Source organism: Streptomyces sp. SID5643, from assembly GCF_009872555.1.
In the GTDB taxonomy this organism is placed as follows: Bacteria; Actinomycetota; Actinomycetes; order Streptomycetales; family Streptomycetaceae; genus Streptomyces; species Streptomyces iakyrus.
This window is the reverse complement of the sequence record NZ_WWIC01000133.1, coordinates 1-57,671: the sequence shown is the minus strand read 5'-3', so window position 1 is coordinate 57,671 and position 57,671 is coordinate 1. Positions and strand designations below refer to the sequence as shown.

The following is a 57,671-nucleotide window of genomic DNA, read 5'->3' as shown; positions in this document are numbered from 1 at the left end:
CGGTGGTCGCCACGTTCGACGGCGGACTGTACGTCCTGGACGGCGAGAGCCTGAAGCTGGCCAGGACGATCGAGCTGCCCGGCTTCAACCGCCTCAACCCCGCCGGTGACGACTCCCACGTCATGGTCTCCACCGACGCCGGTTTCCGCGTCCTGAACGCCGCCGAGCAGACCTTCACCGGCATTGAGTACAAGGGCGCAAAGCCCGGCCACGTCGTCCAGCACGCCGGCAAGACGGTGCTCTTCACCGACGGCACCGGCGAGGTCAACGTCCTGGACCCCGCCGACCTCAAGGCCGGCAAGAAGCCGGAAGGCCGCACCTACACCTCCGCCGAACCGCACCACGGCGTCGCCATCGAACTGACCAACGGTGAACTCCTCACCACCCTCGGCACCGAGGAGAAGCGCACCGGCGCCCTCGTCCTGGACAAGAACAACAAGGAGATCAAGCGCAACGAGAACTGCCCCGGCGTCCACGGCGAGGCCGCCGCCAAGGGCGAAGCCGTCGGCATCGGCTGCGAGGACGGCCTCCTGCTCTACAGGAACGGCAAGTTCACCAAGGTCGACGCTCCCGACGACTACGGCCGCATCGGCAACCAGCGCGGCAGCGACACCTCACCCATCCTCCTGGGCGACTACAAGACCGACCCGGAGGCCGAACTGGAGCGGCCCACCCGCATCTCCCTCATCGACACCGAGACCGCGAAACTGCGCCTGGTCGACCTGGGCACCAGCTACTCCTTCCGCTCCCTCGGCCGCGGCCCCCACGGCGAGGCCCTCGTCCTCGGCACGAACGGCACCCTCCACGTCATCGACCCGGAAACGGGCAAGGTCGACAAGAAGATCCCCGTCGTCGGCGAGTGGCAGGAGCCGCTGGACTGGCAGCAGCCCCGGCCCACCCTCTTCGTCCGCGACAACACCGCGTACGTCTCGGAACCGGGCAAGCGCCAACTGCACGCCGTCGACATCGCATCGGGCAAGAAGGTCAAGTCCGTGATCCTGCCGAAGAGCACCAACGAACTCTCCGGCGTCGTCACCGGCCACTGATCCCCAGACCTCGGTGAGACCGCCCCACACCGGGCACCGGCTTGTCGCTGCCGCGCCGGTGCCCGCGGTCTCGACGAGGCGGTCCGGAGCAGACTCGTCACCTGGGACCTGCCGAAGGGAGACGCGACCCACGGGGGCCCGAGTTGCCAGAGCCGTGAGTGGAGCAGCGTGCCGGGATCGAGGCCGAACAGCCGGGCTTCCGGGCCGGCGGCGGCCGTCGAGACCTCAGAGGCGGGAGCGTCTTCCCGCAACGCGCCTTCGATAGTACGTTCGCGCGCACCACCCGAGCCCGTCCGAAGGATTCGGCATGCCTGCACGCTATTTCGAGGACTTCGACCCCGGCCACGGGCGGCTGGAGCCGCGCGCGGTCCTCGACTCCGACGCCCCCCGGATCGACCTCAACGGGCAGTGGGCGTTCCGGTTCTCGTCGGCGCTGCGGGCCGAGCCGGACGGGTTCCAGGACCCGGAGTTCGAGGACGGCTCCTGGGACGCCCTGCCGGTCCCCTCGCACTGGCAGCTGCGCGGCTACGGCCGGCCCGTCTACCTCAACATCGCCTACCCCGTCCCGCTCGACCCGCCCTTCGTCCCACAGGAGAACGAGACCGGTGACTACCGCCGCGTCTTCGACCTGCCGGACTCCTGGCAGGGCGTGCCGGTGGTCGTGCGCTTCGAGGGAGTGGACTCCTGCGCCCGGGTCTGGCTCAACGGCACGGAACTCGGCGTCACCTACGGCAGCCGCCTGGCGACCGAGTTCGACGTGACCGCGCTGCTACGGCCCGGCCGCAACCTGCTGGCCGTGCGGGTGCACCAGTTCTCCGCCGGCACCTACCTGGAGGACCAGGACACCTGGCGCCTGTCGGGCATCTTCCGCGACGTGGCACTGCTGGCCCGCCCCGCCGGCGGCATCCGGGACGCCTTCGTCCACGCCGACTACGACGACGCCACCGGCGAGGGGCGGCTGCGCGTGGACGTGGACACGGACGCACCCGTGCGGATCAGCGTCCCCGCCTTCGGCCTCCACGAACAGCCGGCCGACGGCGAGTTCCGGTTCCCGGCAGTGCGCCCCTGGAGCGCGGAGGACCCGCACCTGTACGAGGCACACCTGGCCACCGGCAGCGAACGCGTGCGGGTGCGGTTCGGCTTCCGCACCATCGCCATCGACGAGAGCGGCGTCTTGCGGGTGAACGGGCGCCGCGTCCTGCTGCGCGGCGTCAACCGGCACGAGTTCGACCCCGACCACGGCCGCGCCCTCTCCCCGGAGGCCATGCGCCGCGACGTGGAGCTGATGAAGCGCCACAACATCAACGCCGTCCGCACCGCCCACTACCCGCCGCACCCGGCCTTCCTCGACCTGTGCGACGAGCTCGGGCTGTACGTGACGCTCGAATGTGACCTGGAGACCCACGGCTTCGAGTACGCCGACGCCACGATGTGGGAGCGCAACCCCTCCGACGACCCGCGCTGGCGCGGCGCCTACCTGGACCGCATCGAGCGCACCGTCGAGCGGGACAAGAACCACCCCAGCATCATCCTGTGGTCGCTGGGCAACGAGGCCGGCGACGGCCAGAACCTGCGTGCGATGGCCGACTGGACACACCGACGCGACCCCTCCCGTCCGATCCACTACGAGGCCGACCGGCTCGGCGAGTACACCGACGTCCACGGCCAGATGTACCGCCCGCCCGCGGCCGTCGCCCGCATCGGCCGCGGGCAGCTGCTCCCGGGCGAGATCCATTACCCGGCGTGCGCCGGCTCCGGCGACCCGGCCGACGATCCGCGCAACCGCATGCCCTTCCTCCTCACCGAGTTCGGCCACGCGATGGGCAACGGACCCGGCGCCCTGGCCGAGTACGCGCAGCTCGTCGACGAGTACCCACGGGTGCAGGGCGGCTGGGTGTGGGAGTGGATGGACCAGGGGCTGCGCACGCGCGACGCCCGGGGCCGCGAGTTCTTCGGGTACGGCGGCGACTTCGGCGAGGACCTGCACGACGGCAACTTCTGCTGCGACGGCCTGGTCTTCCCCGACGGCACCCCCTCGCCCGCGCTGTTGGAGTACGCCAAGGTCATCGCCCCCGTCCGCATCAGTACGGGCCGCGAGCCCGGAACGCTGAGCATCGAGAACCGCTTCGAGGTCCTGGACCTCTCCCACCTGCGCTTCACCTGGTCGCTCGCGCGCGAGGGCGTCGAACTCGCCGCAGGCACACTGCCGACGCCGAAGGCGACCCCGGGGGACCGCGTCGAACTGCCGCTGCCCGCGCCGGCCCTGCATGCCGCCGCCGAGGACGGCGACAGTGGTGAACTGTGGCTCACCGTCCAGGCGGAGCCGGACGAGCCCGCCGACTGGGCACCCGAGGGCCACGTCATCGCCTGGGGGCAGCTCCAGCTCTCCGCACCAGGCCGCGACCGTTCGTACGCACCCCTGCTGGGCCCGCACGCCGCGGACGGGTTCATCACGCTCGGGCCCGGCCGGTTCGACCACGCCACCGGCAGCCTCCTCGACCTCGACGGACTGCCCCTGCAGGGCCCCACACTGGGCCTGTGGCGCGCACCCACCGACAACGACCGTGGCTGGTCCCAGCGCGACGCGACCTACTGGAAGGATCGCGGCCTGGACCGGCTGCGCCACCGCACGGTCTCCGTCACGCCCGACGCCGAGGGCCTGACCGTCGTGGTCCGCAGCGCCGCGGCCGCCGTCCCTTGCGGCTACCTGACGACCTACCGCTGGACCAGCGACGGGACCGGCGTGCGGCTCCACGTGCACACCGAACCGGTCGGCCACTGGCCCGAGCGGGCGGACACCTTCGCCGACACCATGGTGGACCCCGGTCTGCCGCCCGAAGAGCACCGGGAACTTCTGCGCCGCAACACCTCCCGTTCTTTGGCCCGGATCGGTCTCGACTGGCAGCTCCCCGCCGACTGGTCACAGGTCGCGTGGTTCGGCGCCGGCCCCGGCGAGGCCTACCCGGACTCCCGGCAAGCGGTCCGCGTCGGACGGTTCCACACCACCGTCGAGCAGATGCAGACGCCCTACGTGCGCCCGCAGGAGAACGGCAACCGCGCGGACGTACGGTGGGCCGAGGTCAGTGACGGCTCCGGCGCCATCCACGTCCGGGGTGAGGAGTTCTTCCACCTCTCCGCCCGCCGCTGGACCGACCGGCAGCTCGACGTGGCCCGGCACCAGACCGAGCTGACCCCCGGTCCTCTCGTGCACCTGCACACCGACCACGCCGTCCAGGGCGTCGGGAGCGCCGCATGCGGCCCCGGCGTCCTGCCCCAGCACCGCCTCGAACTCGGCGCCGCCGACTTCACCCTCGACCTCACGCCCTTCCATCGCCCATGACACCGGGACCGGTCGGCCCACGCGGGCGGACCGGTTCCAGCGTTGCCCCGCCATCCCATCATCGTCACCGTCCCCCCCTCCCGCCGTCGTCTCGCGCCCGGGACGGGCGGGGACGTCTCCGGCGTCGAACCTGTACCTGGGTACCGGTCGCAAGCCCGGCTGGCGGTGCGCTCAGCAGCAGTCGCAGCCCGGCCGGCAGCCGCACACATCGGTGCCGGCGTCGGCCTTCGGTGCCGCTGCGGCAGTGGACGCCGCGCAGCAGCCCTTGCCCTGCCAGGCGTCGCGGCCTTCCTTGACGGCGATGACGGCGATCACGAGGGCTGCGATCGGGTCGGCCCATGACCAGCCGAGGGTGGCGTTGAGGAGCAGGCCGGCCAGGAGTACGGCGGACAAGTAGGTGCACAGGAGGGTCTGCTGTGAGTCGGCGACCGCGGAGGCGGAGCCGAGTTCGCGGCCGGCCTTGCGCTGGGCGGCGGACAGGAAGGGCATGACCGCCAGCGACAGGACGGCGAGCACGATGCCGGGGATGGACCGTTCGGCTTCGCCGGTGCCCGTCAGAGCACGGACGGCATCGACGCCGACGTAGGCGGCGAGGGCGAAGAACGAGAGCGCGATGATCCGCAGGGTGCGCTGCTCGCGCGCGTCTCGTACGGCGTGGTCGGCTGCGGAGAACTGCCAGGCGACCGCGGCAGCGGAGGAGACCTCGATGACCGAGTCCAGGCCGAAGCCGATCAGAGCCGTGGAGGAGGCGAGGGCGCCGGCGGTGATGGCGACGGCCGCCTCGACGACGTTGTAGGTGATCGTGGCCGCCACCAGCAGCCGTATGCGCTCGGCGAGGACCTCGCGGCGGGCCGGAGAGGGCCCGAGGGATACCGCGGTCATCAGCAGCACCCCTTGTCGTCGGCGTCGACGCACGTGCGGGCGGTCTCGACGGCCACCACAGCGGTGCGCAGGTCGTCCAGGGCGTGGCCGAGGCGTTCGTCGGCGAGTTCGTAGCGGGTGCGGCGGCCGTCGGGCACGGTGACGACCAGCCCGCAGTCCCGCAGGCAGGCCAGGTGATTCGACAGGCGGGTGCGGGAGACACCGAGGGCGTCGGCGAGGTCGGCCGGATAGGCGGGGGCCTGGCGCAGAGCGAGCAGGATCCGGCAGCGGATCGGGTCGGCGAGCGCGCGCCCGAAGCGGGCCAGCACATCGATGTCGGAGGCAACGGTCAGCACACCCACGACAGTACAGGGTTTCCTGAATTCAGGAAATCTTGGACTGTTCTCGCTCCGGACGAGGCTGTTTCCATGCCCGCCCATCGGCACGCAGGGGCTCAGACCACCCGCACTTTCGCGACAGGACCTCCGGTACGTACGACCCTCCGGCGTGTCTGCATGGCTCGCTCTCACCCGCTGCTCGCAGGCTGTTCCGTGTCCGGCGAGCACGGAACGGGCACGGGCACGGGGCACTGAAGGAGGATCTGGAGAGCGACTCGGGGTCGCGCTCGCCCGGCCGCCGGCGCAGGCACTGTCCCCGTCCAGCGACGACGCGACCTTGCTGGGCAAGCTCGCCGTGGGCGAAGGGCTCACCGTCCTGGGCAAGAACGGCGCCGCAGCCCCCGCGCTGGCGAAGTCCTGGAAGCAGAACAGCCCGACCACCTGGACCTTCGAGTGGCGCAAGGCCACGTTCCAGGACGGCACGCCGGTCGCCGCCGAGTCCGCCGTCAACGCCCTCGACCATGCGGACGCCGCAATGCCCAAGCCCCGCGTCCTCAGCGACGTCACCTTCACCGCGAAGGACGACGACGCCGACACGGTCACCATCAACACCAAAGCCGCCGACCCGGTACTTCCGCTGCGCCTTGCCAGCCCGGTGTCGGCCATCCTCTCCAAGAAGGCGTACGCCAAGGACGGCACCGCAAACCCGATCGGAACCGGAACCGGCCCCTTGAGGACCACGAAGCTCACCGGCACGTGCAAGGCAGCCCCACAGCGGCGGAGACCAGCTGGAGGGCGGCGTTGGCGAGGACCGTGGTGTACAGGGCGGTCGAGGTGCCCGCTAGCGCGTCGGTGAGCGGCGCCTGGAGCGCGCCCGCCGAGGTCTCCAGGACCGCGGCTCTGCCCGCCCGCCACGTACCGGGATTCCTGCCGCACCTGCTCGGCGGCCGGGTCGCCGGAGCGGTTGATGACGACGTACAGCGGGGCCGTGCGCTATGTGGCGGTCGCGCAGGTGAGCGGCGCTCTGGAGCTGTGGCACCAGCTGCTGACGGCCGGTCTGCCGCTGTGGATCGTCACCGGCACCGACGCGCCCGCGCCGCTCGTGTCGGGGCTGCTGATCCTGGACACCGTCCTGGTGCTGTTGTTCCAGGTCACGGTCAGCAAGGGCGCGCGAACTCCGGCCGGGGCGGCACGTATGCTGCGTTGGGCCGGGTGGGCGCCGGGGGCGTCCTGCCTGGTCTTCGCGGCGAGCGGGGGGCACGGCGCGCTCCTGGACGGCGTGGCCCTGCCGGGCGGCGCGCTGGTGCTCGTCGTCGGCGAGCTGGGGCGTGTCCTTCGGTCTCGCCCCGGCGGGCCGGCAGGGCGAGTACCAGGCGGTGTTCTCCCTGGGGCGCGGGTTCCAGCAGTTCGCCGGGCCGTGGCTGATGACCTCCCTGGTCGTCGGCGTGGCGGGCACCGGCTGGCTGGTCCTCGCTGCGCTCTTCGCCCTGCTCGGGCTCGCCGCGCCGCCGTTGGTGCGCGGCCTGGAGGAGGCCCGCGCGCGGACGGAGCCGACTGCGGCCTGACCGGCCGGCCGGCACCCGTCCGAACCACAGATGTCACACCCGTCCGACCGGAACAAGTAGGCGAGCACCATGACCGTACAGCGACGACACGACCCTGCCGAGCGCGGCTTCGCCAGCGACAACTACGCGGGGGCGCACCCCGAGGTCCTTGCGGCGATCGCCGTGGCCAACGGCGGCCACCAGGTCAGCTACGGCGCCGACGTCTACACCGAGCGCCTCCAGGAAGTGGTGCGCGGCCACTTCGGCCCCACCGCGCAGGCGTATCCGGTCTTCAACGGCACCGGCGCGAACGTGGTCGCGCTCCAGACCATGCTCGACCGCTGGGACGCCGTGGTCTGCGCCGAGTCGGCTCACATCAACGTCGACGAGGGCGGGGCGCCCGAGAAGGTCGCCGGGATCAAGCTCCTGACGGTGCCCGCATGGGACGGCAAGCTCACTCCTGAGCTGATCGACCGTCAGGCGTGGGGCTTCGAGGACGAGCACCGGGCCCGGCCGCGGGTCGTCTCGATCGCCCAGTCCACCGAACTCGGCACCTGCTACACGCCGGACGAGATCCGTGCGATCTGCGACCACGCGCACGGCCACGGCATGCTCGTCTACCTGGACGGCGCCCGGCTGGCCAACGCCGCCGCCACCCTCGGTGCGTCCCTGCGCGAGATGACCACCGACGCCGGCGTGGACGTCCTCTCGCTCGGCGGCACCAAGAACGGCCTGCTCTTCGGCGAGGCGGTGATCGTGCTCAACGAGGACGCGGTGCGCGGCATGGCCCACCTGCGCAAGACGAGCATGCAGCTGGGCTCCAAGATGCGTTTCCTGTCCGTGCAGTTCGAGGCGCTGCTCGGCGGCGGCCTGTGGCTGCGCTCGGCGGCCCGCTCCAACGCGATGGCCCAGCGGCTGTACGAGGCGGTGCGCGACCTGCCGGGCCTGGAGATCGCCCGCCCGGTGCAGGCCAACCAGATCTTCGCCGTGCTGCCGCCGGCCGTCACCGAGCGCCTCCAGAAGCGGTTCCGCTTCTACACCTGGGACGAACAGGCCGGCGAGGTCCGCTGGATGACCTCCTTCGACACCACCGAGGAAGACGTGGACGCGTTCGCGGCGGCGATCGCGCAGGAGCTGGCGGCGGAGCGAGACCAGGGGCCGGCGGGCGCGCTGTCCGTGGCGGAGCGCGAGGAACTGGTGCAACTGCGCCGAAGGTCCGGGAGATGGAGGAGACGATCGAAGCGCTGGGGCATGAGCCTGCCTTCTCCGCGAACCGCAGGACGAGGTAGCCGACGGCGGAAGTCCGGGAGGCCGGGCCAGCACCCTGGCGCCGAAGGGCAGCCTCGAAGAGACCGCCACTGATCAGCTGCCGTCCGGCTACGCTCCAGCGACTGTGAACGCCTCGGATCAGGCTGTCCGTGGCGCGCGTGGACGTCCGGGTCGATGTATCCGTCCGCGAGCTCGGCGAGCGGACGGGGACTGTCGCACGCCATGACCCGGGCGCCGGTCCTGGCGTACGGGATCTGCCGAGCCGAGGAGAGCGAACCCTGCGCGCGGACCCGTCCGTCCAGCGTCGCGAGGAAGTGGAAACCGCCACGCAGACGTCCTGCTGCCGCAATCTCTCGGACGGCTTCACACCAGGTTCCAGGCGCCTGGATTCATGGGACCGCAAGCCCATTCCGGCCCAAGCACCTCGCCCCCCGTCCACGGATGTGGTTGCGCACGGTCTTGTTGGACAGCAGATGTCCGACCTCTGGCAGCGACGGGCCCTGGTGTCGGCGGCCTACTCCCTGCGTGCGGCGACGAACTGTGTGACGGTCGTGAAAACAGCCAGGAGCAGGGCGGAGGTCAGGAGCAGGCCGCTCGTGGGGGCGAGCAGGTCCGCCGCGTCGGGTGTCGTCGACATGAGGGTGAACAGCCGGTTGACCGGGGGCATGCCCTTCGCGAAGAGGGCGCCCATCACCAGGGCGAGCGCGGCCACCAGTGCGTATCCCTGTCGCCTGAAGACGAGCCGAGAGCACAGCACGCCGATGGCGATGCCCACGAGCGCACACGTGAGCTGGGCTTCGACTCCCAGGACGAGATCGGCCACGGTGACGTCGTAGCTTCCCAACCACAACGGAAACAGCAAGCCGAAGACCATCAGGACCAGACAACTCAGCAGCGCCGTCCCGACCGCCGCCAGCAGCACCTTGAGTGACCGGCCGCCGGACGAGACGACGACGATCGCCCGCTGCGTGGGGTCGTCCAGGCTCATCAGCGCCACGGTGAGCCAGGTCGAGCAGACGAACAACGCACCGGCGGAAGAGGCGTAGGCGGGGGGCAGTGGACCGCTGCCGTTGACGGTCAGCACCCCCATCAGACCCATGAACAGGAGCAGGGGTGCGAGGTAGCGCTGCGTGTGCACCACGGTCGCGAACGTGTAGCGGATGAGAGCGATCACCGCATGTCTCCATTGGTTGCGACGTCCGGGTTGCGGTGACTCAGCACCGTCCCTGTCACTTGCTCGACGGACCAGCCGTGCTGCAGTGCGGTGTACAGCAGGGCGTCGGTGCTCTCGCGCGTCACTCTCAGCCTCACCCACGGCACATCCCGGCTCACCGCCAGCACACCGTCCAGTTCCTCCCAGGCCAGGTCGCTCGGCACCGGGCCACTCGGTAACCGGCTCAGGACGACGTCAGCCGAAGGGCGGTACTCACTCGGCCGGGACTCCGGGCCCCGCAACGTGATCCGGCCCTTGCTGACGAAGTAGGTCCGCGTGGCACGTGCTCGCGTCACCGACTCCCGGTGGTCGGTGAACAGCACGGTGCCGCCGGTACTCGCGACCTCGGTCATGATCTCGGCCAGCACGCCGTGGGCGTCCGCGTCGAGCCCGGACCACGGTTCGTCCAGGACGAGCAGCCCCGGCTCCACCAGCAGGGCCTGAGCCAGCGCGACCTTCTGCGCGTTGCCCTTCGACAGGCTCCGCAACGGTGCCTGCTTGCCGCCCACCAGGGCGAGCCGGTCCAGCAGCCGGTGGGCCCGCGACGAGGCGGCCGATGTACTCAGACCGCGTACGCGGCCCATGTGTGTCAGGTAAGTCACGGCCGACATACGTTCGTTGGGGGAGAAGCGATCGGGGACGTAGCCCACGACCGGTGGCCGGGCGGTCACCCTGCCCGCGGTCGGCCGTGACAGCCCCACCGCGATCCGCAGCAGTGTGGACTTCCCGGAACCGTTCCCGCCGACGAAGGCCACGACCTCTCCGGCCGGGGCCTCCACATCGACGTCTCTGAGAATCCAGTCGCCACGGCCATAGCGCTTGCACACTGCTCGAAGTTGTAACAAGTGACGTCCTCCGTCCGCTGTCGCGACCCTGGATGCCCGCAGATCAAGGTGCCGATGAGCCGCTACGCACAAGCGCACGACCTGGCGCAGGTCACACCGGCAGACCTCCCGTTCCCCGGTGCATGCGTGCGCCCTTCGGCGCACCGGCAGATGCTCAGCCCCGCGCCGGGCCGAGCCCTTGGTCGGCGATGGCTGCCACGATGCCACGGGTCGCACCGGACGGCGCTCGACCGCTTCCCGCCCACACGGGCACACGCTTAGGTTAGGCTAAGCTAAATCGAGCTCCCCTGGCCCGGGCCCGCCCGGCCCCGCCACGAAACGGAGTCCCCACGTGACCGTGACAACCGCTCGAAGCGGGGATCCGTCCGCCCGGGCACTTCCCTGGCCCGAAGAGCTGCGGGGCAGTGTGGTCGTCGTCAAGTTCGGCGGGAACGCCATGGTGGACGCGAAGCTTCAACTGACCTTCGCCCAGGACGTGGTGGAACTGTGGCACGCGGGTCTGCGGCCGGTCGTCGTGCACGGCGGTGGGCCGCAGATCAGCGCGATGCTCGACCGGCTCGGGCTGGAGAGCCGGTTCGAGGCCGGGCTGCGGGTGACCACCCCCGAGACCATGGACGTGGTGCGCATGGTGCTGACGGGGCGCGTCCAGCGGGAGCTGGTCGGGCACATCAACGCCCACGGTCCTTTCGCGGTGGGCCTGACGGGGGAGGACGCGCACACGATGACGGCCGTGCGGCGACAGGCCCGCGTGGGCGGTGAGACCGTGGACATCGGTCTCGTCGGCGACGTCGTGGACGTCAACCCGGCCATGGTGCGCGCACTGCTGGAGCAGGGCCACATCCCCGTCGTCTCCCCCGTGGCCCGCGGCGCGGACGGGCAGGTCTACAACGTGAACGCCGATCTCGCGGCGGCGGCCCTCGCCGTCGCCCTCGACGCGGAGCGGCTGGTGATGCTCACCGACGTCGACGGGCTGTACGCGGACTGGCCGCGCAGTACCGAGGTCATCGGGCGTCTGACGGCCCGCGCGCTGGACGGACTGCTACCCGGGCTGGCCAGCGGCATGCTGCCGAAGATGGAGGGCTGTCTGCGGGCCGTCCGCGGCGGGGTGCGCACGGCGCACGTGGTGGACGGGCGCGTGCCGCACGCGGTGCTGAACAGTGTCCTCGCCGAGACCAGCCCGGGCACCACCGTGGTGCCCGACGCCGTCACCAGGTCCTGATCAGGACGCGTACGTCGCGCCGCGGGTCCAGGGAGCGCGCCCAGGTCCGCGGCGCACGGTGAGCGGTCGTGGGCGTGAAGCCGTGACGGAGGAACAGTCCGGCGCTCCCGGTGGTCGCCGTGAACAGGGCGCCGAGCGAGCGGACGCGTGCCTCGACGAGCACCGCGCGTAAGAGCCCGGCTCCCGCGCCGCTCCCCTGCCGGTGTGCCGCCACGCAGAAGTTGTAGACGACGCCCGCGAGTTCGCCGTCCTCCCGCGCGTCCGTGGGGTAGGCGTGCAGGCCCACGCAGCCGTCGAGCGTGCCGTCAGGGGCCTGGAGGACCAGGAAGTCGGCCGCGTGGGCGGCGTAGAGGGACACGGGGCGTTCGCGCAGCGCGCCCGAGCGCACGAAGGGCCGGGACAGGGCGGCGAGGGCGGCGGCCTCCTCCGGGCGGGCGGTGCGCAGCGCGGGGGTCGGTGCGTCAAGGGCGCGTGGCGGCGCGGCGGGGCGCGGCATGGCCGTGGTCAAGGGGTTCCTTCCTCGGTTCCGGACCGGGGATCAGTCGCACGGACGGCTCGGGCAGCCGGCCACGTACGCCTCCACCACCTCGATGTCGCCGATGCGTGAGGTGTCGACGCTCCGGGGGTCGTCGCCGAGGACGACCAGGTCGGCCTGTTTGCCGGGGGTGAGGCTGCCCAGGCGGTCGTCCCAGCGGCAGGCGCGGGCACCGGCCACGGTGTGGGCGTACAGGGCCTCATCGACGGTGATGGCTTCGTCCGGTCCGATGAGCTGCCCGGACGCCGAGGCACGCTCGACCATGAACTGGACGGCGCGCAGGGGCGATCCGTCGGCGACCGGCCGGTCGGAGCTGCCCACCAGGGGAATGCCGTGGTCCAGGAAGGCCCGGCCCCTGTACAGCCAGGGCGCTCGTTCCTCGCCCATGATCGAGGCGTAGTCGTCGCCGAAGCAGCGCAGGAAGTTCGGCTGGACGACCGCGCTGACGCCGAGCCGCGCCATGCGCGGGAGCTGGTCGGGCCGGATCAGTCCGGCGTGTTCGATGCGGTGGCGTGCCCCGGGCCGGGGCCGGATCCGCTGGGCGCGCTCGATCGCGTCGAGGGCGATGTCCGCCGCGCGGTCGCCGATCGCGTGCACGGCGAGCTGCCAGCCGGCGAGATGGCCGTCCACGATGAGGTCCGTGAGCGTGTCCGGGTCGTCCTGCAACTGCCCGGCGTGGTCGAGCCCTTCGTACGGGCTGGTCAGCGCGGCCGTCCGGGCCATCATCCCGCCGTCGGTCCAGACCTTCAGCGCGCCGACGGAGAGCCGGTCGTCGCCGAACCCGGTGCGCAGGCCCAGGTCGAGGGCCCTCGCGATGCCGTCGCTCTCGTGCGCGGTGACCGGGTTCAGCCGGTCCGCCGACACCATGAGCTGGACGCGCAGCGGCAGCAGGCCCGTGTCCCGGGCGAGTTGGTAGGCGCCGAGTTCGACGGGGCTGTGGCCGAACAGGGCGCCGCCGATGCCCGCTTCTGCGCAGGCGGTGACGCCCTCGGTGAGGCAGGTGCGGGCCGCGCGGCCGATCGCCTCCGCCAGGTCCGCCTAGGAGTGCGGCAGACGCAGGGCGCGGGCGGCGCCCATGGCCTGCTCGGCGAGGAAGCCGTTCTCGTGCGGGGTGCCGGTGGGAAGCAGGTCCAGGACGGCGGTGTTGACCACGCAGCCGTGCCCTGAGTCGTGCAGCAGGTAGAGCTTGCGACCGTCGCCGACCCGGTCCAGGTCGGCGGCGGTCAGATGGCGGCCCAGGGCCCTCTGGTCGTAGCCGGCGATGCTCACCCATGCGCCGGGGTCCCGGGTGCGGGCGACGGCGTCGGCGACGACCGCGAGCACGTCGTCGACGCGGGTGAGGCCCGCGATGCTCGGGGTGTTCTGCTTGAACCCGGTCCAGGCGAGGTGGACATGGGCGTCGATGAACCCCGGCAGCACCGTGGCGCCGTGCAGGTCGACGACCTCCCGGGCGGGCAGGGAGGTCACGGCCTCGTCGAGGCCCACGATCCGGCCCTGCCAGATGCCCAGGTCATGAGCGACCGGATGGTCCGGATCCATGGTGAGGAAACGGGCGTTGGTCAGCCTGGTGCACAGCATCGGCGGTGTCAGGCGTCCTGGGATGCGGCGAGGGACCGGGGGCGCAGGTCCGTCCAGTGGGTTTCGACGTACTCCAGGCACGCCCCGCGGGTGTTCTCGGCGAAGGCGACCGTCCAGCCCCCGGGCACTTCGGCGAAGGACGGCCAGAGGGAGTGCTGACCCTCGTCGTTCACCAGGACCAGGAAACGGCCGTCGTTGTCGTCGAAGGGGTTGGTGCTCATGCGCTGCGCCTCCTCGGAAGGCCAAGATTAGGTTAGGCTCGCCTAATTGACGGAGCTTAGCCCTTGGTCCTTCCCTCTCACAAGGAGACGTTCATGCACGTGGCCGCGGCCGACAGGGAAGGCGTGTTCGCCGGTTTCGGGCTGCCGGACGCGCCCGGCAGTGACGCGTTCTGGGCCGCGGTGGGGGCGCCCTCGTCGGTGCCCGCCGAGGGCGGCGGCGGTTGGGTGACCCTGTTCCTGTGGCGCGGGTCGTCGCCGGTGACCGTCGAGTTCGAGAGCTGGTCGGAGCCGGTCGCCCTGCGCCGCTGGAAGGACACCGACTGCTGGTACGCCGAGGTGTCCATGCCCGAACGGCTGCGCGTCACATACCGGTTCGTGGCGGGGGACGTCTCCCACGCCGACCCCTTCAACCCGGCCGGGGCGGGCGGCGAACGGTCCGTCGCCGCGACGCCGGACGCCCCGGATCAGCCGCACTGGCCCGTCCTCGGGGCCGATGCGGTGCTGCCCGTGCCGCGTACCCGGATCCGCTGGGCGAGTGAGCGGCTGGGCGGGCGGCGTACCGTGCGGATTCATCCGGCGGGGGGTGGCGGGCCGGTGGTGCTGCTGCTCGACGGGGACGACTGGCTGTATCTGCATCCGGCCGTGACCGCGTTCGACGCGGCCGTGGCGGCCGGTGACATGCCGCCGGTCACACTGGTCTTCCTGCCTGCCAAGGACCGGGCGGCCGAGTTCACGTGCCGGCCGGAGTTGTGGGAGGCCGTGCGCGACGAACTGCTGCCCTTGGTCGCGGAGTCGGGCGTCACCGCCGACCTGGAGCGGCTGGTGGTCGCCGGGCAGAGTCTCGGGGGGCTGAGTGCGGTGTACGCGGCGCTGGAGTTTCCCGGGCTGGTGTCACGGGTGGCGTGTCAGTCGGGGTCGTTCTGGTGGACGCCGGATGCCCTGCGGGCGGCTGATCCGCTGGGGGGTCCGGTGGGGGGTGTGATCGCCGAGCGGTTGCGGGCGGGGGTGGATCTGTCGGGGCTGCGGGTCGCGTTCGATGTCGGGGAGCACGAGGACCGGATGCTGCCCCATTGTGAGGTGACCGAGGGTCTGGTGGAGCGGGCCGGGGCGACCGTGCGGGTGTCGCGGTCCGCGTCGGGGCATGACCGGGCGGGGTGGCGTCATGCGCTGCTCAGGGATGTGGGCTGGGCCCTCGGTTCGTAGTCGGGTGCGGGGCGGTGGGGGCTGATCGCGCCGTTCCCCGCGCCCCTGAGGCCGTTTCCCCGGCCCCCTTGTAACGTCAGCGTGCCACCGCCGAGCAGTACTCCTGGTCCCTTGCCAGCAGGTTGCGGTGGGTGTCCTCCGCTGTGATCGTGCCGTCGTCCAGGACCAGGACCCGGTCCGCCGCGTCCAGGAACGCAGGGCTGCTGGTGATGACGATCGTCGTACGGCCCCGGCGCAGTTTCGCCACGTTGCGGGCGATGAGCTGTTCGGTGACCGCGTCCACCGCCGTCGTCGGGTCGTGCAGGACGAGGACGTCGCTGTCGGCGGCCAGGGCGCGGGCCAGGGACAGGCGTTGGCGCTGGCCTCCGGAGAGGTTGGCGCCCCGGTCGCGGACGCCGTAGTCGAGGCCCTCGCGGTGCAGGGCCACGACGTCCGTCAGCATGGACGCCTCGACGGCGTCGGGGACCGTGCGGCTGGTGCCCGAGGGGTCGATGTTCGTGCGCAGGGTGCCCGCGAAGATCTCCCCGTCGTACGGGTTGACCAGCAGGTGCTCACGGACCGCCGCCACCGAGAGGTCCGCCAGCTCCCGGCCGCCGATCCGCACCGTTCCCCCGTACGCGGCGGGCGGGACGCGCACGGCCAGGACGGCGGCGAGGTCGGCCGCCGCGCGGGGCTGGTAGGGGGCGATGGCGACGAACTCCCCTGCCTTCACCCGGAACGTCAGGTCGGTCAGGGTGCCGTGGCGGACGCAGTCGATCTCCAGGTCACCGCCGGGTGAGGGCTGTTCGGTGCCCGGGGTCATGACCGGCGGGGCCGACAGCACCAGCGCCATCCGCGCGGCCGAGGCACGCGCGATCATCACGTACTTGGGCATCTCCGAGAACAGCTTGAGCGGCTCCATGATGAACTGCGCCAGGCCCACGGCCATGACCAGTTCCCCGATGGTGATCCGGCTCTCGAAGGCCAGCCAGCCCGCCGTCAGGGTCACGGCGCCGGCGAGGACGGCGTTGAGGGCCAGCGCGGTCCCGGCGTAGGCGCCGTTCACCTTGGCCACGGTGATCGCCTGGTGCTTCGCCTCCGTGCTGACCGTCCGGTAGGACCGGAACGCCGCGTGGTTGCCGCCGAAGCCGTGCAGCGGACGCAGGCCGGTGATCAGGTCGGCGACCTTCGCGCCCGCCCGCGCCACCCGGGCCTGCTGCTCCTGGGTGCTGCTGCCGATCCGCTTCGACATCACGCTGAGGATCGACAGGATCGCGACGGTGCCCACGATCACCAGCAGACCGAGCCGGATGTCGGCCAGGCCCAGCGCGACCGCCGCGACCAGCACCGCGACGAGCGAGCTGATCAGCAGCGGCACCACCTCGATGATGTCGGCGGTCTGGTCCGCGTCCTCGGTGGCGATGGTCAGCACCTCGCCGGACTTGAGGTCGACGTCCCGGGCCACGGGTTGCAGGCCGCAGGCCGCGACCTTCACCCGCCAGCGGTGCGCCTCGGTCGTGTTGGCCTTCTGCAGGATCCGCATGCCGAACCGCCACGACAGCGACACCGTCGTGATGATCACGGCCAGCGCGCCGATCGACAGGGCGAGCGCCCGGAGGCTGCGGCCGTCCTGCATCGTGTGCTCGACGATCAGGCCGAGCGCGATGGGGAAGGCCGTCTCACCGGCCTGGTAGAGCCCCATGAGGAGGGTGCCCCAGGCCATGGCGCCGATATTGCGGCGCAGGGCCGTGCGGAGGATGGCGGCCCCTTCGCGGGGCCGCTGCGTGTCAGTTGTCATCGAGGTGGCGGGCAATCGCTTCCGGGGTTCGCAGGGTGAACAGATCGCGGATCGTGATCACGGGACCGTACTCGCGGCGGAGCAGCCCGACGAGCCGTACCGCCAGCATGGAGTGTCCTCCCAGGGACACGAAGTCGCTCACCGCGCTCACCTCGTCGTCGTCCAGGTCCAGTGCCTCGGCGAAGTACTCGCACACCACGGTCTCGGTCTCGGTCTCGGGCCCCCGCTCCCCCACCGTGGTCAGCGCGCCCAGCGGCTTGGGCTCGGGCAGCGCCTTGGTGTCAGCCTTCCCGTTCACCGTGAGCGGGATGCTGTCGACCTGGGCGTAGTGCGTGGGCCGCAGGAAGTCCGGCAGTCCGGCGCCCACGTCGGCGGCGACGGTCGCCAGATCCGCCCCGTCCAGGACCAGGTAGGCGGCCAGCCGGTGGGCGCCGTCGACCTGCGGGTCGGGCTGGGCGACCGCGGCGGCGAACCGTACCGCCGGGTGCGCGGCGAACACGGCCTCGACCTCGCCGAGTTCGACCCGGTGGCCACGGATCTTCACCTGCTGGTCGGTGCGGCCCAGGTACATCAGGTTGCCGTCCGGCCGGCGGACCACCAGATCCCCGGTGCGGTACATGCGCTCACCGGGCTCTCCGAACGGGCAGGCCACGAAGCGGTGCGCGCTCTGGGCGGGCTGCCCGAGGTAGCCGCGCGCGATGCCGATGCCCGACACGTACAGCTCACCGGGAACGCCGTCCGGCAGGGGCCGCAGCCACGGGTCCAGGACGTACACGTCCGTGTTGTCGATGGCGACGCCCACCACCGGGTCCGCGCACTCGAACGTGCCGACACCGAGGGTGTTGATGGTGTACTCGGTGGGCCCGTACAGGTTGTAGCCGACCGTGCCCTCGGTGTCGGCGAGCCGCTGCCACAGTGCCGGTGTGACGGCCTCACCGCCGAGCAGCACCAGCGCCGGCCGCCGGTCCGGGTTGTCGAGCAGGCCCTCGGCCACCAGCTGCTGCGCGTAGGTCGGCGTCACGTTGACGACGTCGATCCCGTGCTCCAGGCAGTACGCGACGAGCCGGGGCGCGTCCCGGCGCAACTCCTCGTCGCAGATGTGCACTTCGTGGCCGTCGGCGAGCCACAGCAGCTCCTCCCACGACATGTCGAAGGCGAAGGACACGGTGTGCGCGATCTTGAAGGTCCGGTGGCCGTGCTCGGCCAGCACGGGCTCGAAGATCCGGCGCTGATGGTTGATCAGCATGTTGGTGAGCCCGGCGTACTCGGTCACCACGCCCTTGGGCTTACCGGTGGAACCGGAGGTGTAGATCGTGTACGCGGGGTGCCGCAGCCGGTCGGGGTCGTCCGGCGCGAACGTCGGATACGGCTCGGCCTCGGGAAGCGGCCGGTCGAGTTCGATCAGCTCGCCGGTCAGCCGGGGCGACACGCCGCTCACGGTGAGGGTCACCTCGGGCCCGGCGTCCTCGACGATGGCGGCGATCCGCTCGTCCGGGTGGTCCAGCTCCAGCGGCACGTACGCCGCGCCGACCCGCAGGACGGCGAACAGGGCCACGATCCAGTCGAGGGAGCGCGGGATCGCCAGTCCGACGGTCGTCTCGGGGCCGATGCCGCGCGCGGCGAGCACTCCGGCCAGCGTGCGGCTGCGGTCTTGGAGTTCGGCGAACGTCATCGTCGCGCCGTGGGCGACGAGCGCCACCCGCTGCGGGTCGCGGTCGGCGGCCCGGTCGAACCGGTCGACGACGGTGTCGGTGCCGACATCGGTGCGTTCGCCCGGCTCGGGCACCGGCCCCAGGCCCGGCAGCGCGCCGACCGGCCCGGTCGCCCTGGCCACGTCCTCCAGCACGCTCAGGTAGTCGGCGAGGAGACGACGGGCGTTGCCCGTGTCACCGTCGCGGTACTCCAGCTTGACCGTGAGCCGGTCGCCGGGGGTGACGACCCAGGTGAAGGGGTAGTGCGTGGAGTCGTCCGCCTTGACCGAGGTGATGCCGTGCCGGGCGTTCATCTCGGCGAAGGCGTCCATGTCCAGGAAGTTCTGGAGCACGAAGAGGTTGTCGAACAGGGTGCCGTGTCCGCCGGCCCGCTGGATCTCGCCGAGTCCGAGGTGCTCGTGCTCCATCGCCTCGACCCGGGCCGTCTGGACGGCCGACAGATAGGCGCGGACCGTGTCGTCCGGGCGGGCCCGCGTCCACATCGGCACGGTGTTGAGCAGCACGCCGACGATCCCGGACAGCCCCTCGCCGTCACGGCCGGAGACGGTCACGCCGAACACCGCGTCGGCGCGGCCGGTGTACGCGCCGAGCAGCAGGCCGAACGCGCCGGTCAGCACCGAGTTCAGGGTGACGCCGTGCGTCCGGGCCGCTTCGCGGACGAGCGCGGACTGCTCGGCGGACAGGGTGTGGACGAGGGCCTTCGGCAGGTCGTCCGAGAACGACGGTGCCGGTCCGGCGAGCAGGGTGGGTCCGGTGAGACCGGCCAGGTGGTCCGCCCAGAAGCGCTCCGACACCGCCGGGTCCTTGGCGGCGAGCGCGCGGGCGTGCTCCTCGAAGCTCGGGACCGCCGGTGCCGCATCGAGGGGCTCACCCGCCAGGACGGCGCGGTAGGCGTCGAAGAGGTCCCGCAGCACGATCTCCCGGGACCAGCCGTCCCACAGGAGCAGGTGGTAGCTGAGCAGCAGGCCGTCCCGGTCGCCGGGCAGGTGCACGACGGTCAGCCGGATCAGCGGCGGCTCCCCCGGGTCGAAGCCCGTGTCGCGGTCCCGGGCTCGCAGGTCGTCGACCTCCGCGTCCGTCGCCAGGGCGATCGTACGGACATCGACCTTGCGGCCCGCCTTGAGGAGCTGCACCGGGTTTCCGTCGTCGTCGGTGCCGAAGCCGGCGCCGACGACCGGGTGCCGTGCGATCACATGGGCCATGGCCTCGGCCAGCGCGCCGGTGTCCAGGCGCCGGTCGAAGGTGAACCAGTTCTGTGCGACGTAGTGTCCGGCCGAACCCGCCATCTGGGCCTGGAAGAACAGGCCGCGCTGGAGCGGGGTGACCGGAGCGGTGCGCTCGGCCGTCGTCGCGGCGTCCGCGAGGTGCCGGAGCGCGTGCCGCCAGTGCTCGGTGATCTCGTCCGGGACGCCCTCGGCGAGGACGAACTCGGCGAGCAGGCTGCCGGTGGCCTCGTCGGTCCACGCGTTGACCTCGACGGCGTACGGGCTGCCCTGGTCGCCGCCGGTGAGGTGCAGCGCCTGTGACTCGCTGCCCCGGCCGAGGTAGTTGAACAGCACCTGCGGGCGGGCGGTCAGCAGCGGGGCCGTCTGCGGGTTGAGGTACCTGAGCCGGCCGTAGGCGACGTGCCCGTCCTCGTCCGGCTGACGCTCGACGACCTCGCGCGCGGCCGCGACGGGGTCGGTGTGCGGGGTGAGCCGCACGGGTGCGATGGAGGTGAACCAGCCGACCGTCCGGGTGTAGTCGTGCTGTTCGAGGACGGGGACCCGGCCGTGACGCTCCAGGTCGATCGCGAGGTCGGTGGGTGACGGCTGGATCCGGGTCAGCGCGGTGCGCAGGGCGCCGCACAGCAGCTCGGTGAGGCCGAGGCCGAGTGCCGCGGGGGCGGTGCGGGTGACGCTGCCGCTCACGTCCGGGGCGAGTACCACCGTCGTCTTGCGCAACGCCCCCGGGCGCGGGAGCAGTTCGGGAGCCTGGAGGGTGGTGACCCAGCGGCCGAGGTCGTCGGCGTCCTGGGTCGCACGGAGCGTCAGGGCTTCGGCGTACTCGGCGTAGGACGTGGTCGGTGGCGCGAGGGGCTCGCCGCGCAGGGCCGTGGCCAGGTCGTCGAGCAGGATCAGCCAGGAGACCGCGTCGACGGCGAGGTGATGGACGGTGACGACGAGGGTGCGGCTCGCCTCCAGCCACGCGACGGCGATCAGCTCGCCGGATCCGGGGTCGAGTTGCCCGGCGGCCTCGTCGGCCACGGCTGTCGCGTCGATGGTGTCCGGGCGTACGACGGTGATCTCGTGGGCCGGTTCGGTGCGGACGGTCCACACGCCGTGCTCTGTGCGGAGCCTCAGCCGCAGGGCCGGATGGGCGGCGACCACGGCGTTCGCGGCGCGTACGGCGTCGGCGTAGCCGGTGCCTTCGGGGGCCTGGAGGGTCCTGGCCTGGGCGAAGCGGGTGAGGGAGCCGCCGAGTTCGCGTTGGCGGAGGATGATCGGGGTGGGGGGCAGGGGGCCGTCCCCTCGGTGGGCTACCACCGATGTGGCGCGGGGTGCGTTCGTACCCAGGTGTTCCGCCAGTGCGCGGGGCGTCTTGAGCAGGAAGACATCCCTCGGGGTGATGGGCAGGCCGAGTGTCCGTGCCCTGTTCACGACCATGATGGCGACAATGCTGTCGCCTCCGGCGCGGAAGAAGTCGGTGTCGGCGGTCACGTCTGCGCCGGGCAGCGTCTCGGTGAAGACCTTGGTGAGTGCGGCTACCGCAGCCGTCTCGTCCGCGGGTGCGTGAGGGCTGGTCGCGCGGTTCCCCGCGCCCCTGACGGCGCCCCCCGCCAAGGCCTTTCGATCCAGCTTGCCGTTGATCGTCAGCGGTAGGGCATCGATCTTGAGGACCGTGCCCGGGATCATGTGAACAGGCAGCTTCTGCGCCAACCGGCCCTCGAAATCACCTGGCACGCTGCCCACCACGTGCGCCACCAGATGGTCCCCGGTGTCCGCCACCGTCACGGCCACGTCGACCACACCCGCGAGTCCACGGATCGCGGACTCCACCTCGCCCGGCTCGATGCGGAAGCCCTTGAGCTGGACCTGGTCGTCGGCGCGGCCGGTGAAGCGGAGTTCGCCGTCGAAGGTGCGGATCGCGAGGTCACCCGTGTGGTACATGCGGGAGCCGTCGGCCCTGAACGGGTTGGCCACGAAGCGGCCCGCCGTGAGTCCGGGCCTGCCCAGGTAGCCGAGGGAGACCTGGTCGCCGGCGACGTAGATGGCGCCTTCCCGGCCCGGCGGCACCGGGCGGAGCCGGTCGTCGAGCAGGTAGGTGACCAGGCCCGGGATCGGCCCGCCGATGGGGCTGACGTCGTCGCCGGGGCCGAAGTCGTCGTCGGTCAGCACCCGGTGGGTGACATGCACGGTGGTCTCGGTGATGCCGTACATGTTGACCAGCTCGGGGGCCGCCGTGCCGTGCCGCTCGACCCAGCCGCGCAGCCGCCCGGGGTCCAGTGCCTCGCCGCCGAAGATGATCCGGCGCAGCGCGGGCAGCGGTTCACCGGCGAGCCGGTCCGCCTCGATGAACTGGTAGAAGGCCGAGGGGGTCTGGTTGAGAACGGTCACGCCCCGCTCCCGGACCAGCCGGTGGAAGTCCACCGGGGAGCGCGTCAGTCCGTACTCGGGCACCAGCAGCTCACCGCCGTGCACCAGGGCGCCCCACAGCTCCCAGACGGCGAAGTCGAAGGAGAAGGAGTGGAACTGGACCCAGACGTCGTCCGGGCCGAAGTCCATGTCCGGCCGGGTGTTCGCGAGCAGGGTCACCACGCTGGAGTGCGGGACGACGACGCCCTTGGGGCGGCCGGTCGACCCCGACGTGTAGATCACGTAGGCGGGGGTGTGCCAGTCGGGCCCGGGAACGGGCGCCGGGGCAGCGGCCGGGGGTTCTTCGCCCTGCACCAGCACGCGGGCGGGCACCCCCGCCCGGGTCAGCAGTTCCGTGCAGCGGTCGCGCTGGTCCCGGCCGACGAGGACGACCTGCGGGGCGGCGTCGGCGAGGATGTACTCCAGCCGTTCGTCCGGGTAGGCCAGGTCCAGCGGGACGTACGCGCCGCCCGCGCTGACGATCGCGACCAGGGCGACGACCTGCTCCAGGGAGCGCGGGACGGCCACGGCGACCCGCTTGCCCGGGCCGACCCCGGCCGCGCGCAGGGCGGCGGCCAGGTCGTCCTTGCGGCCGGACAGTTCGCCGTAGGTCAGGGAGCGGGTGGCTCCGTCGAGGCCGCACTGGGTGACGGCGGTGGCCGCCGGGTCGCGGCGGGCCGCCGTGTCGAACAGGGCTCCCAGGGTGGCCGGGGTGACCGGCGCGGGACGCCGCTCGCTCCCGGGCGTCAGGTCGTCGACCGGGGTGTCCGGGTGGGTGAGCAGGCCGGTCAGCGCGTGGGTGAACGTGTGCAGCACCGTCCGGGCGGCCGTCTCGCCCAGCAGTTCGCCGTCGTAGATGAGGTTGAAGCGGGGGCGGCCGTCGAGCGCGCGCTCGACCACCAGCGTCAGCGGGTAGTGGGGTGCGCCCTCGTTGACGAGGTCCGTGATGGTCAGGGAGTCGCCGGGGCGCCGGAGCGAGGCCAGGTCGGTGGCCACGTCGAAGACCACGAGAGTGTCGAAGAGGGAGCCGGCGCCGGCCTGGCGGCCGATGCGCGCCAGGGAGACGTGCTGGTGCGGAAGGACGGCGCTCTGGTGGTCCCGCACCGCGGAGAGCAGGCCGCCGGCCGTGCCGGCGGCGGTCCAGCGGGCGCGTACCGGGACGGTGTTGATGAACAGGCCCACCATGTCAGAGATGCCGGGAACGTCGGCGTCGCGGCCGGAGACGGTGGAGCCGAACACCACGTCCCGGCTCTGGAGGAGGCCGCCCAGGGTGACGGCCCAGGCGCTGTGCACGGCGACGCTCAGCGGCACACCGGCCTCGCGGGCGGCCGCGTCGATGTCGCCCTCGGGCTCCACGGCGGTGTCGGCGAACCGGTCGGAGGGGGTGTGCCCCTCGGCGACCAGTGAGGGGCCGGGCAGTCCGGCGAGTTCCGCGCTCCAGACGCGGTCGCTCTCGTCGGCGTCGCGTCCGGCGAGCCAGTGGACGTAGTCGGCGAATCCGCCGGTCGGGTGGACGGTGCCCGGGGCGTGGTACTCGGCGAGCAGCGCGCGGAGCATGGGCGGCACGGACCAGCCGTCGGCGATGATGTGGTGCACGGTCTGCACCAGGACGTTCCGTCCGGAGCCGGCGCGGACGAGCGTATACCGCATGAGGGGGCCGGTGGCCAGGTCGAAGCCGCTGCGGCGGTCCCGTTCGGCGAGGTCGCGTATCTCCTCGTCGGTGATGCCGGGGCGGTCCAGGGTGGTGAAGGGGGCCTCGGCGCCGTTGTGGATGACGGAGACCACGCGGCCGTCGGCTAGGGCCGTGAAGCGGGCGGCCAGGTTCGGGAACAGGGTGAGCAGCCGGGTGGCCGCCGTGGCGAGCCGGTCGGCGTCCACCTCGCCGTCCAGCGTGAGCAGTTGCTGTTCCACGTAGGCGCCCGCGGAGTCGTCGTCGAAGACCGAGTGGAAGTAGAGGCCTTCCTGGAGCGGGGTCAACGGCAGGACGTCCCGCAGCGCAGGGCCGTCCAGGGCGTCGACGTCGGCCTGGGTGAGGGGTACCAGGGGGAAGTCGCTGGGCGAGTGGCCGCCCTGGTCGAGCGCGGCGATTCCGGCCAGGGCCGTGCGGAAGTAGTCGCCCAGGGCCGTGATGTCGGCGTCGGTGAACAGGCCGTCGGGCCAGGAGATGGTGGTGACCAGCTCGTAGGCGCCGGAGGCGTCGGGTTCGGCGATCGCGTTGAACTCCAGGGCGCGCGGCAGGCGCATCCGCGGATCGCGCTTCTCGCCCAGCTGGCCGGTGGTGCCGGCGAGTTGCCAGTCGCCGGGGGCGCCTGCGGCGAAGCGGCCGAGGTAGTTGAAGAGCACCTGGGGTGCGGGGGCGTCGAACTCGCTGTGGGCGAGGTAGCGCAGCGCGCCGTAGGAGACGCCGTTGTCCGGTACCCGGGCGAGGTCCTCCTTGACCCTCTTGAGCGCGGCGGTCAGGTAGGCGGGCGTGGTGAAGTCGGGTGCCGTTCCGGGGTCCACGGTCACCGGGAAGAGGGTGGTGAACCAGCCGACCGTGCGCGAGAGTTCCGGTTCGAAGCCGGCCGAGCCGGCGACGAACTGCCCCTCGCGGCCGTGGCCTTCGAGTTCGATGTGGGCGAAGGTCTGGTCCTGCCCGAGGTCGCGGCGGCGTCGGGCGAGGGCGACGGCGAGTGCGGTGAGCAGCACGTCGTTGACCCCGGCGTGGAACTTCGCCGGGATCTCGGTCAGCAGCGCGGCCGTGACCTCGGGGCCGACCGAGACGGTCCGCAGGCGTTCGTTCGCGACGGTGTCGGTCCCGGACAGGGCCCGGCGGGCCAGCGGCTGGTCCTCGCCGGGCAGAGGGCGCCGGTAGGAGGAGCTGTCGGCGTCGAACGCGGCGCGCTCCAGCAGCTGGGTCCAGCGCCGGAACGACGTGCCCACCGGGGGGAGTTCGATGGGCTCACCCGAGCTGAACTGCCGCCAGGCGGTGGCCAGGTCCTCCATCAGGACGCGCCAGGAGATGCCGTCGACGACCACGTGGTGGGCGACGAGGACGAGCTGGTGGGCCGACGGGCGCCAGACGGCCCGGAGCATCACGCCGTTCGCGGGGTCCAGGCCGGCGGTGGCGAGGGCGACGCACTCGTCGAGCGGCAGGTCGCTGTGCTGCGGGGCGGGCACGACCCGGTCGGCCTCGGGGATGTCGAAGCTCCAGCGCTCGCCGCGCACCAGCCGGGCGCGGAGCATGTCGTGCCGGGCGACGAGGGCGGTGAGGATGGCGTCGAGGGCGTCGGCGGTCAGGTCCGCCGGGGTGTTCAGGACGACCGACTGGACGAAGCCGTCGACGGCGTCCGTGGTCTCACCGAGCCACTGCACGATGGGCGAGCCCACGACGGTGCCGGTGGCGACGTCGGCGTGGTCGACGGCGGAGACGTCCTCGCGGCTCGCGACCGCTGCCAGCGCGCCCACGGTGCTGTGGGTGAAGATCTGCCGTGCCGTGACGTGCAGGCCCTGTTCGCGCAGTGCGCTCAGCAGGGAGATCGCCAGGATGCTGTCGCCGCCGAGCTGGAAGAAGTCCTGGTCGACACCGACCTCTTCGAGGCGCAGCACCTCCGCGACCGCGGCGCACACCGCCCGCTCGTCGTCGGTGGCGGGGCGGACGAGGGAGCCCGTCTCGATCACCGGCTCGGGCAGGGCGTTGCGGTCGAGCTTGCCGTTGGCGGTGAGGGGGAACTCCTCCAGCACGACGATGTGGGCGGGCACCATGTACTCGACCATGTGGGCCGCGGCCCACGCCTTGACCTCGTCCGCCCGCAGCTCCTGAGCGCCGCCGGCGGCGGGGATGACGTAGCCGACGAGGTAGGTGCCGCCGGCCGCGTTCTTCTTCGCGACGACGCAGGTGTGCCGTACGCGGGGGTGTTCGGCGAGGCCGACCTCGACGTCCTCTATCTCCAGCCGCATGCCGCGGATCTTGATCTGGTTGTCGGCGCGGCCGAGGAAGTCCAGCGATCCGTCGGGGGCGAAGCGGGCGAGGTCGCCGGTGCGGTAGAGGCGGGAGCCGTCGCCTGCGAAGGGGTTGGCGACGAAGCGGGAGGCGGTCAGGCCCGGCGCGCCCACGTAGCCGCGGCCCAGGAGGAAGCCGCCGACGTAGAGTTCACCGCCGACGCCGACCGGGACGGGGCGCAGTTCGTCGTCCAGGACGTAGAGCTGGGTGTTGGGGTTGGCCTTGCCGATGGATGTCGACAGGCGCTCCGCGGCGCCACGATAGATGACGTGGGAGACGCCGATGGTCGTCTCGGCGGGCCCGTAGCCGTGGTACATGGGGACGTTGCCGAGCTTGGTGCGGAACCGCTCATACAACTCGGGGGTGAGCACCTCGCCGCCGCACCACACGTGCCGCAGGCTGTCCAGGCGGCTGGAGTCGCCGGCCATCTCCAGCAGCACGTCGAGCATGGACGACACCAGGTACGTGAAGGTGACGCGGTGCTCGGCGATGACGCTCAGCAGGTGGTGCGGGTCGCGTTCGCCGCCGGGCCGCAGGACGACGAGCCGGCCTCCGCAGACCAGCGGCAGGAAGATCTCGTTGATGGAGATGTCGAAGGACAGCGGTGCCTTGAACAGTGAGGCGTCGTCGGGTCCGAAGCCGAGGATCTCGTCGACCTGCCACAGCAGGCGCTCGCTGATCGCCTCGTGCCGGATCATCGCGCCCTTGGGGCGGCCGGTGGAGCCGGAGGTGAAGATCACGTAGGCCAGTGCGTCGCCGGGGACGGTGACGCCGGGCCCCTCGGCCGGGTACGCGCCGTACCGCCAGTCGCCCAGGTCGACGGCCACGGCGTCCGGTTCGGCCGGGTCGTGCTCGCCCGAGGCGTTGAGCTGGAGGACGACCCGGGCGTCCTCGATGACGACGGCCCGGCGCGCGGCGGGCCACTGCGGGTCCAGCGGTACGAAGGCGGCCCCGGCCTGGAGCACGGCGAGCAGCCCGATGACCATGTCGGCGGAGCGGGCCAGGGAGATGCCCACGACCTCTTCGGCGCCGAGTCCGCGGGCGAGGAGGTGGTGGGCCAACTGGCCGGCCCGCTCGGCCGCTTCGCGGTAGGTCAGGGATCTGCGCTCGTCGACGACGGCCACGGCCTCCGGCCGGGTGCGGACCTGCTCGTGGAACATCTCCACGATGGTGGGGCGGACCCGGTCGGCCCGGTTGTCGTTCCACTCGGCCAGGGTGCGGAGCCTGGCCGCGACGCTGGAGGGGCCGATGGTGCCGAGCGGCCGGTCCGGGAAGTCGGCCAGGTCGTCCAGCGCGAGCTGTGCGTCCTCGGCTCCGACACCGTCGGGGACGGTGATGCCGCGGCCGTCGGGGCTGATCTCCCAACCGCCGGGCGCACGGCCGCCGTTGTCGACCCAGCCGAGGACGTCGGCGAAGAGCGTGCCCGGGGTGAGGTCGATGCCCTCGGGGCTGCGGCCGGTCGCCCAGTACGACAGGCCGATGGCGCAGGCCTCGGTGATGGTCCTGTCCGGGTAGTCGCCGGTCCGCCGGCGGACATCGGCCAGACGCGTGGGCGAAAGCAGTGCGAGACGAGCGCGCGGTTCCATCATCGAAGACTCAGCGTCCCTTCCAGAATGTGGAGTTAGGCTAACCTAAATTAGGGTTGCCTAACTACCCTCTCGCCAGGCCCGCCACAGTCGTGCGTACCGGCCGCCCAGAGCCACCAGTTCCTCGTGCGTCCCCTGCTCCACGACGCGTCCCGCGTCGAGCACGGCGATCCGGTCCGCGGCCATCGCCTGGGTCAGCCGGTGCGCCACGAACAGCGTGGTCCGGCCGGCGCACGCGGCCAGTACGGCCCGCTCCAGCTCGGCGGCGCCCTCGCTGCCGGCCTCCGCGGTCGACTCGTCGAGCACCACCACCGGCGCCCGGCCCAGCACCAGCCGCGCCAGGGCGATCTGGGCGACCTTGGTGACGTCCAGACGCTCACCGCCCTCGCCGACCGGGGTGTTCAGCCCCTCGGGCAGCGCGGCCACCCAGCCCTCGGCTCCGACGGTGCGCAGCGCGTCCATCAGCTCCGCGTCCGACGCCCCCGGCGCGGACAGCCTCAGGTCGTCGGCGAGCGGGCCGGAGAACACGTGTGTCTCCTGCGTCAGGATGCTCACCAGGGCCCGCGCCCCCGCCTCGTCCAGGCCGGAGAGATCCGTCGTCCCGATGCGCACCGAGCCGGCCTCCGGGGTGCCGATACCGGCGATCAGGGCGGCCAGGGTCGTCTTGCCCGCGCCCGTGGCGCCGACCAGGGCGAGGGACCCGCCGGCCGGGATCGTCAGGTCCACGTCCCGCAGCACCGGTTCCTCCGAGCCGGGGTAACGGAACGTCAGCCCCTCGACCGTCACCGGGTACGCCCCGGCTTCGGCCGCGGCGACGGACTCGTCGCCGACCAGCCGCTCCTGGGCGGACTCCCCCAGCACCCCGACCAGGCGGGTCAGGCTCGCGCCCGACTTCTGCGCCTCGTCGAAGGTGAACATGATGGCGCCCAGCGGGGTGAACAGCCGGTGGAACAGCAGCGGAGCCGCCGACACCTCACCCAGGCTGGCCGCGTCGGCCTCCAGCAGGGCGTACCCCACCACGAGGATCAGGACCAGGCCGATGAACTCGGCGCGGTTCTCCCGGCCGACGAACCGGCCGAAGAACCGGAACACCTCGATACCGAGCTCGCGCACCCGCCACGACTCGGCGGTGACCTTCTCGCGGAAGGCACCCTCCAGCCGGTAGGCGCGCACCGTGTCGATGCCGTTGAGGCCGCTGATGAACGCCTGGGCCCGGTCGGCCTGGGCCACGCGCTGCTTGCGGTAGAGCGGGGCGGACCGGGGCAGGTACCAGCGCAGTGCCAGGGCGTACGCGGGCAGCGCGCCGGCGCCGGCCAGGCCGAGCCGCCAGTCGAGCCCGAACATGCCGAGCGTCGCGATGACGACCAGCACGCCCGCCGAGAACACCGTGGGGACGGCCGTGCGGATGCCCTTGGAGATGACGGCCACGTCGTCGCCGACGCGGGAGAGCACGTCTCCCCGGCCGACCTGCTCGATCCGCGTGCTCGGCATGCCGAGCACCGCCCGGACGGCGCCTTCGCGCAGCCGCGCGAGCAGATCCGCGCCCAGCCGTCCGATCAGGTAGGTGGAGACCGCGGTGGCCGCCGCGCCGAGCAGCGCCGCGGCACCGATCAGCACCCCGATCGTGACCAGGACCGAACGGTCCTCGCCCCCGACCACCCCGTCGACCACCCGGCCGAGCAGGAGCACCGGGAGCACCTGGAGCGCCGCCCCCGCGACCGTGGTGAGCACGGTCGCGGCCGAGAGCCCGGGCATGGACCGGCAGTGTCCCGCGACCCAGCGGACGGCCTCGCGTCCGGTCGTCGTGCGCAGGGCCGCCGGGGCGACGCGCGTGTCGGTGGTGCTCACTTCCCTACTCGACCGACTTGACGAGCTCGTCGATCGCGTACGGCATGGACAGCAGGGTGCCCTGGGAGATGGCCGCGCCGACGGCCGGCCCCTCGCTGTCGAGCAGGTAGGACACGTTGCCCTTCTTCACCGCGTCGAGGTTGGCGAACAGCTTGAACTTCTTCAGGGCCTCGGTGTCGGCCTTGTCGTTGATGACGAAGATGCGGTCGACGTCGACGAGGTCGATGCGCTCGGGCGAGAGCTTGGTGTAGAAGCTGCCCCCGGCGACCTTGTCGATCCCGGTCTGGTATTTGAAGCCGATGCCCGTCACGAGCCGGCCGCGCACGTCGGTGGAGGTGAACGGCGCCACGGAGTTCTCGTACCAGGACAGCGCGACGGCGGTCTGCTTGCCGAGCTCCGGGTGCTCCTTCTTGGCCGCGTCCAGCTTGCCCTGGATGTCGTCGACCATCTTCTGGCCCTCGTCGGCCTTGCCGAGGGCCTTGGCGATGTGCAGGGCGTTGTCCTGCCAGGGGGCGCTGAAGGGCTCCTTCTCGGCCTTGGTGCGGGCCACCGTGGGAGCGATCTTGGAGAGCTTGTCGTAGCCCGCCCGGTCGATCTCGGAGTAGACCGCGACGATCAGGTCGGGCCGCAGGGCCGCGATCTTCTCGTAGTTGGGGCCGGAGTCACCGTTCTTCATGATGACCTCGGGCTTGGTGTCCCCCCACTTGTCCTTCACCCAGGGCCACTGGGTGTTGATGTCGGGGGACTTGCCCGGCGGGTTGGGGTACTGGTCGACCATGCCGACGGGCTTGATGCCGAAGGCCAGGACGGTCTGGTCGTCGGTGTAGCCGACGGAGACGACCCGCTGGGGCGCCTTCTCGACCTTCGTGGATCCGAACGCGTGCTCCACGGTGACCGGGAACGCGCCGGCCGCCGCGGTCTGGGTGCCCTCGTTCTTGTTGTCCGCCGTGTCCGCCGAGTCGGAACCGCATCCCGCGAGGAGACCGACGCCAAGGGTGGCCGCGGACACGACCGCCGCCAGCCGCCGCCATGGCTTCCGGGACGTCGTTCGATGGAGGAGCATCCAGAACCCCTTGCTTTCGCGCTAGTTCGCTGCACCCTCGCCTAAAGGGCAGGCAAACCTTACCGTGCTGGAGTGAGGTTAGCCTAGCCTTACCTCTGCTCCTTTATCGGGATGTGTCCGGGCGCACGTGCGTACGCCCGATGGGCACGATCAACGGCCGGTCGCCCACCGGGTCGTCGATCACCTGGGCGCGCAACCCGAAGGCCTCGTGGAGCAGTTCGGCGGTGACGACGTCGTGCGGATGCCCCTGCGCCAGGATCGACCCTTCCCGCATCACGACGAGGTGGTCGCTGTAGCGCACGGCGAGGTTGAGGTCGTGGAGCACCATGACGACGGTGCAGCCCGACTCGTGCAGATCGTCGACCAGGTCCAGGACGTCGACCGCGTGCGCCAGGTCCAGATAGGTCGTCGGCTCGTCCAGGAGGAGCAGGTCGGTGCCCTGAGCCAGCGTCATGGAAATCCACACGCGCTGCCGTTGCCCGCCGGAGAGCGAGTCGACCGGGCGGTCCGCCAGGTCGGCCACGCCGGTCATGGCCAGCGCGCGCTCCACGACCTCGGCGTCGTCCGAGGACCACTGCCGCAGCCAGCTCTGGTGCGGGTGCCGGCCCCGGGCGACCAGGTCGGCCACCGTCAGCCCCTCCGGCGCGACCGGCGCCTGCGGGAGCAGGCCGAGCTTCTTCGCCACGTCCCGGGTCCGCAGCCTGCCGATGTCCTCGCCGTCCAGGACGACCGACCCCCGGGTCGGCTTGAGCAGCCGTGACAGGGTCCGCAACAGGGTGGACTTCCCACAGCCGTTGGGGCCGATGATCGTGGTGACGACCCCGGGCGGTATCGCCACGTCGAGGCCGTCGATGACGGTCCGGCCGCCGTAGCCGACCGTGACGCCTCGGGCTGCCAGACGCGAGGCGTCGCCGACCGCGGCCTCGGTGACGGACTGTGCGACCACGGGTCCCCCCTTGCTTAGGTTCACCTGACTCTTGTACATCTACCGGAGGTTGGCCCGCACCAGCAGATAGACGAGGAAGGGCCCGCCGATCGCGGCGGTGACCACGCCGACCGGGAGCGAGACCGGCAGGACCGCCCGTGCGACCAGGTCCGAGCCGATCAGCAGCAGCGCCCCCACCAGACCCGAGGCGAGCATCGGCGGTGTCGGGCAGCGCGCCAGCCGCATCGCCACCTGGGGGGCGACCAGCGCGACGAACGGGACCGGGCCCGCCGCGCTCACCGCCACACCGGCCAGCAGCACCGCGCAGAGCAGCAGGACCGCCCGCACGGCCGCGTACCGCACCCCGAGGCCGGCGGCGACCTCGTCGCCGAAGTGCATGGGCTTGAACTGGAACGCGACGGCGGCCACGACCACCAGCAGGGCGAGCGTGCCCCACAAGGCCACCTGGACCTCGCCCCACGAGCGGTCGTCGAGCGAGCCGACCAGCCAGGCCTGCGCCTGGGCCACGTCCCTGATGTCGGCCGTGACGAGCAGCCAGGTGGTGATGGCCTCCATCACCGCGCTCACCGAGATGCCGATGAGGATGAGCCGGAAGCCGTCGATCCCGCGCCGCCAGGCCAGGAAGTACACCAGCAGCCCCGTGCCGAGACCGCCGGCGAGCGCCGCCGCCGACAGGCCCACGGTCTCGGTCACGGCCGCGGCGGCCCCGCCCGAGACCGTCACGAGGAACACCGCGACGGCGCTCGCGCCCGTGGTGATGCCCAGAACGTCCGGGCTGGCCAGCGGATTGCGGGCGATGGACTGGGTGATCGCCCCGGACACCCCGAGCGCGATCCCCACGACGAGCCCGGCCAGGGCACGCGGCATCCGCAGGTCCATGATGACGAACTCGTCGACCTGTTCCCCCCGCCCGAGGAGCGTGCGGATGACCTGCGGCAGGCCGATGGGGAAGTCCCCGACGCCGATGGACACGCAGAAGACCAGGAAGGCCGACGCCGCCAGCAGCAGCGAGACGCCCACCAGCCAGGGCCGCCAGAAGAACGACATCCGGCCCAGCCGCACGCCCGGCGGCAGCGACGGCTTCACTTCGGTCACGTTCATGCGCTCCTGAACTTTCCGCGCCAGACGAGCACCGCGAAGAAGGGGGCACCGAGGAGCGCCACGACGACCCCCGCGTCCAGCTCGCCCGGCCTGACCACCAGTCGGCCGATGATGTCGCAGACCAGCAGGACGACGGCGCCGAGGAGTCCGGCGCAGGGCACCAGCCAGCGGTAGTCCGGGCCGGTCAGGTAGCGGGCCACGTGGGCCACCATGAGGCCGAGGAAGGCGATGGGGCCGCACGCGGCCGTCGCCGCACCCGCCAGCAGCGTGACGGCGGTGATGCCGACGGTCCGGCTCAGCGCGATGTTCACGCCGAGCCCCCGCGCCACGTCGTCGCCGAGATTGAGCAGGTTGAGCGAGGGCAGCGTGGTCAGCCCCAGCACCACGCCGAGGGCGACGAACGCGCTCACCGGCCAGATGACGTCGAAGCCGACGCCGGCCACGGAGCCCGCGTTCCAGAACCGCAGCGCGTTGAGCGAGGCCTGGTTCGACAGCGCGACCGCCGTGGTCATCGCCATCAGGAAGACGGTGATCCCCTGCCCGGCCAGAGCCAGCGTCAGCGGGTTGCCGGCGCCCCGGCCGATGCTCGCGAGACCGAACACCACGACACCGGCGACCGCCGCCCCGAGGAAGGCGAACCAGACGTACTGGAACGGGTCGGAGAACCCGAAGACCGCGATCACCGACACCACGGCGAACGACGCGCCGGTGTTCACTCCGAGCAGGCCGGTGTCGGCGATCGGGTTGCGGGTGAACCCCTGGATGAGCGCCCCGCCGATCCCCAGGGCGATGCCCGCCACGATCGCGAGCACCGTACGGGGCACCCGTACGGTCTCCACGATGAGCCGGATCTCCGTGAGCCGCTGGTCGGACGTCGGGGCTTCGAAGAGCCCCTGCCAGACCTCGGCAGGGCTCAGTGCCCGGGCGCCGACGGCGAGCGACAGCGCCGCGGCGACCACGAGGACCGCCGACAGGATGCCCAGACCCAGGACCCGTCGCCGACGGGTCTTCGACAAGCCCCCGGGCGCGGGGCGCTCCATCACAGCAGTCGTGCCCATGAGGACGTACGTTATCCCTTGCGCCGGCGGTGAGTTGATCGAGCGCGGTGCTTACGGACGGGCCGTGCTGCCCGTGCCGTCGGCGAGCGTGCGGGCCTCGTCCGCGGCGGGAGCGGAGCCGCGTCCGAGGAGCGAGTCCAGGATCTCGCCCACCCTGATGGCCGTGTTGGACAGCAGGGACGAGGTGATGCCGTGCGTGTGTTCCGTGCCGCCCTGGAGGTAGATGCCGCAGCGCAGGGCGGGGTCGGTCGCGATGCGCCAGTCGCGCTCGACGCGGACGCGGCCCTCGTCGTCGCGGACGCAGCGGTCGGCGACCTCGCCGAGCAGACCGGTGGGGTCGGCGGGGCTGTAGCCGGTGGCGAAGACGACGACGTCGGCGTCGAGGTCGGTCTCCTCGCCGGTGACGAGGGACTTCACGGTGGCCAGGGCGCTGGTCGGGGTCTCCTTGACGGCGGTGAGGCGGGAGACGTTGAGGAAGCGCAGGCGCTCGGTGCCGAGGACCTTCTCCTGGTACGACTGCCGGTAGAGGTCGTCGATCAGGTCGATGTCCACCACGGAGTAGTTGGTGTTGCCGTGGTAGTCCATCAGTCGGCGCTTGACGTCCTCGGGCGCCGCGAAGTACTCGTCGACGGCCTGGGGGTCGAAGATCCGGTTGGCGAAGCTGCTGTCGTCGGCGGGGCTGTAGCCGTAGCGGGAGAAGACCGCGCAGACCTCGGCCCCGGGGAAGCGGCGGTGCAGGTAGGCGACGTTCTCGGCGGCGCTCTGGCCGGCACCCACGACGACGAACCGGGACGGCGAGGTGCCTTCCAACTCGTCGACGCGGGCCAGGAGTTCGGAGTTGTGCCAGACGCGTTCGCCGCGCTCCACACCCTCGGGCATGAGGGGGCGCAGGCCGGTGCCGATGACGAGGTTGCGGGCGCGGTGGACCTCCAGGCCGCCGCCCGAGCGGACGGTCACCTCCAGGTACTCCACCACGCCGTCCCGGGTCACGGGCGCGACCCCGACGACCTCGTGGCCGTAGGAGACCATGTCGTCGACCTGGGAGGCGGCCCACTCGAAGTAGTCGTGGAACTCCACGCGCAGCGGGAACAGGTTCTTGTGGTTGATGAAGTCGATCAGCCGGCCCTTGCTCTGCAGGTAGCAGAGGAAGCTGTACTCGCTGGCCGGGTTCCGCAGCGTCACCAAATCCTTCAGGAAGGAGACCTGCATGGTGGCGTCGTCGATGAGCATGCCCCGGTGCCAGCCGAAGCGGGGCTGCTGCTCGAAGAAGTGAGCGGTGATCGCCTCCTGCCTGCCGACGCGGGTGTTGTGCTCGCGGAGCGCGATCGCCATGGCCACATTGGACGGCCCGAAGCCGATACCGATCAGGTCATGGACCGGTGATGCGTCATCAGGAAGAACCTGCGACATGTCACTCCCATCGTGCGGGGCAGCCGCGTGTCAGGTGTGGAGGGAACGAGAGATGGGCATGCAGACGGAGCAGCACCCAAGGAACTTAGGTGAGCCTAAGCTAAACCCGCAAGGGTGTCGACAGGGCAAAACGGACAGCCGGATCCGCAGGGCCTCCCAACTGCGGCGGAACATCCACCCGTTGCGAACTAAGGTAAGCCTTGCTTTACTTGCGTCGGCCAACACCTTGCTCTGAGGAGGAACCCCATGCGGGTCGTCATGTTCGGTTACCAGACCTGGGGGCACCGCACCCTGCAAGCCCTCCTGGAGTCCGAGCACGACGTGGTGCTGGTCGTGACCCACCCCAAGAGCGAGCACGCCTACGAGAAGATCTGGAGCGACTCCGTCGCGGACCTCGCCGAGGAGCACGGTGTCCCGGTGCTGATCCGCAACCGCCCGGACGACGACGAGCTGTTCGAGCGCCTCAAGGAGGCCGACCCGGACATCATCGTGGCCAACAACTGGCGTACGTGGATCCCCCCGCGCATCTTCGGCCTGCCGCGCCGGGGCACGCTGAACGTGCACGACTCGCTGCTGCCGAAGTACGCCGGGTTCTCCCCGCTGATCTGGGCGCTCATCAACGGCGAGCCCGAAGTGGGCGTCACCGCGCACATGATGAACGACGAACTCGACGCCGGCGACATCGTCCGGCAGGAGGCCGTGCCGGTCGGCCCGAAGGACACCGCGACGGACCTCTTCCACAAGACCGTCGACCTCATCGCCCCGGTCACCATCGGCGCGCTGGACCTGATCGCCTCCGGGCAGACCGAGTTCACCCGGCAGGACCGCTCCCAGGCGTCCTTCTTCCACAAGCGCGCCGACGAGGACAGCCGCATCGACTGGAGCTGGCCGGCCGAGGACCTGGAGCGCCTGGTGCGCGCCCAGTCGGAGCCGTACCCCAGCGCCTACACCTTCCACCGGGGCAAGCGGCTCGACGTGCTGGCCGCGTTCGTGTCCGAGGGCCGTTACGGCGGCACGCCCGGCCGCATCTTCTACCGCGAGGGCGACGGCGTGGTGATCGTCGCCGGCGCCGACGCCCGGACGGGCCGCAACCACGGTCTGGCCATCACGCGCGTCCGCACCGAGGACGGGCGGGAACTGCCCGCCACCGAGTACTTCACCTCCATGGGCGGCTACCTCACCACCCGACCCTGATGTGCCGGCCCCGGTACGGTCCCGGGGCCGGCCGGATCGTCGCCGCGCGGCACCCGGTCCGCGCGGCGACGGTCGCGTTCAACGCCCTCGCAAGCTCCAAGTGCCCTGTTTCGGGACGGAGTTCACAGGCGAGGCACAGCCGGGCTAACGTTCACGCATGACCCCGCCCAGCGTGCTGAACCTCAGCGCGTACCTGATGTACGCGACGGGAAAGGCCGCCCGCCGCACCCTGTCGGAGAAGCTCACCGCCCGAGGGCTGCGGTTGTGGCATCTGACCGTCCTGACCCTGGTCTCCGACCTCGGTCCGCAGCCCAAGGGCGTGCTGGCCGCACGGCTGGACATGAACGCCAGCGACCTCGCGAAGATCGTGAAGGACCTGGCCGACGCGGGGCAGGTCACGTGCGTCCGCAGCCTCACCGACCGCCGTCGTGTCGACGTCCGCATCACTCCGGAGGGCAGGCTCGCCCTCGACCATCTCAGCGCCGACATCGCGTCCGCGGACGACGACCTCCTGACACCGCTGAACGAGGCGGAACGGGAGCAACTGGCCTCCCTGCTGCGGCGCGTGCACGCCCACCACGAGCACACGGGCCTCCCGGCCGGCTTCCGGCCGGCGGCTCAGGCACGCCAGCCGTAGCGCCGTTCGGGCCGGCCGGCGGCGCCGTAACGCAGGGACACCTCCGCGCTTCCCGTGCCGTGGAAGTACTCCAGGTAGCGGCGGGCGCTGACCCGGGACACCCCGGTGAGGGCGGCGCACTCGCTCGCGGACAGCGTGCCGTCCGCCGCGCGCAGGGCCCGCTCGACGAGCCCGGCGGTCTCCACGCTCATGCCCTTGGGCAGGGTGGACGCCGGGGCGGGGGCGAAGGCACCGGCCAGGACCCGGTCCACGTCCGCCTGGCCCCGGACCACCGTCGTGAGCAGCCTGCCCCGCTGGGCGGCGTAGCGTTCCAGTCGCAGGCGCAGATCCTCGAAGCCGAAGGGCTTGAGGAGGTAGTCGACCACACCGCGCCGGACCGCGCCGCGTACGGTGTCGGCCTCCGTCGCGGCGCTGATGACCATGACGTCGCAGTCGTGGCCCGCTGTGCGCAGCCGGGGGATGACGTCGAGTCCGAAGAGGTCGGGCAGGTACAGGTCGAGCAGGATGAGATCGGGGCGCAGTTCGTCGGCCGCCTCGATGGCCTGTCCGCCCGTGTGGGCCGTACCGACGACGCGGAACGGCTCGACGCGTTCGACGAAGGCGCGGTGGACCCTGGCCACCATGAAGTCGTCGTCGACCACGAGGACGTCGATCGCGTCCGCCTTGTCTCCTGCCGCGGTCATCGGGCCGCTCCTTCCGCCACCGTGCCGGTGAGGTGGCTGACCGTCATGCGTGCGGTGAACACGGCCCCCTCGGGGGTGTTGTCCACCGAGATCTCTCCCCCGTGCCGTTCGCAGACCAGCTTGGTCAGGGCCAGTCCGATGCCGCGCTCGCCCTCCCGCGCGGCCTTGGTGGTGAAGCCGTGGGAGAAGACCTCGTGGGCCAGTTCGGGAGCCACGCCCGGCCCGGAGTCGCGGACCGCGATCTCCACGCTGGAGGCGTCCTGGCGCAGCGCCACCTCCACCCAGGCGTCGTCGCGGGCGGCGGCGGCGTCGACGGCGTTGTCCACGAGGTTGCCGACCACGGTCGCCACGTCGGCGGCGTCCTCCGGGGCGAGGCGCTCCAGCGCGGTGTCGTCCGAGATCCGCAGGCTGACCCTCCGTTCCGCCGCCAGGGAGGCCTTCGCCATCAGCAGCGCGGCCACCGCGGTGTCCCGGACACGGCGGCTCAGGGAGACGTCCAGGGACTGGCGGTGCCGGCTCAACGCGCGGATGTAGCTGACGACTTCGTCCTGCTCCCCGATCTGGATCAGTCCGGAGATGGTGTGCAGCTGGTTGGCGAACTCGTGCGCCTGCGCGCGCAGCAGCTCCGAGGAACTGCGGAAGGAGCCGATCTCCCGCTCCAGCCGGGCCAGCTCGGTGCGGTCGCGCAGGGTGGTGACCGAGCCGAGCGACCGGCCGTCCTTGGTGACGGTCATCCGGTTCATCACCAGGATCCGGCCGTGGCGGACGACGACCTCGTCGCGCTCACCGGCGGCGGTGCCGGACAGCACGTCCCGCAGCCGCCCGTCGATGCCGAGGCCCGTGAGGCTCTGGCCGACGCAGTCCTCGGGCAGGTCGAGCAGGCGGCGGCCCATGTCGTTGACGAGGGTGAGCCGGTGCTGCGGGTCCAGGGCGATCACGCCCTCGGCGATCCCGTACAGCATCGCCTCCCGGTGCTCGGCCAGCCCGGCGATCTCGCCGGGCTCCAGCCCGAGCGTCTGCCGCTTGACCCGTCGCGCCAGCAGCCAGGAGCCGGCCACGCCGAGTCCGCTGGCGATGCCCAGGTAGGCGAGCAGGTAGGAGGAGGCGCCGCTGAGCCGCTGCCACACCGTCGGATCGGCCTCGCCGATCATCACGGTGCCCAGGATCCGGCCCAGGTTCTCCTCGGTCGCTCCGAGGACGGGCACCTGGGCCGCCAGTTCGCGGTTGCCGTCCAGCGTCAGCTGCCCGGACCAGCCGCGCCCCTGCCCGGTGCCCGGTCCGAGCCGCATGCGCTCGCCGACGACCGTGGGGTTCGTGGAGCTGACGATCCGCCCGGTCCCGTCGGCCACCGTCACCGACGTCACCCCCGACTGCGCCTGCGTGGCGAGCACCAGTGGGGCGAGGGCCTCCCCCGGCGCGGGACGCACCAGCTGGCTGCGCACCAGGGGGTTGGCGGCCAGCTGCTCGGCGAGCGCGCTCACCCGGCGTCCCTCGACGCGGTTGAAGGTGGCCTGGGACTGGGCGAGGGAGACCGCGGCGACGGCCAGCAGCACCACCACGACGATGGCGAGCTGGAGTACCAGCATCTCGCCCGCGAGCGAGTGGCGACGGAAGGTGGCGACCACGACGATCTCAATCTCCGATGCCGCTGCGAGGGGGGCGGCTCATGTGCCGAGCCGCACCATCATGACGCCCACCAGCCGAAACCGAAAGGGAGCCGTCGCTACCCGGTCGGTTTGGGCCCGATGCCCCGCAGCTCCCTGACCGTGCCGCCGAGCTTCGCGCGGAAGGACTCCAGCAGCGCCGGCTTGGCGCTGACCACCCAGCGCGTGCCGACGAGGTACTTCCCCCCGTAGACGCGCGCGCTCTCCAGCCAGGTCTCCTTGAGCTTCTCCTCGGGGAAGGTGGTGATGAGGTAGTCGGCCTTCTTCGTGCGGCACAGCCCCTGGCGCAGTTCGTCGGCGTCGATGCGGATCTTCGCCTTGCAGCCGGTCAGCCCGGCGATCACCTCCACCTTGGCCGGTGCGACGACCCCGGCGGCGGGAGCGGCCGTGACACCGGGCGCCGCCTTGCCGCCGCCGGCGTCCTTGTCGCCGCCGCAGGCTGTGACGAGGGGAAGCACGACCAGGACGCCGGCCGCCGCGAGGACGCCCGGCCGGGGGACGCGGGACGGACTGCGGCGGGCGGGTCGTACGGGCGGTTGCTGCTGGGACACGTCGCCTCTCCGGGTGCGGGCTGTCGGCGGAGTACTGCACAGGAGTACGCACAGGCCCGGGCGGGTGTTCACGCGCTAGGCGGCCTCCTCCACGGCGGCGCTCGGCGGCCCGCCGGACGGTGCGGCGAACTGGGTGCGGTACAGCTCCGCGTACCGCTGCCCCGCCGCGAGGAGTTCCTCGTGCGTGCCGCGTTCCACGATCCGGCCGGCCTCGACGACGAGGATCTGGTCCGCCGCGCGGACGGTGGACAGGCGGTGGGCGATCACGACGGCCGTGCGGCCTTCGAGGGCTTCGGTGAGGGCTTCCTGGACGGCGGCCTCGGAGGTGTTGTCGAGGTGGGCGGTGGCCTCGTCGAGGATGACGACGCGCTGGCGGGCCAGCAGCAGCCGGGCGATGGTCATGCGCTGGCGCTCACCGCCGGAGAGGCGGTAGCCGCGCTCGCCGACCACGGTGTCGAGGCCGTCGGGCAGGGACCGCACGAGGTCGTCGAGACGGGCCCGGCGCAGCGCGTCCCACAGCTCGTCCTCCGTGGCCTCCGGGCGGGCGAGCAGGAGGTTGGCGCGGACGGTGTCGTGGAAGAGGTGACCGTCCTGGGTGACCATGCCGAGGGTCTGCCGCAGTGACCCGGCGGTGAGGTCGCGGACGTCGACGCCGCCGATGCGCACGGCCCCTTCGTCGGTGTCGTACAGGCGCGGCATCAGCTGGGCGATGGTCGACTTGCCCGCGCCGGAGGAGCCGACGAGCGCCACGGTCTGGCCGGGTTCGGCGCGGAAGGACAGGCCGTGCAGGACCTCGTCACCGCCCCGCCCGTCCAGGGACGCGACCTCCTCCAGGGAGGCCAGGGAGACCTTGTCGGCGGCGGGGTAGCCGAAGCGGACCCGGTCGAACTCGACCGCCACGGGCCCGTCGGGCACCGGGCGTGCGTCCGGCTTCTCCTCGATGAGCGGCCTGAGGTCGAGCACCTCGAAGACCCGCTCGAAGCTGACCAGCGCACTCATCACCTCGACGCGCGCTCCCGCCAGCGCCGTCAGCGGAGCGTAGAGCCGGGTCAGGAGCAGTGCGAGTGAGACGACCGCGCCCGGTTCCAGGGCGCCGCGCAGGGCGAACCAGCCGCCGAGACCGTAGACCAGGGCCAGGGCGAGGGCCGAGACGAGAGTGAGGGCGGTGATGAACGCCGCCTGGGCGGTCGCCGTCCGGATCCCGATGTCCGCGACCCGGCGGGCCCGCTCGGCGAACTCCTCGGACTCCTCCTCCGGCCGCCCGAAGAGCTTGACCAGCGTGGCCCCGGGGGCGGAGAACCGCTCGGTCATGCGGGTGCCCATCGCCGCGTTCAGCGTCGCCGCCTCGCGCTGCATCCGGGCCATCCGGCTGCCCATGCGCCGGGCCGGGATCACGAACACCGGCAGCAGCACCAGCGCCAGCAGGGTGATCTGCCAGGACAGCGTGAGCATCACCGCGAGCGTCAGCAGCAGGGTGACGAGGTTGCTGACCACTCCGGACAGGGTGTTGCTGAACGCGCGCTGGGCTCCGATGACGTCGTTGTTGAGCCGGGAGACCAGGGCGCCCGTACGAGTGCGTGTGAAGAACGCGACCGGCATGCGCTGCACATGGTCGAAGACGGCGGTCCGCAGATCGAGGATGAGATGCTCCCCGAGCGTCGCCGACAGCCTGCGGCCGAGGACGCCGAGCACCGCCTCGGCCACCGCGATCAGCGCGATGAGCAGGGCCAGACGTACGACGGTGCCCTCGTCGCCGTGCGACACGATCGTGTCCACGACCGATCCGGCCAGCACGGGGGTCGCCACGGCCAGCAGGGCGGTGCCCACCCCGAGCAGGACGAAGAGGGCGATGCGGCGCCGGTGCGGGCGCGCGAACGCCCCGATGCGGCGCAGGGTCGCCAGGGCGAAGGGGCGGCGCTCCCGTTCGGCGTTCATGACGCTGTGCAGCTGTGTCCACGCTGTGGTCTCCATGCTCATGGCAGCGACCGTAGAACCTCAAGCAATCTTGAGGTCAAGGAGCTCGCGCTCGGCCCCCGACATCCCGCACAATCAGCCCGATCCCCCTCTTCCCCGTCCCCTCCGCGCAAAGGCCCCGATGACGCTCCCCACGCAGCCGCTTCCCGCGCGCAATCCCCAGTCCCCGCTCCCGCAACCCGCAGTTGGCCCGCCCCGGACAGGCTCTTCGGATGTGACAGCGGTACAACTCCCCGACCTCCGCCCGGGACGACTCCCCCGTCGCGTCCCGGTGCGCCGCCTGCGGCAGATCCTGTGTCTGCTCCCGCTCCTGCTCGTCACCGTCGTCGCCGTGCAGCACCGGTCGGTGCTGGCCGCGGGTTTCTCGCATCTGCGCACCGCCGAGTGGCCCTGGCTGCTGGCCGCGGCCGGAGCGACCTGTCTGACCTGGGTCGCCGCCTCCTGCACCCGGCAGGGCGCGGTGGTCGAGCGGCTGCCCCGACGACGGCTGCTGGCCACGCAGTTCGCCGCGGGAGCGGCCAACCACCTGCTGCCCACCGGTCTGGGCGCGAGCGCGGTCAACCTGCGGTTCATGACGGTCTGCGGGCTGCCCCTCGCCCGCTCCTCGGCCGCTCTCGGCCTGTACCTGCTGGCCGAGAGCATCGGCCGGGTGGCGCTGCTGGGTGCCCTGCTCATCGCGTTCCCCGACGCGCTGCGGCTCGGCACACTGGTGCCGGAGACGGCCTTCGGCCCGCTGCTGGCCGGCGTCGCGGTGGTGCTCGTGATCGCCGCGGCCGTGCTCGCCCTCGTCCGAAGGCTGCGCTCGGCCCTGGTGTCCTTCCTGCGGACGGCTCTCGGCGAGGCGCGTTCGGTGCACACCCGCCCGGCCCGGGCCATGGCGCTGTGGGGCGGATCGTTCGCGTTCCCGGCGCTACAGGCGTCCGTGCTGGTGCTGACCGGGCAGGCGCTGGGGCTGGACATCCCGCCCGCGCACATGGCGGTGGCCTACCTGGCGGCGACGGTCGCCGTCGCACTGGTGCCCACGCCGGGCGGGATCGGCTCGGTGGAGGCGGCGCTGGTCGTGGCGCTGGTGGCGGCGGGCGGCCCGGCAGCGGTGGCCACCGCCGTGGTCCTGGCCTTCCGGGTCATCACCGTCTGGCTGCCCCTGGTACCGGGTGCCCTGACACTGGCGGCGCTGGTGCGGCTGAAGGTGATCTGACCGGGGTGGCGCGCCGGCGCGGTCACGCGGCAGGAGCGCGCGTGACAGTGCGTCATGTGCATTAACTCACCCTCCCCCGACCCCCGTCCGCGGTTCGGAAGCCGGTGCGGGATGCGGCAGGATGAACGATCGTGCCGACCGCAGGTCAGGGTGGTCGGACACCTTCGAGCATCCCGGAGAACGAGCAGGTGACAACGTGACGCGACTTCACATCCGGCCGTTGACGACGGCGTCGGCCGTGGTTTCCCGCCCCGGAGGTGACCGGTGAACCGGGACCTCACCGTGGACGATCTGCTGTACGCCGGCATCCCCCTCGCCTCGGGCCTGCTGGCGGCCTTCGCGCTGCGGATCCTGCTGCGCTGGCTGGGCGGGCACGCCGACCGGACCCGCTGGAGCGGGGACGACGTGATCGTGCACGCGCTGCGGGCCGTGGTGCCCTGGGCGGCGGTCGTGGGCGGCGTGGCGGGCGCGGCGGCCGTGCTGCCGCTGACCCGCACCGTGCAGCACACCACCAACCAGGTGCTCACCGTGCTGCTCATCTTCGTGGCCACGGTGTCGGTGGCCCGGGTGGTGACCGGACTGGTGCGCACGGTCACCCAGTCCCGCTCCGGGGTCGCCGGATCGGCCACGATCTTCGTCAACATCACCCGGATCCTGGTCCTGGCGATCGGCTTCCTGGTGGTGCTCCAGACGCTGGGCATCTCCATAGCCCCGCTGCTCACCGCCCTGGGTGTCGGCGGTCTGGCGGTCGCGCTGGCGCTCCAGGACACCCTCGCCAACCTCTTCGCGGGCATCCACATCCTCGCCTCCAAGACCGTCCAGCCCGGTGACTACATCAAGCTCAGCAGCGGCGAGGAAGGCTACGTCGAGGACATCAACTGGCGGCAGACGACGATCCGCAACCTGTCCAACAACCTCATCGTGCTTCCCAACGGTCAGCTCGCGCAGGCGAACATGACCAACTTCATGCGCCCCGAGGAGCAGCTGACCATCCTGGTCCAGGTCGGGGTGGCCTACGACAGCGATCTGGAGCACGTGGAGCGGGTGACCAACGAGGTCATCGCCGAGACGATGAACGAGGTCGAGGGCGCGGTGCCGGACCACGAGCCGATCATCCGTTTCCACACCTTCGGCGACTCCCGGATCGGCTTCACCGTCATCCTGGGCGTCGGCGAGTTCAGCGACCAGTACCGGATCAAGCACGAGTTCATCAAGCGCCTGCACAAGCGCTACCGCGCGGAGGGCATCCGCATCCCCGCCCCGGCCCGGACGGTGGCGTTGCAGCAGGGTTCGGTCGGCATCCCGCAGCAGCGGACCGGCGAGATCGAACCGGGCGGGCTGAGCCCCGCCCGGTTCGACTGAGGCACCCGGTCCCTACAGCGTCGCGGAGTTCTCGTGGTGGCGGCTGTCCCTCCGGTCGCGCGGTGCCGAGAGGGACGCCTTCGCCGGCGTCACGGTCCAGTCCGGGTGGCCCGGCATCCTGGGCGTCTTCGTGCCGTACAGCCAGTCCCGCAGGAAGCCGGTCAGATCCTGCCCCGAGACCTCCGAGGCGACGGCGATGAAGTCCTCCGTGGACGCCGAGGAGTCGCGGTAGCGCTCCAGGAACGTGCGCTCCAGGGCCGTGAAGGCCGCCTCGCCGACCTGCTGGCGCAGCGCGTACAGCACGAGCACGCCGCCCAGGTAGCGCTGACTGTCGAACAGGTTGGCCGCGTTGGGTGCGGCGACCGGCCCGGAGGTCTGGCGCCACTGGTCGCCGAGGGCGTACGTGTCCTTCATCCGGGCTTCCATGGTGGTCATGCCCTTGGAGTCGGGCCAGCCGCGCTCGTAGCGGTACAGCAGGCCGTAGAAGTCGGCGTGGCCCTCGTTCAGCCACAGGTCGGCCCAGGTGGCGGGGCTGACGCTGTTGCCGAAGTAGGAGTGGACCAGCTCGTGCATCATGTGCGAGCCGATCTTGCTCTCCTCCTGGAGGAGGTAGTTCGGCTTGTAGATCGTGAGGGTCTGGGTCTCCAGGCCGGTGAAGTCGAAGGCGTCCGGGGCGTCGTTGTTGCAGGGCAGCAGGCCGTACGTCTCGAAGGGGTACGCGCCGAGCCGCTGCTCGACCCAGGACACCAGCGCCGGGGTGAGCGTCAGGGCGGGCTCCAGTGCGGCGGCCCTGGCGACGGGGACGACGTCCCGCAGCGGCAGGCCGTGCGGGCCCTGCCGGTCCTTGATCACGTAGTCGCCGACGGTGATCTGCACCACCTCGGTGGCGATCGGCGAACGGGAGCGGTACGTGTACGCGGTGCGGTCGCCGGACAGCTGCTCGGTGCGCACCGGCGTGCCGCTCGCGACGCCCCGCAGCCCGGCGGGAACGGTGAGGCGGAAGGTGAAGTCGGCTTTGTCCGAGGGGTGGTCGTTGCAGGGGAAGACGGTGTGCGCCAGGTCCGGCTGGCAGCACACCGCGAATCCGTCCGGGGTGGCCACCCAGCCACCGGCGGGCGGCGGGGTCCGGCGCGGGTCGGCGCCGTAGGCCACGCACACGGTGACCCGGCGCTTCGCCGCGAGCTTGCGTGCAGGGGTGATCCGCAGCTTCTCGGCCACCTGCTCGAAGGCGGCCGTGCGGCCGTCGACCCGGACGGAGCGGATGTCCAGGCCGCGCGCGTCCAGGGAGAAGCGGCTCAGGGCCTGGGTGGTGCGGATGGTCAGGGTCGCGGTGGCCTCGACGAGCCTGGTCGTGGCGTCGTACGCGAAGTCGAGGTGGTACGCCGAGACGCGGTATCCGTCATTGCCGAGGGCGGGGTAGACGGGGTCGCCGAGGGTCTCGGGGCCCGGGGCGGCTTCGGTCCGACCGGCCGCCTGGGCCGGGATCCCCGTGGTCAGTGCCGCCGCCGTGCCGAGAAGGGCAACCGCCGGGGCCGTCACTCTGGTGCGATATCTCATGGTCAGCTTCCGCTCGGACGGCCGGGTGGTCAGATCCGGCCGTGGCTTGGAGTGAGTGATCTCTCTCCCAGACACACGAACGGGGCGATCGGTTGCGCGAAACTGGTCGTGGACCCCTGTCGAGCCGAGGCCGGTCACGAGATATCTTGATGTCGAGCAATGTTGCAGACGTGGAGCGGAGCACCCGGTGACTGACTCGACCATCATCTATACGCACACTGACGAGGCCCCCGCCCTGGCGACGTATTCCTTCCTGCCGGTGGTCCGGGCGTACGCCTCGCAGGCCGGTGTCGCCGTGGAGACCCGCGACATCTCGCTGGCCGGGCGCATCATCGCCGTGTTCCCGGAGTACCTCACCGAGGACCAGCGCATCCCGGACGCCCTCGCGGAGCTCGGCGAGCTGGCCAAGACGCCCGCCGCCAACATCATCAAGCTGCCGAACATCTCGGCGTCCATCCCCCAGCTCAAGGCCGCCGTCGCCGAGCTTCAGGGCCAGGGCTACGCCCTGCCGGACTACCCGGACGACCCGAAGACCGACGAGGAGCGCGAGATCCGCGCCCGCTACGACAAGGTCAAGGGCTCCGCCGTGAACCCTGTCCTGCGTGAGGGCAACTCCGACCGGCGCGCCCCCGCCTCGGTCAAGAACTACGCCAAGTCCCACCCGCACCGCATGGGTGCCTGGACCGCCGAGTCCAAGACCAACGTGGCGACCATGGGGCAGAACGACTTCCGCTCCACCGAGAAGTCGGTCGTGATCGCCGAGGACGGCGCGCTGCGCATCGAGCTCGTCGGCGACGACGGCACCACCACGGTGCTGCGTGAGTCCGTACCCGTGCTCGCCGGTGAGGTCGTCGACGCCTCCGTAATGCGCGTCGCCGCGCTGCGCGAGTTCCTGACCGCGCAGGTCGCCAAGGCCAAGGCCGAGGGCGTGCTGTTCTCGGTGCACCTGAAGGCGACGATGATGAAGGTCTCCGACCCGATCGTCTTCGGCCACGTGGTGCGCGCCTTCTTCCCGAAGACGTTCGCGCAGTACGGCGACAAGCTCGCCGCGGCCGGCCTCACCCCGAACGACGGCCTGGGCGGCATCTGGAAGGGCCTGGACGCCCTGCCGGAAGGCGCCGAGATCAAGGCCTCCTTCGACGCCGAGCTCGCCGAGGGCCCGGAGCTGGCGATGGTCGACTCCGACAAGGGCATCACGAACCTGCACGTCCCCTCGGACGTCATCGTCGACGCCTCCATGCCGGCCATGATCCGCACCTCCGGCCACATGTGGGGCCCCGACGGCCAGGAGCACGACACCCTCGCGGTGCTGCCGGACTCCTCCTACGCGGGCGTCTACCAGGCCGTGATCGACGACTGCCGGGCGAACGGCGCCTACGACCCCTCCACCATGGGCTCGGTGCCGAACGTCGGTCTGATGGCGCAGAAGGCCGAGGAGTACGGCAGCCACGACAAGACCTTCGAGGTCCCCGGCACGGGCACCGTCCGCCTCGTCGACGGCAACGGCACCGCGCTCATCGAGCAGGCCGTCTCGGCCGGTGACATCTTCCGCGCCTGCCAGACCAAGGACGCGCCGATCCGCGACTGGGTGAAGCTGGCCGTCACCCGCGCCCGCGCCACCGGCGACCCGGCCGTCTTCTGGCTGGACGAGACCCGCGCGCACGACGCCAACCTGATCGCGAAGGTCAACACCTACCTCGCCGAGCACGACACCGAGGGCCTGGACATCCGGATCCTCAACCCGGTCGAGGCGACGAAGCTGTCGGTGGAGCGCATCCGCCGCGGCGAGAACACCATCTCGGTCACCGGCAACGTCCTGCGCGACTACCTGACCGACCTGTTCCCGATCCTGGAGCTGGGCACCAGCGCCAAGATGCTGTCGGTCGTCCCGCTGATGGCGGGCGGCGGCCTGTTCGAGACGGGTGCGGGCGGCTCGGCGCCCAAGCACGTGCAGCAGCTGGTCAAGGAGAACTACCTGCGCTGGGACTCCCTGGGTGAGTTCTTCGCCCTGGTGCCGTCCTTCGAGCAGCTCGCGAAGGTGGCGGGCAACGCCCGTGCCCAGGTCCTCGCCGACACGCTCGACCGCGCCACGGCGACCTTCCTCAACGAGGACAAGTCCCCGACCCGTCGCGTCGGCGGCATCGACAACCGCGGCAGCCACTTCTACCTGTCCCTGTACTGGGCGCAGGAGCTGGCCGGGCAGAGCGACGACGCGGACCTGGCGAAGGCCTTCGCCCCGCTCGCCGAGACGCTCGCCGCGAACGAGCAGAAGATCGTCGACGAGCTGATCGGCGCCCAGGGCAAGCCGGTCGACATCGGCGGCTACTACCAGCCCGACCCGGCGAAGGCCGCGGAGGCCATGCGTCCGTCCGCCACGTGGAACGAGGCTCTGGCGTCCCTGAGCTGACGCCCCGGGCCGCATCGGCCCGCTGACTCCGCCCCGGCCGGCACAGCGCCCGGCCGGGGCGGAGCCGTGTACGCCCTGCGCCCCTCCCCCCGGCCCTCACCGCTCCCGCGTGGCGACCAGGTGACCGATGACTGAGCGGTTCCCCTGGCCGACGGCGGGGTGTCGTCCTCCCCGTGCCCGGCGATCCGACGGTCCTCGGCCTTCAGGGTGTCCTGCTCGGGATCACGCAGTTCTTCGGCTGTTCCCGGCCGGTGGGCCAGCCGATGCCGACGAACTTCAGCGCGCCGCGGCCCTTGTGCCCTGGGTCCAGTTCGACCACGGCGACCGGCTTGTCGTACGGGTTTCCGCCGCTGGTGAGGCAGATCAGACCGCTCGTTCCCTTGACCCGGTGCCGGGACTGGAGTTTGGACCACTCCGTGCCGACGTCCCTCAGGCCGGGTACCCGCTCGGCGTCGTCGCCCTGTACCTCGTGCAGGGCGGTGCCGATGGTGAGCAGACCGTCATAGACGAGCATCGTCCGGGAGTCCTCGAGGTTCGGGACGGAGCCGAGACCCGTGCCCTCCTGGAGGGTGTCCTCGATCAGCTCGTTCAGGTCGTCCAGGGCCGCCTTGGGTTCGGTGAGGTACTGAGGGAGCTCGGCGGCGGTGGGCTCGCGGTCGTGGCTCGCGTCCCACCTCTTCCTCCACGCCTTCAACTCGGTGCTCCAGGCGGCCGGGTGCGCGGGGGCGGCGTACTGCACCGTCACCTTCGCTTCGCCGCCCGTGCCGCGCAGCTGCGCCCAGTCCTTCTCCGACATGCCCTGCCGCAGCGAGGCGGCGTCGGATCCGCTGATGATCGTGTAATGCCGGTCCCCGCACGGCTGTTGGGCGAGTTTGAGCGCGAATATCCGCAAGTGCAGTGTGCGGCCCGCGAAGTAGACGGTGTCGGCCGGCGAGTCACAGATGTTGTTGGCGATCTGGGTGAACTGGTTGCCGGTCGACCCCGCCTCGTAGATCCCCGGAGACTCGAAGGGCATCGCGGCGGGCCCGGCCGGGCCGGCCTCCTTGATGCCCCGGAACGCGTCCGCCAGCGACTCGTCGTAGGCGTCCTGGCGGGTGTCGAAGACCAGAACCGTTCGGGCGTCCTGCCGCCCGCGTTCACCGTTGAAGTCGGCCAGGGCCTTGGCCGCGCCGTTGTTGGTGGGGATGATCCGGGCCAGACCGGGGAACCGCTGCTCCGCCGCGCCGTCCGTGTCGTCCTCGTTCGCGATCCGGTCGCCGCTGATCCGGGAGGCGAGCACCGGGATCCCGTGCTTCGTCAGGCGTTCGACGGCCTTCTCCGTGGCGTCGAGGCTGAGGTTGAAGCCCGTGACGGCGCGCAGCCGGTCCTTCGACGAGCCGGCCATGCCGATCAGGGTGTCCACGACCTCGTCCTGCTGCCCGTAGTTCCGTCCGGGATTGGCCAGGACCAGCCGGATCCTGGGCAGTTCGCCCTCACCCGCATTGGCCTGTCGCTGCCCCAGGTACGCGCCCTGGAGGTCGCTGCGCATCTGCCGGCGCAGTGTCGGCTGGTCCGACTGGAGCGGCAGCATCATCGCCACGGTGACATGGGGCTGCTGGGCGATCCGGTCGTTCTCCTTCTTGATGGCCTGGGCCACGGCCCGGATCTCGCGTGTGCCGAAGTCGTACCCCTCGCCGTTGACACCGATGCACTCGTCGTCGATCCGCTCGACGCCGCCGGCGCAGGTGTCGGGCTTCTGGGCGGCGGATCTGCCGTACACGACGGCCGCCACGAGCACCGTCAGGCCGAGCAGCACGTAGAGGATCTGCCGCCACCTGGGCAGCCCCGTCCATCTGGTCCTCGACAGCCAACTGGGCATCCCCGTTACCTCCGTCGCCCGAGCTGATCGGTGCAGGAACAGCGAAGCAGCGGCCGCTGGTTCGCCGCCAGGCCGCTCCACTCGGTGGCCGTAGGGCCGAGATCTCCGGCGCCGTCGAACTCCATGATCGACAGACGCTCCAGCAGGCCTGCCAGCGTGCGGGCCATCTCGCTCCCGGTCGGTCTGGTCCGCTCCTCGCACAGCCACACCGCGTGCAGCAGCTGGTCGACGGTGCGGCGCAGCGCGGGTCCCTCCAATGACACCAGACCCTGGGCGCGCACCCGGCGGGCGTCCGCGCCGCCCGGACAAGGAGCCTGCGCGATCTCCAGCAGCTCCGCGCACCACTCCCGGGGGCGGCCGGGCAGCGTCGCGGCGAGGTGGCGGACCACGTCGTCCGCGCCGCCCGAGACCAAGTGGTGGTTCATGCGGTGCGCTGTGAGGGAACGGAACGCCTCGCCGCTCGCCGCCCCGTCGTCCGCCGCGCGCAGGGCGTAGTGGTCGCGCAGCAGATGGTGGTCGGCGTGCCAGGCGGCGCCGTCGGGGCGCAGCCCGTAGAGCCGGTGCACGAGCAGCTGACGCAGCCCGAAGTCCCCGATGAAGTGCCGTTCACAGCCGGGCCACCCGGTTTCGGTGAGCAGCTTGGCGACCTGATGTCCTGTCAGGACGGAGACACGGTGGGCCTGATGGTGAAGCAGCAGGACGTCTGCGCATTCCATGTCGTGGGCCACCGACAGATGGGTGATCAGGTCGAGCCACTGGTCACGGTGCTCCTCCGGCAGCCCTACCGGCAGTTGGTCCAGGATCAGCTCCTGGAGCAGTACGTCGGTCACCGGCCGTTCGGCGGCGCCGTCCGGGTGGCGCAGCGGGGCGTCGAGGAGGTCCCGGTCGTTGGCGTCCGCCGGCATCCGGAAGGTGGCGGCTGCTGCGGCCAGCCGGATCACCGTGTGCGGACGTCCGCCGCTCAGCCGGGCCACGGCGGCGACGACACGGCGGCGGTTCGCGCCGCTCTCCGGCTCCGTGCGCCGCTGTCTTCGCAGGGTCTCGTCACGGAGCTGGTCACCGGTGAGAAAGGGCATCCGCAGCAGGAGCACCCCGTCGGCCAAAGGCGCCTGGTCCGGTTGCGGACCCGTGGTGCGGGACCATGTGGCCGGTATTCCGTCGGCGGGCCGGTACTCCGCCGGGTACCCCGCGTCCTCGGGCGACAGCCCTCCGTACAGGAAGGCGCCACCGTCCTCCCGGCGTGCCGTGCCCACGATCACCACGCGGTCCCGCTGTCCGTCGCGCCGGTCGGTGAGCACGGCCCGCAGCAATCGCTCTCCCAGCGGCGAATCGGCGTGGTCCAGGAGCAGTGCCGGGCGGCCGACGCGGCTCAGCCAGCCGACCGGGCCCTCGTAGGCCGCCTCGATGTCCTCGCGCAGCGCCCGGAAGAGGAAGCGCTCCGCCACCTCCCGAGCCTCGCCGCCGGCTTTGAAGTCCGTGGCGAGATCGAGCAGCCCGTGCTCCGGCTGGCGGCCCGCGGTGGGATAGGCGCCGTAGATCCGCGCCAGTTCTCCCCTGCCCTTGGGCGCCGCGTTCGCGAAGAGCGCCTCCAGCAGGGCGCCGGCCACCGAGGCGCCGGTCGTGCCGAGCAACTGTCCGGCGAGGGTGTTCAGCAGATTGCGGATGACTCCGATGAGCACGTTCCGCCAGAACCCACCGGTTCCCAGTCCGCGCAGGCCCTGCTGCTGGGGCAGGTTCTCGTAGCGCTCGACTTCCGTCCTGACCGCTTGGGGGCTGCGATCCGCTGCGCCGGTCGCGATCATCGTGAGGCCCGCGAAGAACCGCGGAAAGACGAAGGGGCCGCCCGTTCCCTGCCACGCGCGCAGCCGCCCGGCGACATCGACCAGGGCCTCGGTGAGGTCCGAGCGGGCGCCCGGTTCCGGCCCCGCGTCGTCCTCGTACGCCTGTGACGCGCAGTCCAGGTAGATCACGGGCACTTTGGCGGCGAAACGGTCGCGCACCAGGCGCAGCAGCCGCCCCTTGCCCATCCCCGGGCCGCCGGTGAGCAGCACGACGGGAAGGTCGGGGCCGTACAACAGCTTGCTGCCACCGCCCGAAGGCGACCGCCCGAGCAGGCGCGCGAAGAAACCTTCCTCTTCGAGCAGTCTCTCGAACCCCAGATCCTCACCCACGGATCCCCCATGGAGACTTTCCCGCCCGGGAGCGGATGATCGACGTTACGGAGGGAGATCAGTGGAACACGAAACGCTCGCTGGGACAACGTCCTTGCTGTCAATGGACGTTGGCGATGAAGCGCGCCCAGGCGCAAGGACGGCCCGACGTGGTGGTTCCGGCACCGGTGCAGGCACGGGGCACAGCTCGGCAGCTCCGACACCGGCGATGCATCCGATCTTCGTCATGACATAGTTGCGGCAGACCACGGCCCGGAGGTTACGAAACGCGGGCCACGGACACCGCTGATCTGCGCTGGCGAGCACCTTCAACGCTTCAAGGGCCCTCAAGACCCCGCACGTCCTCCACCGACCGACAACGCCCCCGGAGCCCTCCGTGCCCGACGTCCCGCCCTCCTTCGAGCTGCTGCCCGGCGACCGGCAGTCGCCGGTGATCCTCCATGTGCCGCACTCCGCGCGGGAGATACCGGCCGCCGTGCGGGCGGGCATCGCCCTGGACGACGAGGAGCTGGCACGGGAGCTGGACCACATCACCGACGCGCACACGGCGGACATCGCCGAGGCGGCGGCCGGGCAGGCCGGCGTCACACCGTGGCGGTTCGTCAATCGGCTGTCGCGGCTGGTCGTGGATCCGGAGCGGTTTCCGGACGAGCGGGAGGAGATGCTCGCGGTCGGGATGGGAGCGGTCTACACGCGGACCACGCACGGCCGGGTGCTGCGGCCCGACGACGTCGACGCCGCACCCCTCGTCGAGCGGTATTTCGAGCCGTACGCGCGGGCGATGACGCGGGCGGTGGCGGACCGGCTGGCGGCCGCCGGGCGGGCCGTGATCATCGACGTGCACTCCTACCCGAGCCGGAGGCTCCCCTACGAACTGCACGGGGAGGGGCCGCGCCCGCCGGTCTGCCTCGGCACCGACTCCTTCCACACGCCTCCCGCGCTGCTCGACGCGGCCCGGGAGGCGTTCGGGGAGACGGAACTCGACACGCCGTTCGGCGGGACCTACGTCCCCTTGGAGTTCTACGGGAAGCGGCCCGCGGTGAGCGCGCTCATGGTGGAGATCCGCCGGGACACCTACATGACCGAGCCGGGCGGTCGCCCCGGACCCGGTGTGCGGCGACTCGCCGCCGCGCTGGCCGGTCTCGTCGACGCCGCGTCCGGCTGAACGGGTCGGGAGCGGATACCCCCCCCGGTCGCCCCTACGCTCGCAGCCACTCCGTCACCACCACGTCCCCGCCGGTGCGCAACCGCAGGGCGAACGGACCGGACGGCGGTACGTCGCCCGTGAAGCGGCCCAGGTCGTCGGTGGTGAGCGGGGAGCCGGGCCGCGGTCCGCCGAGGATCTCGATGCGGGCCGGCTGCGGCGGCAGCACCTGGCCCATCAACCCCTGCGCGGTGACCTCGACGTCGACGGTCACCTCCCCCGCCCGGAAGGTCAGCATCCGGGGCGTGTCGGTGACGCCCCGGACCGGCAGGGCGTCGACCAGCGAGTCGAAGGTCAGCTCGGCCACGCGCGCGTCGAGGTCGTGCAGCGCATAGGCGTCGACCGCGATCTGCTGGAGCTCCGCCGGCACCGGGTCGAGGACGGCGGCGGCCTGCCGCAGTTCCTCCTCCAGCATCCCGGCGTCGAACTCCTCCTCCCCGCGGTCCTGTTCAGCGGACAGGTCGTCGTCGGACAGGTCGTCGTCGTACAGGTCGTGATCGTACAAACCGTCGTCGTACCGGCCGTCGTCGTACCGGGCGCCCTCGTACCGGTCGCCGTTCATGTCGCTCATATCGCCCCCCGTGCCTCCAGCCGGGCCCGCAGACGCCGCAGACAGCGCTGGCGCAGCGGCCCGATGCTGCCCACCGCGATCCCGAGTGCGGCGGACACGTCCTGGTAGCGGGGCGGCGGCGTGGCCATCAGCACGCGCAGCAACTGCCTGCACCGCTCGCCCAGCTTGTCGAACTCCTGCCACAGCCGCCGGACGCGTTCGCTCTGTGCCGCGGCCTCCTCCGAGTCGAGCAACGACTGTTCCGGCGTGCCGTCCTCGCTGACCCGGTCCAGCAGCCGCGGATCGTCCGTCAGGGTCAGCCGCTGGGAGTTCTTGATGACCTTGAGACACTCGTGGCGGGCGGTGCTGGCCAGCCACGCGCCGGCCTTGGCGGGCTCGCGGATCCGCCCGAGGTGCTGGGCGAAGCGGAACCAGGCTGTCTGGTAGACCTCGTGAGCGTCGGCGTCGGAGAGCCGGTGGGCCCGGACGACGGACCAGACCAGCGGGCTCAGCCCTTCCACGAGCGCCTTCCAGGCCGCCGCGTCACCGTCGGCGGCTGCCCGGACGAGCGCGCCGGTATCAGTACGGTCCACGGCAGCCCCACCCCTCGCATACGGCACGTCATCGTACGCCGTGGAGGGGGCGGTCCCGGCCCTCACAGGCCGGGACCGAGGCGCACGACCGGGACCGGGCGCCAGGTGGGCGGACGCAGGGCGGGTACCTGCGCGCCGCGGACCTCCGCGAACTCCCCTTCGGCAGCCAGCAGTTGTCGCCGGGCCGCGCGCGGGTCGGTCTCCTTGTGCGCCGTCATGTGCGCGGCCACCAGGCCGGCGGTCACGGGGGTGGCGAAGGAGGTGCCGCTCCACTGCGCGTACCCCTCGAACATCACCTGGTCCGGCTTGGCTGCGTCACCCTCGTCGCTCAGCACGCCGCTGTGCCGGGGGTGCTGGCAGGTGCAGCCGTAGGAGAAGCCGTAGCGGCAGGCGTCGTACGTGGAGTGCTGGTACACGTACGGGACGGGTGCCTCGAAGCCGGTGAGGGCGCTGGTGAGGCGCTCTCCCGGGGCGTAGACCTTCACCCAGGGGCCGTGGTTGGTGAAGCAGGCGCCGGACTCGCCGTCGCTGCGCAGGGCGCCGACCGACAGCACGGAGTCCTCCCAGCCGGGCAGATCCGCGTAGGCGGCGGGCCAGAAGGGCGCGGCACTGGCGTTGTTGCCGGCGGCGGCGACCAGCAGGGTGCGCTGCTCGCGCAGTTCCCGCATGAAGTTCTCGACGCCGAGCAGGCCGTCGGTGCGGCCGTTGGAGGTGCCGGCGGAGAGGCTGAGCACGTCGGGCCAGCCGCCCGCGTCGACGGCTTCGAAGAGCTTCTCGCCGAACTCGGACTCCAGGACGGCGCCCGCGTCGTTGAGGCTGCCGCGCACAGTGATGTCGGTGTTGGGCGCGACGGCGGCGACGAGGCCCGCGATGAACGTGCCGTGGCCGACGTACTGCTGGAGGACGCCCCGGTCGTCGCACTCCTGGACCTGGGTGTCACCGCCGGTGTGGGCGAGCAGGCCGCAGGAGCGGTAGTCGTGCATGAGGCCGGTGTCGACGACGAGGACACCGACGGCGGTGTCCGGGTCGTGGGGCGCGCCGGCGGCGGCCGGGTTGGGCGGCTCGCTGAGCGGGGCCGGGACGGGTTCGTCGCCCGGGCAGGCGTTGACCGCGATGTGCACGACGTGGTTGCGGGCGACCATCCGGTGCCCGGCGCGGGACTCGTGCTCCCGGACGGAGCGCAGGGCGTGGGCGACGGCGCGGTCGGTGTCCCGGCCGCCCTCGCCGGGGTCGCCGACGCGGATGCGGGTGATGCCGCTGCGGTTGGTCTGCGGGCCGGCGCGGCGGATCTGCTCCTGGTCGAGGTCGGGTGCGGCCGTGAAGTGGGCCCGTACCGTGTCCTCGACGATGCGGGCCTCCTCGCCGTCGCGGACGAGGACCACACCCTTCTCGTACATGAACTCCGCCGAATCGTCCGGGCCCATCGCCAGCGGGACGTCCGGCATCGAGCGCTGGATCTGGTCGAACTGCTCGTGGAATCGCTGAGGTGCCATGGCGGGTCCTCCCGTTGGTGCGACGGCGACGGCCGGTGCCGCTGAGCGGTCGTCAGCATGAGCCGCCTCGCCCTCTGTTGATACAGCTCGACACCTGTGTGGTGCGCTCCGGGACCACTACCATCCGAGGAGTGACAGCGGGAAGCGACTCGGTTACGGAACTGCTGCCGATGGTGTTCGCCGACCCGGGCGAGGCTCTCGCGAGGGCCCGGGCGCTGCTCGACGCCGACCCCGCCCCGCTGGACGCCTCGGTGGCTCACCAGGTGATCGGCATCTGGCAGCGTGACTTCGGCGATCTGCGGCTCGCGCTGCACCACCTGCGGCGGGCCCGGGAGTGCGCGGCGCGCGCCGATTCGGCCGACCGGGAGGCGGACGTGCTGGCCACGCTGGGCGTGGCGCTGGTGCACGCGGGCCGCACCCGGGAGGGCCTGGCGGCCTTCGAGCGGGGTGTGGCGCGCGGCGGCGGGCACACCAGGGCACGGGTGCTGTACCGGCGGGCGTACGTGTGGTGGGTGCTCGGCCACCATCGTGAGGCGCTGGAGGACGTGCGCCGGGCGGTGCCGGTGCTGCGGCAGGCGCAGGACGTTATCTGGACTGCGCGGGCGCTGACCCTGCGGGCCACCGTGCATCTGGCGCTGGGGTCGGTGGAGCGGGCGGAGGCGGACTTCACCGCGGCGGAGGCGCTGTGGGACACCACCGGCCAGGAACACGACAAGGCCGACGCGGTGGAGAGCCGGGGCCTGGCCGCGTTCCGGTCGGGGGACGTGCCGGCGGCGCTGCGGCTGCTGGACGAGGCGGAGGAGCGGTACGCCCGGCTCGGCACGCCGACGTTCATGCTGAACATCCGGCGCTGCGAGGTGCTGATGGCGGCCGGTCTCGCGCCGGAGGCGCTGGCCGAGGCGGACGCGGCGATCGGGAGGCTGGACGGGATCGGCGGGCAGTCCACCCGCAAGGCGGAGTTGCTGCTGGCCGCCGCACGGGCCGCGAGGCTGGCCGGCGACGCGCCTACGGCGGTCGCCCGCGCGGCCCTCGCGGTACGGCTGTTCGCCGGGCAGCGGCGCACCTGGTGGGAGACGCACGCCCGGCTGGTGCTGATCGAGGCGCGGCACGCGGCCGGACGCTGCTCGGGGCGGCTGGTCGCCGACGCCGCCGCGGTGGCCGGGAAGCTGGCCTCCTTCGGCGCTCCGGCCGCGCCGGAGGCGTCGCTGCTCGCGGGCCGGATCGCGCTGGCCCTGGGCCGGACGGCTGACGCGGAGCGGCACTTGG

General features: G+C 71.8%; 37 protein-coding genes and 2 pseudogenes (1 of these 39 running past the window's edge). 14 read left to right on the top strand and 25 right to left on the bottom strand.

All coding sequences use genetic code 11. The features are described 5' to 3' along the window. Positions 1-1,046: the 3' portion of a zinc metallochaperone AztD gene (gene aztD / locus GTY56_RS16655; RefSeq protein ID WP_161366172.1), read on the top strand. Its footprint begins 154 nt before the window's first position; only the last 1,046 of its 1,200 coding nucleotides appear in the window; the start codon falls outside the window, past its left edge; its stop codon occupies positions 1,044-1,046. 307 nt (positions 1,047-1,353) lie between these two features. Further along, on the top strand, positions 1,354-4,386 hold the full coding sequence (locus tag GTY56_RS16650) for a glycoside hydrolase family 2 TIM barrel-domain containing protein (RefSeq protein ID WP_161366171.1): 3,033 nt from the start codon (positions 1,354-1,356) through the stop codon (positions 4,384-4,386). A gap of 171 nt (positions 4,387-4,557) precedes the next feature. Here the strand turns inward: GTY56_RS16650 and GTY56_RS16645 are convergent, their stop codons facing one another. Then, positions 4,558-5,268 carry a cation efflux transmembrane domain-containing protein gene (locus tag GTY56_RS16645; RefSeq protein WP_161366170.1) on the bottom strand — a complete coding sequence of 237 codons (711 nt, stop codon included), beginning with the start codon at positions 5,266-5,268 and terminating at the stop codon, positions 4,558-4,560. Next, positions 5,268-5,603 carry a metalloregulator ArsR/SmtB family transcription factor gene (locus GTY56_RS16640; protein WP_161366169.1) on the bottom strand — a complete coding sequence of 112 codons (336 nt, stop codon included), beginning with the start codon at positions 5,601-5,603 and terminating at the stop codon, positions 5,268-5,270. The genes GTY56_RS16645 and GTY56_RS16640 overlap by 1 nt, the downstream gene beginning before the upstream one ends. A gap of 319 nt (positions 5,604-5,922) precedes the next feature. Between GTY56_RS16640 and GTY56_RS16635 the strand changes: the two genes are divergently transcribed. From GTY56_RS16635 to GTY56_RS16625, 3 genes and pseudogenes are all read left to right on the top strand, one after another. Next, positions 5,923-6,441, top strand: coding sequence for an ABC transporter substrate-binding protein (locus GTY56_RS16635; RefSeq protein ID WP_237524883.1), 519 nt, complete (start codon positions 5,923-5,925; stop codon positions 6,439-6,441). Between the two features lie 472 nt (positions 6,442-6,913). Continuing rightward, on the top strand, positions 6,914-7,150 hold the full coding sequence (locus GTY56_RS16630; RefSeq protein ID WP_161366168.1) for a hypothetical protein: 237 nt from the start codon (positions 6,914-6,916) through the stop codon (positions 7,148-7,150). Between the two features lie 69 nt (positions 7,151-7,219). Then, positions 7,220-8,269 (top strand): annotated as a pseudogene (locus tag GTY56_RS16625) (threonine aldolase family protein); the annotation flags it as partial. A 643-nt stretch (positions 8,270-8,912) separates the two neighbouring features. Here the strand turns inward: GTY56_RS16625 and GTY56_RS16620 are convergent. Together GTY56_RS16620 and GTY56_RS16615 are read right to left on the bottom strand one after the other, a co-directional pair. Further along, positions 8,913-9,572: a hypothetical protein gene (locus GTY56_RS16620; RefSeq protein WP_161366166.1), complete on the bottom strand. Its 660-nt coding sequence runs from the start codon at positions 9,570-9,572 to the stop codon at positions 8,913-8,915. Then, on the bottom strand, positions 9,569-10,438 hold the full coding sequence (locus tag GTY56_RS16615) for an ATP-binding cassette domain-containing protein (RefSeq protein WP_346345500.1): 870 nt from the start codon (positions 10,436-10,438) through the stop codon (positions 9,569-9,571). Before GTY56_RS16615 ends, GTY56_RS16620 begins: the two co-directional genes overlap by 4 nt. A gap of 349 nt (positions 10,439-10,787) precedes the next feature. On the opposite strand from GTY56_RS16615, the gene argB reads away from it, so the two are divergent. Beyond that, on the top strand, positions 10,788-11,675 hold the full coding sequence (gene argB / locus GTY56_RS16610; RefSeq protein WP_161366164.1) for an acetylglutamate kinase: 888 nt from the start codon (positions 10,788-10,790) through the stop codon (positions 11,673-11,675). On the opposite strand, the gene GTY56_RS16605 is transcribed toward argB, so the two are convergent. The 3 genes and pseudogenes from GTY56_RS16605 to GTY56_RS16595 form a co-directional block, all read right to left on the bottom strand. Further along, positions 11,662-12,183 (bottom strand): GNAT family N-acetyltransferase, encoded by a 522-nt coding sequence (locus GTY56_RS16605; RefSeq protein WP_524540111.1) that lies wholly within the window; start codon positions 12,181-12,183, stop codon positions 11,662-11,664. The genes argB and GTY56_RS16605 overlap by 14 nt on opposite strands. 30 nt (positions 12,184-12,213) lie before the next feature. Beyond that, positions 12,214-13,788 (bottom strand): annotated as a pseudogene (locus tag GTY56_RS16600) (amidohydrolase). An 8-nt stretch (positions 13,789-13,796) separates the two neighbouring features. After that, positions 13,797-14,009: an MbtH family protein gene (locus tag GTY56_RS16595; RefSeq protein ID WP_161366163.1), complete on the bottom strand. Its 213-nt coding sequence runs from the start codon at positions 14,007-14,009 to the stop codon at positions 13,797-13,799. A 93-nt stretch (positions 14,010-14,102) separates the two neighbouring features. On the opposite strand from GTY56_RS16595, the gene GTY56_RS16590 reads away from it, so the two are divergent. Further along, positions 14,103-15,212, top strand: coding sequence for an alpha/beta hydrolase-fold protein (locus GTY56_RS16590; RefSeq protein WP_161366162.1), 1,110 nt, complete (start codon positions 14,103-14,105; stop codon positions 15,210-15,212). Positions 15,213-15,288: 76 nt separating this feature from the next. On the opposite strand, the gene GTY56_RS16585 is transcribed toward GTY56_RS16590, so the two are convergent. The 8 genes from GTY56_RS16585 to GTY56_RS16550 form a co-directional block, all read right to left on the bottom strand. Beyond that, the gene (locus GTY56_RS16585; RefSeq protein WP_161366161.1) at positions 15,289-16,989 is read right to left on the bottom strand and encodes an ABC transporter ATP-binding protein; all 1,701 of its coding nucleotides are present in this window, start codon (positions 16,987-16,989) and stop codon (positions 15,289-15,291) included. Beyond that, positions 16,979-27,886: a non-ribosomal peptide synthetase gene (locus tag GTY56_RS16580; protein ID WP_161366160.1), complete on the bottom strand. Its 10,908-nt coding sequence runs from the start codon at positions 27,884-27,886 to the stop codon at positions 16,979-16,981. The genes GTY56_RS16585 and GTY56_RS16580 overlap by 11 nt, the downstream gene beginning before the upstream one ends. Before the next feature lie 57 nt (positions 27,887-27,943). Beyond that, positions 27,944-29,731, bottom strand: a complete 1,788-nt coding sequence (locus GTY56_RS16575; RefSeq protein ID WP_161366159.1) for an ABC transporter transmembrane domain-containing protein — start codon at positions 29,729-29,731, stop codon at positions 27,944-27,946. A gap of 4 nt (positions 29,732-29,735) precedes the next feature. Beyond that, positions 29,736-30,794 carry an iron-siderophore ABC transporter substrate-binding protein gene (locus GTY56_RS16570; protein ID WP_161366158.1) on the bottom strand — a complete coding sequence of 353 codons (1,059 nt, stop codon included), beginning with the start codon at positions 30,792-30,794 and terminating at the stop codon, positions 29,736-29,738. A gap of 103 nt (positions 30,795-30,897) precedes the next feature. Beyond that, positions 30,898-31,740: an ATP-binding cassette domain-containing protein gene (locus tag GTY56_RS16565; protein WP_161366157.1), complete on the bottom strand. Its 843-nt coding sequence runs from the start codon at positions 31,738-31,740 to the stop codon at positions 30,898-30,900. A 39-nt stretch (positions 31,741-31,779) separates the two neighbouring features. After that, positions 31,780-32,841, bottom strand: coding sequence for a FecCD family ABC transporter permease (locus GTY56_RS16560; protein WP_161366156.1), 1,062 nt, complete (start codon positions 32,839-32,841; stop codon positions 31,780-31,782). Further along, on the bottom strand, positions 32,838-33,899 hold the full coding sequence (locus GTY56_RS16555) for a FecCD family ABC transporter permease (protein ID WP_161366155.1): 1,062 nt from the start codon (positions 33,897-33,899) through the stop codon (positions 32,838-32,840). The genes GTY56_RS16560 and GTY56_RS16555 overlap by 4 nt, the downstream gene beginning before the upstream one ends. 51 nt (positions 33,900-33,950) lie before the next feature. Beyond that, entirely contained in the window at positions 33,951-35,309 is a 1,359-nt protein-coding gene (locus tag GTY56_RS16550; protein WP_161366154.1) for a lysine N(6)-hydroxylase/L-ornithine N(5)-oxygenase family protein, read from the bottom strand. A 246-nt stretch (positions 35,310-35,555) separates the two neighbouring features. Here GTY56_RS16550 and GTY56_RS16545 point away from each other — a divergent pair, with 246 nt between their 5' ends. Together GTY56_RS16545 and GTY56_RS16540 are read left to right on the top strand one after the other, a co-directional pair. Then, the gene (locus tag GTY56_RS16545; RefSeq protein WP_161366153.1) at positions 35,556-36,503 is read left to right on the top strand and encodes a methionyl-tRNA formyltransferase; all 948 of its coding nucleotides are present in this window, start codon (positions 35,556-35,558) and stop codon (positions 36,501-36,503) included. A 157-nt stretch (positions 36,504-36,660) separates the two neighbouring features. After that, a complete protein-coding gene (locus GTY56_RS16540) occupies positions 36,661-37,140 on the top strand; it encodes a MarR family winged helix-turn-helix transcriptional regulator (RefSeq protein ID WP_161366152.1) in 480 nt (159 codons plus the stop codon). Here the strand turns inward: GTY56_RS16540 and GTY56_RS16535 are convergent. From GTY56_RS16535 to GTY56_RS16520, 4 genes are all read right to left on the bottom strand, one after another. Next, the gene (locus tag GTY56_RS16535; protein ID WP_161366151.1) at positions 37,122-37,823 is read right to left on the bottom strand and encodes a response regulator; all 702 of its coding nucleotides are present in this window, start codon (positions 37,821-37,823) and stop codon (positions 37,122-37,124) included. The two genes, GTY56_RS16540 and GTY56_RS16535, sit on opposite strands and share 19 nt — an antisense overlap. Continuing rightward, positions 37,820-39,448 carry an ATP-binding protein gene (locus GTY56_RS16530; protein ID WP_161366150.1) on the bottom strand — a complete coding sequence of 543 codons (1,629 nt, stop codon included), beginning with the start codon at positions 39,446-39,448 and terminating at the stop codon, positions 37,820-37,822. The genes GTY56_RS16535 and GTY56_RS16530 overlap by 4 nt, the downstream gene beginning before the upstream one ends. Before the next feature lie 98 nt (positions 39,449-39,546). Beyond that, positions 39,547-40,038 carry a hypothetical protein gene (locus GTY56_RS16525; protein ID WP_161366149.1) on the bottom strand — a complete coding sequence of 164 codons (492 nt, stop codon included), beginning with the start codon at positions 40,036-40,038 and terminating at the stop codon, positions 39,547-39,549. A gap of 75 nt (positions 40,039-40,113) precedes the next feature. Then, positions 40,114-42,009, bottom strand: coding sequence for an ABC transporter ATP-binding protein (locus GTY56_RS16520; protein ID WP_202510296.1), 1,896 nt, complete (start codon positions 42,007-42,009; stop codon positions 40,114-40,116). A 217-nt stretch (positions 42,010-42,226) separates the two neighbouring features. On the opposite strand from GTY56_RS16520, the gene GTY56_RS16515 reads away from it, so the two are divergent. Both GTY56_RS16515 and GTY56_RS16510 read left to right on the top strand, forming a co-directional pair. Then, complete coding sequence (locus tag GTY56_RS16515) at positions 42,227-43,210, top strand: lysylphosphatidylglycerol synthase transmembrane domain-containing protein (RefSeq protein ID WP_524540110.1); 984 nt, start codon at positions 42,227-42,229, stop codon at positions 43,208-43,210. 264 nt (positions 43,211-43,474) lie between these two features. Then, positions 43,475-44,572 (top strand): mechanosensitive ion channel domain-containing protein, encoded by a 1,098-nt coding sequence (locus tag GTY56_RS16510; protein ID WP_161366147.1) that lies wholly within the window; start codon positions 43,475-43,477, stop codon positions 44,570-44,572. A 12-nt stretch (positions 44,573-44,584) separates the two neighbouring features. Here the strand turns inward: GTY56_RS16510 and GTY56_RS16505 are convergent, their stop codons facing one another. Continuing rightward, on the bottom strand, positions 44,585-46,129 hold the full coding sequence (locus GTY56_RS16505) for a M1 family metallopeptidase (RefSeq protein ID WP_161366146.1): 1,545 nt from the start codon (positions 46,127-46,129) through the stop codon (positions 44,585-44,587). Between the two features lie 187 nt (positions 46,130-46,316). Between GTY56_RS16505 and GTY56_RS16500 the strand changes: the two genes are divergently transcribed. Continuing rightward, positions 46,317-48,536: an NADP-dependent isocitrate dehydrogenase gene (locus GTY56_RS16500; RefSeq protein ID WP_161366145.1), complete on the top strand. Its 2,220-nt coding sequence runs from the start codon at positions 46,317-46,319 to the stop codon at positions 48,534-48,536. Positions 48,537-48,738: 202 nt separating this feature from the next. Here the strand turns inward: GTY56_RS16500 and GTY56_RS16495 are convergent, their stop codons facing one another. Together GTY56_RS16495 and GTY56_RS16490 are read right to left on the bottom strand one after the other, a co-directional pair. Beyond that, a complete protein-coding gene (locus GTY56_RS16495; RefSeq protein WP_161366144.1) occupies positions 48,739-50,394 on the bottom strand; it encodes an ABC transporter substrate-binding protein in 1,656 nt (551 codons plus the stop codon). Between the two features lie 5 nt (positions 50,395-50,399). Further along, positions 50,400-52,565 (bottom strand): hypothetical protein, encoded by a 2,166-nt coding sequence (locus tag GTY56_RS16490; RefSeq protein WP_161366143.1) that lies wholly within the window; start codon positions 52,563-52,565, stop codon positions 50,400-50,402. Between the two features lie 376 nt (positions 52,566-52,941). Here GTY56_RS16490 and GTY56_RS16485 point away from each other — a divergent pair, with 376 nt between their 5' ends. Continuing rightward, a complete protein-coding gene (locus GTY56_RS16485) occupies positions 52,942-53,730 on the top strand; it encodes an N-formylglutamate amidohydrolase (RefSeq protein ID WP_161366142.1) in 789 nt (262 codons plus the stop codon). A gap of 34 nt (positions 53,731-53,764) precedes the next feature. On the opposite strand, the gene GTY56_RS16480 is transcribed toward GTY56_RS16485, so the two are convergent. The 3 genes from GTY56_RS16480 to GTY56_RS16470 form a co-directional block, all read right to left on the bottom strand. Continuing rightward, positions 53,765-54,184 (bottom strand): hypothetical protein, encoded by a 420-nt coding sequence (locus GTY56_RS16480; protein WP_237524885.1) that lies wholly within the window; start codon positions 54,182-54,184, stop codon positions 53,765-53,767. Positions 54,185-54,336: 152 nt separating this feature from the next. After that, positions 54,337-54,912, bottom strand: a complete 576-nt coding sequence (locus GTY56_RS16475) for a sigma-70 family RNA polymerase sigma factor (RefSeq protein ID WP_161366141.1) — start codon at positions 54,910-54,912, stop codon at positions 54,337-54,339. 62 nt (positions 54,913-54,974) lie between these two features. Further along, positions 54,975-56,405, bottom strand: a complete 1,431-nt coding sequence (locus GTY56_RS16470; RefSeq protein ID WP_161366140.1) for a S8/S53 family peptidase — start codon at positions 56,403-56,405, stop codon at positions 54,975-54,977. A gap of 131 nt (positions 56,406-56,536) precedes the next feature. Between GTY56_RS16470 and GTY56_RS16465 the strand changes: the two genes are divergently transcribed. Next, positions 56,537-57,671: tetratricopeptide repeat protein (locus GTY56_RS16465; RefSeq protein ID WP_524540109.1), on the top strand; the 1,135-nt coding region annotated here is incomplete at its 3' end.

Excerpts from the sequence above, each read along its gene's own strand:
- GTY56_RS16650 (WP_161366171.1), top strand. The coding sequence starts at position 1,354 with ATGCCTGCACGCTATTTCGAGGACTTCGACCCCGGCCACGGGCGGCTG.
- GTY56_RS16645 (WP_161366170.1), bottom strand. The coding sequence starts at position 5,268 with ATGACCGCGGTATCCCTCGGGCCCTCTCCGGCCCGCCGCGAGGTCCTC.
- GTY56_RS16595 (WP_161366163.1), bottom strand. The coding sequence starts at position 14,009 with ATGAGCACCAACCCCTTCGACGACAACGACGGCCGTTTCCTGGTCCTG.
- GTY56_RS16590 (WP_161366162.1), top strand. The coding sequence starts at position 14,103 with ATGCACGTGGCCGCGGCCGACAGGGAAGGCGTGTTCGCCGGTTTCGGG.
- GTY56_RS16585 (WP_161366161.1), bottom strand. The coding sequence starts at position 16,989 with ATGACAACTGACACGCAGCGGCCCCGCGAAGGGGCCGCCATCCTCCGC.
- GTY56_RS16580 (WP_161366160.1), bottom strand. The coding sequence starts at position 27,886 with ATGATGGAACCGCGCGCTCGTCTCGCACTGCTTTCGCCCACGCGTCTG.
- GTY56_RS16570 (WP_161366158.1), bottom strand. The coding sequence starts at position 30,794 with ATGCTCCTCCATCGAACGACGTCCCGGAAGCCATGGCGGCGGCTGGCG.
- GTY56_RS16560 (WP_161366156.1), bottom strand. The coding sequence starts at position 32,841 with ATGAACGTGACCGAAGTGAAGCCGTCGCTGCCGCCGGGCGTGCGGCTG.
- GTY56_RS16555 (WP_161366155.1), bottom strand. The coding sequence starts at position 33,899 with ATGGGCACGACTGCTGTGATGGAGCGCCCCGCGCCCGGGGGCTTGTCG.
- GTY56_RS16550 (WP_161366154.1), bottom strand. The coding sequence starts at position 35,309 with ATGTCGCAGGTTCTTCCTGATGACGCATCACCGGTCCATGACCTGATC.
- GTY56_RS16545 (WP_161366153.1), top strand. The coding sequence starts at position 35,556 with ATGCGGGTCGTCATGTTCGGTTACCAGACCTGGGGGCACCGCACCCTG.
- GTY56_RS16540 (WP_161366152.1), top strand. The coding sequence starts at position 36,661 with ATGACCCCGCCCAGCGTGCTGAACCTCAGCGCGTACCTGATGTACGCG.
- GTY56_RS16535 (WP_161366151.1), bottom strand. The coding sequence starts at position 37,823 with ATGACCGCGGCAGGAGACAAGGCGGACGCGATCGACGTCCTCGTGGTC.
- GTY56_RS16520 (WP_202510296.1), bottom strand. The coding sequence starts at position 42,009 with ATGGAGACCACAGCGTGGACACAGCTGCACAGCGTCATGAACGCCGAA.
- GTY56_RS16505 (WP_161366146.1), bottom strand. The coding sequence starts at position 46,129 with ATGAGATATCGCACCAGAGTGACGGCCCCGGCGGTTGCCCTTCTCGGC.
- GTY56_RS16495 (WP_161366144.1), bottom strand. The coding sequence starts at position 50,394 with ATGCCCAGTTGGCTGTCGAGGACCAGATGGACGGGGCTGCCCAGGTGG.
- GTY56_RS16480 (WP_237524885.1), bottom strand. The coding sequence starts at position 54,184 with ATGCTGGAGGAGGAACTGCGGCAGGCCGCCGCCGTCCTCGACCCGGTG.
- GTY56_RS16470 (WP_161366140.1), bottom strand. The coding sequence starts at position 56,405 with ATGGCACCTCAGCGATTCCACGAGCAGTTCGACCAGATCCAGCGCTCG.